49 protein-coding genes (2 of these 49 cut by a window edge) are annotated in these 57,671 nt (G+C 65.8%); 25 read left to right on the forward strand and 24 right to left on the reverse strand.

All coding sequences use genetic code 11. The annotated features are described in order from the left end of the window. Positions 1-882 carry the 3' portion of an RNA polymerase sigma factor gene (locus ACP7AX_RS05610; RefSeq protein ID WP_131681775.1) on the forward strand. Its footprint begins 426 nt before the window's first position, so only the last 882 of its 1,308 coding nucleotides appear in the window; its start codon lies off the left edge, out of view; it ends in the stop codon at positions 880-882. Positions 883-1,066: 184 nt separating this feature from the next. On the opposite strand, the gene ACP7AX_RS05615 is transcribed toward ACP7AX_RS05610, so the two are convergent. Continuing rightward, a complete protein-coding gene (locus tag ACP7AX_RS05615; RefSeq protein WP_108598646.1) occupies positions 1,067-1,288 on the reverse strand; it encodes a DUF7455 domain-containing protein in 222 nt (73 codons plus the stop codon). A 256-nt stretch (positions 1,289-1,544) separates the two neighbouring features. Between ACP7AX_RS05615 and ACP7AX_RS05620 the strand changes: the two genes are divergently transcribed. Then, complete coding sequence (locus ACP7AX_RS05620) at positions 1,545-3,653, forward strand: DNA gyrase/topoisomerase IV subunit B (RefSeq protein WP_426225693.1); 2,109 nt, start codon at positions 1,545-1,547, stop codon at positions 3,651-3,653. 13 nt (positions 3,654-3,666) lie between these two features. Here ACP7AX_RS05620 and ACP7AX_RS05625 read toward each other — a convergent pair whose 3' ends face one another. Together ACP7AX_RS05625 and ACP7AX_RS05630 are read right to left on the reverse strand one after the other, a co-directional pair. Further along, positions 3,667-4,668 carry a M56 family metallopeptidase gene (locus ACP7AX_RS05625; protein WP_426225694.1) on the reverse strand — a complete coding sequence of 334 codons (1,002 nt, stop codon included), beginning with the start codon at positions 4,666-4,668 and terminating at the stop codon, positions 3,667-3,669. A gap of 6 nt (positions 4,669-4,674) precedes the next feature. Then, positions 4,675-5,061, reverse strand: a complete 387-nt coding sequence (locus ACP7AX_RS05630; RefSeq protein WP_426225832.1) for a BlaI/MecI/CopY family transcriptional regulator — start codon at positions 5,059-5,061, stop codon at positions 4,675-4,677. A 289-nt stretch (positions 5,062-5,350) separates the two neighbouring features. Here ACP7AX_RS05630 and ACP7AX_RS05635 point away from each other — a divergent pair, with 289 nt between their 5' ends. Genes ACP7AX_RS05635 through ACP7AX_RS05650 form a run of 4 tightly spaced genes read left to right on the forward strand, consistent with a single transcriptional unit; the run spans position 5,351 to position 12,597 of the window. After that, complete coding sequence (locus ACP7AX_RS05635) at positions 5,351-6,952, forward strand: cytochrome ubiquinol oxidase subunit I (RefSeq protein WP_426225695.1); 1,602 nt, start codon at positions 5,351-5,353, stop codon at positions 6,950-6,952. A gap of 34 nt (positions 6,953-6,986) precedes the next feature. Next, complete coding sequence (cydB, locus tag ACP7AX_RS05640; protein ID WP_426225696.1) at positions 6,987-8,036, forward strand: cytochrome d ubiquinol oxidase subunit II; 1,050 nt, start codon at positions 6,987-6,989, stop codon at positions 8,034-8,036. Positions 8,037-8,044: 8 nt separating this feature from the next. Next, entirely contained in the window at positions 8,045-11,554 is a 3,510-nt protein-coding gene (gene cydD / locus ACP7AX_RS05645) for a thiol reductant ABC exporter subunit CydD (protein ID WP_426225697.1), read from the forward strand. A 50-nt stretch (positions 11,555-11,604) separates the two neighbouring features. Continuing rightward, positions 11,605-12,597, forward strand: coding sequence for a GNAT family N-acetyltransferase (locus ACP7AX_RS05650; protein ID WP_426225698.1), 993 nt, complete (start codon positions 11,605-11,607; stop codon positions 12,595-12,597). Between the two features lie 90 nt (positions 12,598-12,687). Here the strand turns inward: ACP7AX_RS05650 and ACP7AX_RS05655 are convergent, their stop codons facing one another. Beyond that, positions 12,688-13,206, reverse strand: coding sequence for a DinB family protein (locus tag ACP7AX_RS05655; protein WP_131681768.1), 519 nt, complete (start codon positions 13,204-13,206; stop codon positions 12,688-12,690). 9 nt (positions 13,207-13,215) lie between these two features. Further along, positions 13,216-15,726, reverse strand: a complete 2,511-nt coding sequence (locus ACP7AX_RS05660) for a DNA topoisomerase (ATP-hydrolyzing) (RefSeq protein ID WP_131681767.1) — start codon at positions 15,724-15,726, stop codon at positions 13,216-13,218. Between the two features lie 89 nt (positions 15,727-15,815). On the opposite strand from ACP7AX_RS05660, the gene ACP7AX_RS05665 reads away from it, so the two are divergent. Genes ACP7AX_RS05665 through ACP7AX_RS05680 form a run of 4 tightly spaced genes read left to right on the forward strand, consistent with a single transcriptional unit; the run spans position 15,816 to position 21,244 of the window. Continuing rightward, entirely contained in the window at positions 15,816-18,500 is a 2,685-nt protein-coding gene (locus tag ACP7AX_RS05665) for a GNAT family N-acetyltransferase (protein WP_426225699.1), read from the forward strand. 42 nt (positions 18,501-18,542) lie between these two features. Then, positions 18,543-19,289 carry a DUF5998 family protein gene (locus tag ACP7AX_RS05670; protein WP_131681765.1) on the forward strand — a complete coding sequence of 249 codons (747 nt, stop codon included), beginning with the start codon at positions 18,543-18,545 and terminating at the stop codon, positions 19,287-19,289. 1 nt (position 19,290) lies between these two features. Further along, positions 19,291-20,532, forward strand: coding sequence for an alkaline phosphatase family protein (locus ACP7AX_RS05675; RefSeq protein WP_426225700.1), 1,242 nt, complete (start codon positions 19,291-19,293; stop codon positions 20,530-20,532). Then, entirely contained in the window at positions 20,525-21,244 is a 720-nt protein-coding gene (locus ACP7AX_RS05680; RefSeq protein WP_426225701.1) for a thymidine kinase, read from the forward strand. Before ACP7AX_RS05675 ends, ACP7AX_RS05680 begins: the two co-directional genes overlap by 8 nt. A gap of 4 nt (positions 21,245-21,248) precedes the next feature. On the opposite strand, the gene sepH is transcribed toward ACP7AX_RS05680, so the two are convergent. Then, positions 21,249-22,655 (reverse strand): septation protein SepH, encoded by a 1,407-nt coding sequence (gene sepH / locus ACP7AX_RS05685; protein ID WP_426225702.1) that lies wholly within the window; start codon positions 22,653-22,655, stop codon positions 21,249-21,251. A 178-nt stretch (positions 22,656-22,833) separates the two neighbouring features. Further along, complete coding sequence (locus ACP7AX_RS05690) at positions 22,834-23,322, reverse strand: DUF3093 family protein (protein WP_131681761.1); 489 nt, start codon at positions 23,320-23,322, stop codon at positions 22,834-22,836. A 160-nt stretch (positions 23,323-23,482) separates the two neighbouring features. On the opposite strand from ACP7AX_RS05690, the gene dut reads away from it, so the two are divergent. From dut to ACP7AX_RS05710, 4 genes are all read left to right on the forward strand, one after another. Continuing rightward, a complete protein-coding gene (gene dut, locus ACP7AX_RS05695) occupies positions 23,483-23,980 on the forward strand; it encodes a dUTP diphosphatase (RefSeq protein ID WP_426225833.1) in 498 nt (165 codons plus the stop codon). 150 nt (positions 23,981-24,130) lie between these two features. Then, positions 24,131-24,868, forward strand: a complete 738-nt coding sequence (locus ACP7AX_RS05700; protein ID WP_426225703.1) for a DUF3710 domain-containing protein — start codon at positions 24,131-24,133, stop codon at positions 24,866-24,868. Continuing rightward, complete coding sequence (locus ACP7AX_RS05705) at positions 24,861-25,223, forward strand: hypothetical protein (protein ID WP_426225704.1); 363 nt, start codon at positions 24,861-24,863, stop codon at positions 25,221-25,223. The genes ACP7AX_RS05700 and ACP7AX_RS05705 overlap by 8 nt, the downstream gene beginning before the upstream one ends. Then, positions 25,220-26,062 (forward strand): DUF3159 domain-containing protein, encoded by an 843-nt coding sequence (locus ACP7AX_RS05710; protein WP_426225705.1) that lies wholly within the window; start codon positions 25,220-25,222, stop codon positions 26,060-26,062. Before ACP7AX_RS05705 ends, ACP7AX_RS05710 begins: the two co-directional genes overlap by 4 nt. Here ACP7AX_RS05710 and ACP7AX_RS05715 read toward each other — a convergent pair. Next, the gene (locus tag ACP7AX_RS05715) at positions 26,029-26,775 is read right to left on the reverse strand and encodes a potassium channel family protein (RefSeq protein WP_426225706.1); all 747 of its coding nucleotides are present in this window, start codon (positions 26,773-26,775) and stop codon (positions 26,029-26,031) included. The two genes, ACP7AX_RS05710 and ACP7AX_RS05715, sit on opposite strands and share 34 nt — an antisense overlap. Further along, positions 26,775-27,446: a potassium channel family protein gene (locus tag ACP7AX_RS05720; RefSeq protein WP_426225707.1), complete on the reverse strand. Its 672-nt coding sequence runs from the start codon at positions 27,444-27,446 to the stop codon at positions 26,775-26,777. The genes ACP7AX_RS05715 and ACP7AX_RS05720 overlap by 1 nt, the downstream gene beginning before the upstream one ends. A 118-nt stretch (positions 27,447-27,564) precedes the next feature. On the opposite strand from ACP7AX_RS05720, the gene ACP7AX_RS05725 reads away from it, so the two are divergent. From ACP7AX_RS05725 to ACP7AX_RS05755, 7 genes are all read left to right on the forward strand, one after another. Next, entirely contained in the window at positions 27,565-29,541 is a 1,977-nt protein-coding gene (locus tag ACP7AX_RS05725) for an APC family permease (RefSeq protein ID WP_426225708.1), read from the forward strand. After that, positions 29,538-30,917 (forward strand): class I SAM-dependent RNA methyltransferase, encoded by a 1,380-nt coding sequence (locus ACP7AX_RS05730; RefSeq protein ID WP_426225709.1) that lies wholly within the window; start codon positions 29,538-29,540, stop codon positions 30,915-30,917. Before ACP7AX_RS05725 ends, ACP7AX_RS05730 begins: the two co-directional genes overlap by 4 nt. Positions 30,918-31,083: 166 nt before the next feature. After that, the gene (gene acnA / locus ACP7AX_RS05735) at positions 31,084-33,894 is read left to right on the forward strand and encodes an aconitate hydratase AcnA (RefSeq protein ID WP_426225710.1); all 2,811 of its coding nucleotides are present in this window, start codon (positions 31,084-31,086) and stop codon (positions 33,892-33,894) included. Between the two features lie 128 nt (positions 33,895-34,022). Further along, entirely contained in the window at positions 34,023-35,996 is a 1,974-nt protein-coding gene (dxs, locus tag ACP7AX_RS05740) for a 1-deoxy-D-xylulose-5-phosphate synthase (RefSeq protein WP_131681751.1), read from the forward strand. Continuing rightward, positions 35,993-36,610, forward strand: coding sequence for a DUF402 domain-containing protein (locus ACP7AX_RS05745; RefSeq protein ID WP_131681750.1), 618 nt, complete (start codon positions 35,993-35,995; stop codon positions 36,608-36,610). The genes dxs and ACP7AX_RS05745 overlap by 4 nt, the downstream gene beginning before the upstream one ends. After that, positions 36,607-37,167 (forward strand): hypothetical protein, encoded by a 561-nt coding sequence (locus tag ACP7AX_RS05750; RefSeq protein WP_131681749.1) that lies wholly within the window; start codon positions 36,607-36,609, stop codon positions 37,165-37,167. The genes ACP7AX_RS05745 and ACP7AX_RS05750 overlap by 4 nt, the downstream gene beginning before the upstream one ends. 10 nt (positions 37,168-37,177) lie before the next feature. Next, complete coding sequence (locus ACP7AX_RS05755; protein WP_131681748.1) at positions 37,178-38,155, forward strand: aldo/keto reductase; 978 nt, start codon at positions 37,178-37,180, stop codon at positions 38,153-38,155. A 33-nt stretch (positions 38,156-38,188) separates the two neighbouring features. Here ACP7AX_RS05755 and ACP7AX_RS05760 read toward each other — a convergent pair whose 3' ends face one another. Beyond that, positions 38,189-39,613 (reverse strand): mycothione reductase, encoded by a 1,425-nt coding sequence (locus ACP7AX_RS05760; RefSeq protein ID WP_131681908.1) that lies wholly within the window; start codon positions 39,611-39,613, stop codon positions 38,189-38,191. A 159-nt stretch (positions 39,614-39,772) separates the two neighbouring features. On the opposite strand from ACP7AX_RS05760, the gene ACP7AX_RS05765 reads away from it, so the two are divergent. Both ACP7AX_RS05765 and ACP7AX_RS05770 read left to right on the forward strand, forming a co-directional pair. Continuing rightward, the gene (locus tag ACP7AX_RS05765; protein WP_131681747.1) at positions 39,773-40,027 is read left to right on the forward strand and encodes a hypothetical protein; all 255 of its coding nucleotides are present in this window, start codon (positions 39,773-39,775) and stop codon (positions 40,025-40,027) included. A gap of 152 nt (positions 40,028-40,179) precedes the next feature. Continuing rightward, the gene (locus tag ACP7AX_RS05770) at positions 40,180-40,998 is read left to right on the forward strand and encodes a DUF2382 domain-containing protein (protein ID WP_426225711.1); all 819 of its coding nucleotides are present in this window, start codon (positions 40,180-40,182) and stop codon (positions 40,996-40,998) included. Positions 40,999-41,135: 137 nt separating this feature from the next. On the opposite strand, the gene ACP7AX_RS05775 is transcribed toward ACP7AX_RS05770, so the two are convergent. The 9 genes from ACP7AX_RS05775 to ACP7AX_RS05815 all read right to left on the reverse strand — a co-directional run bounded on the left by ACP7AX_RS05775 (position 41,136) and on the right by ACP7AX_RS05815 (position 51,353). After that, positions 41,136-43,298, reverse strand: a complete 2,163-nt coding sequence (locus ACP7AX_RS05775) for a 3-hydroxyacyl-CoA dehydrogenase NAD-binding domain-containing protein (RefSeq protein WP_426225712.1) — start codon at positions 43,296-43,298, stop codon at positions 41,136-41,138. Further along, complete coding sequence (locus tag ACP7AX_RS05780; protein WP_426225713.1) at positions 43,295-44,584, reverse strand: thiolase family protein; 1,290 nt, start codon at positions 44,582-44,584, stop codon at positions 43,295-43,297. The genes ACP7AX_RS05775 and ACP7AX_RS05780 overlap by 4 nt, the downstream gene beginning before the upstream one ends. A gap of 116 nt (positions 44,585-44,700) precedes the next feature. Continuing rightward, on the reverse strand, positions 44,701-46,029 hold the full coding sequence (locus tag ACP7AX_RS05785; RefSeq protein WP_426225714.1) for an HRDC domain-containing protein: 1,329 nt from the start codon (positions 46,027-46,029) through the stop codon (positions 44,701-44,703). Between the two features lie 44 nt (positions 46,030-46,073). Beyond that, the gene (locus tag ACP7AX_RS05790; protein ID WP_426225715.1) at positions 46,074-46,727 is read right to left on the reverse strand and encodes a DUF3000 domain-containing protein; all 654 of its coding nucleotides are present in this window, start codon (positions 46,725-46,727) and stop codon (positions 46,074-46,076) included. A 57-nt stretch (positions 46,728-46,784) separates the two neighbouring features. Continuing rightward, positions 46,785-47,957, reverse strand: coding sequence for a threonine aldolase family protein (locus ACP7AX_RS05795; protein WP_426225834.1), 1,173 nt, complete (start codon positions 47,955-47,957; stop codon positions 46,785-46,787). A 35-nt stretch (positions 47,958-47,992) separates the two neighbouring features. Next, the gene (locus ACP7AX_RS05800) at positions 47,993-48,784 is read right to left on the reverse strand and encodes an SDR family oxidoreductase (RefSeq protein WP_426225835.1); all 792 of its coding nucleotides are present in this window, start codon (positions 48,782-48,784) and stop codon (positions 47,993-47,995) included. An 8-nt stretch (positions 48,785-48,792) separates the two neighbouring features. Next, complete coding sequence (locus ACP7AX_RS05805) at positions 48,793-50,175, reverse strand: DUF6421 family protein (protein ID WP_426225716.1); 1,383 nt, start codon at positions 50,173-50,175, stop codon at positions 48,793-48,795. Positions 50,176-50,325: 150 nt separating this feature from the next. Beyond that, a complete protein-coding gene (gene msrB / locus ACP7AX_RS05810; RefSeq protein ID WP_131681741.1) occupies positions 50,326-50,847 on the reverse strand; it encodes a peptide-methionine (R)-S-oxide reductase MsrB in 522 nt (173 codons plus the stop codon). A gap of 14 nt (positions 50,848-50,861) precedes the next feature. Next, entirely contained in the window at positions 50,862-51,353 is a 492-nt protein-coding gene (locus ACP7AX_RS05815) for a hypothetical protein (RefSeq protein ID WP_131681740.1), read from the reverse strand. 100 nt (positions 51,354-51,453) lie between these two features. On the opposite strand from ACP7AX_RS05815, the gene ACP7AX_RS05820 reads away from it, so the two are divergent. Then, a complete protein-coding gene (locus ACP7AX_RS05820; RefSeq protein WP_131681739.1) occupies positions 51,454-52,743 on the forward strand; it encodes an alpha/beta fold hydrolase in 1,290 nt (429 codons plus the stop codon). Here ACP7AX_RS05820 and ybaK read toward each other — a convergent pair. The 3 genes from ybaK to ACP7AX_RS05835 are packed head-to-tail and all read right to left on the reverse strand — an operon-like array spanning position 52,740 to position 54,644. Further along, complete coding sequence (ybaK, locus tag ACP7AX_RS05825; RefSeq protein ID WP_426225717.1) at positions 52,740-53,237, reverse strand: Cys-tRNA(Pro) deacylase; 498 nt, start codon at positions 53,235-53,237, stop codon at positions 52,740-52,742. The genes ACP7AX_RS05820 and ybaK overlap by 4 nt on opposite strands. Before the next feature lie 23 nt (positions 53,238-53,260). Then, on the reverse strand, positions 53,261-53,722 hold the full coding sequence (locus ACP7AX_RS05830) for a SufE family protein (RefSeq protein WP_426225718.1): 462 nt from the start codon (positions 53,720-53,722) through the stop codon (positions 53,261-53,263). Positions 53,723-53,732: 10 nt separating this feature from the next. After that, on the reverse strand, positions 53,733-54,644 hold the full coding sequence (locus tag ACP7AX_RS05835) for a sulfurtransferase (protein WP_426225719.1): 912 nt from the start codon (positions 54,642-54,644) through the stop codon (positions 53,733-53,735). A gap of 217 nt (positions 54,645-54,861) precedes the next feature. On the opposite strand from ACP7AX_RS05835, the gene zapE reads away from it, so the two are divergent. Further along, positions 54,862-55,899 carry a cell division protein ZapE gene (gene zapE / locus ACP7AX_RS05840; protein ID WP_131681905.1) on the forward strand — a complete coding sequence of 346 codons (1,038 nt, stop codon included), beginning with the start codon at positions 54,862-54,864 and terminating at the stop codon, positions 55,897-55,899. Positions 55,900-56,015: 116 nt separating this feature from the next. Here zapE and ACP7AX_RS05845 read toward each other — a convergent pair whose 3' ends face one another. Both ACP7AX_RS05845 and ACP7AX_RS05850 read right to left on the reverse strand, forming a co-directional pair. Continuing rightward, complete coding sequence (locus ACP7AX_RS05845; protein WP_426225720.1) at positions 56,016-57,146, reverse strand: serine hydrolase domain-containing protein; 1,131 nt, start codon at positions 57,144-57,146, stop codon at positions 56,016-56,018. Positions 57,147-57,263: 117 nt separating this feature from the next. Then, positions 57,264-57,671, reverse strand: the 3' portion of a protein-coding gene (locus ACP7AX_RS05850) for a MarR family transcriptional regulator (RefSeq protein ID WP_131681735.1). Its footprint extends 93 nt past the window's final position; the window shows 408 of its 501 coding nt (coding positions 94-501); its start codon lies beyond the right edge, outside the window; it ends in the stop codon at positions 57,264-57,266.

Consider the following 57,671-nt stretch of genomic DNA (forward strand, 5'->3'; position numbering starts at 1 on the left):
AAGCAGATCGGTAAGGTTGCGCTGCTCAACGCCGAGCAGGAAGTCGACCTCGCCCTCCGGATCGAAGCCGGGCTTTTCGCCGAAGAGAAGATCAACGCCGACGACGGCTCGATGGATCCGAAGTTCAAGCGCGAACTCGAGTTCGTCATCCACGACGGCAAGCGCGCAAAGAACCACCTGCTCGAAGCCAACCTCCGCCTCGTGGTTTCGCTGGCCAAGCGGTACACCGGCCGCGGCATGCTGTTCCTGGACCTCATCCAGGAAGGCAACCTGGGCCTGATCCGTGCAGTGGAGAAGTTCGACTACACCAAGGGCTTCAAGTTCTCCACGTACGCCACCTGGTGGATCCGCCAGGCCATCACCCGCGCCATGGCCGACCAGGCCCGCACCATCCGCATCCCGGTGCACATGGTTGAGGTCATCAACAAGCTGGCCCGCGTCCAGCGCCAGATGCTGCAGGACCTCGGCCGCGAACCCACGCCGGAGGAGCTGGCCCTTGAACTGGACATGACTCCGGAGAAGGTCGTGGAGGTCCAGAAGTACGGCCGCGAGCCTATTTCGCTCCACACTCCGCTCGGTGAAGACGGCGATTCCGAGTTCGGCGACCTCATCGAGGACTCCGAAGCCGTGGTCCCCGCGGACGCCGTCAGCTTCACCTTGCTGCAGGAGCAGTTGCACTCCGTGCTGGACACCCTCTCCGAACGCGAGGCCGGTGTGGTGGCCATGCGGTTCGGCCTGACCGACGGCCAGCCGAAGACTTTAGACGAAATCGGCAAGGTCTACGGTGTCACGCGTGAGCGTATCCGCCAGATCGAATCAAAGACGATGTCCAAGCTCCGCCACCCGTCGCGGTCCCAGGTCCTTCGGGACTACCTGGACTAGGTCTCCGCAACAACTGACGCGGGACTACCTATCGCCCCATTTCTTCGGAGGGGTGGCAGGTGGTCCCGCGTTTGTTGTTGCACGCCACACGCGGCACGTGGGCGAACGGCTTAAAGAAATCAGGACCCCTCCAGCCGGAGGGGTCCTGAGATGCTTTACTTCAGTTCAGTCGACGGCCATCAGGTCAGTCGACTACAACGGGAGCCTTCTCGTGAAGCCGTCCCGTCTCATCGTGCCAGCCGGAGCTCAATGGCTTCAGCGTTGCCTCGACTCCGCGGGCATGGTGGCCGCAGAAGAGCAGCTCACCACCGGAGGACTCGAGTACAACGCGGACATATGCCTGTGCTCCGCAGCGATCGCACCGGTCCAGTGCGTTCAGTGTGCGGTCTGCCACTGCTGTTGTCATGTCGGCCTCCTTAGTAGATCTGTACCTCTATGTAACCAGTATTCGTAGCAAAACCGTTGCAAGGATGGGGCAAGTTCGCTGTACGCGTAGCCGCAAGAGTGCATCAAGGCCCTCGGATTTGATCACGGAAAGGTTACGACCAGCACTGCTCCTCGCCCTGCCAGGAGTGGCAAACCGGCCCGCGCAGCCGCGCAGACTAGGCTTGAAGGGGCGTCCGCCGCGCCCGCTGTTCCGTCGCTGAAGGAGTTCACTACCCGTGGCACCAAGTTCTGATTACACCGCCCGGCACCTTTCGGTCCTCGAGGGCCTTGAAGCCGTGCGGAAGCGGCCGGGCATGTACATCGGCTCCACCGACTCCCGCGGCCTGATGCACTGTCTCTGGGAGATCATCGACAACTCAGTTGACGAAGCGCTGGCGGGCTTCGGGCACGACATCAAGATCATTCTGCATGCGGACAACTCAGTGGAAATCCACGACGACGGCCGGGGCATACCGGTGGACGTGGAACCGAAAACCGGCCTCACGGGCGTCGAAGTGGTCTTCACCAAGCTACATGCCGGCGGCAAATTCGGCGGCGGTTCCTATACGGCCTCCGGCGGCCTGCACGGCGTGGGCGCATCGGTGGTAAACGCCCTCTCGGCGCGCCTCGACGTTGAAGTGGACCGCGCCAGCAAGACCTACAAGATGTCCTTCCGCCGCGGCGAGCCGGGCCGGTTCAAGGACCAGGGGAGCAAGCTCGATCCGGCGGCAACGTTCGCGCCGTTTGTGGACGGCTCAGTGTTGGACATTTCCGGCAAAGCGAAGCGCGGTGTTACCGGGACGCGCATCAGGTACTGGGCCGACCGCCAGATCTTCACGCCCGACGCCAAGTTTTCCTACGACGAACTGGCCGCCCGTGCACGGCAGACCTCCTTCCTGGTGCCGGGGCTTAAGCTCACAGTCCGCGACGACCGCCGGCTGCCGGGGACGCCGGGGGAGGCCGGGCCGCACGAAGAGGTGTTCCATCACGACGGCGGCCTCGCTGAATTTGTGGAGTTCCTCGCCGCTGATCCGGCCGTCACCGATATCTGGCGGCTGCATGGTTCAGGGAAGTTCAAGGAAACCGTACCGGTCCTGGATGAACGCGGACACAGCCAGCTCGCCGAGGTTGAACGGGACTGCGAAGTGGATGTGGCCCTCCGCTGGGGCATCGGCTATGACAGCACCGTGCGCAGTTTCGTGAACATCATCTCCACACCGAAGGGCGGCACGCACCAGTCCGGTTTCGAACAGGCGCTGGTCAAGACCTTCCGTAAAGCCGTGGAGAGCAACGCCCGCAAGCTCAAGGCGGGCAACGACAAAATCGAAAAGGACGACATTTTTGCCGGTATGACGGCGGTTCTGACGGTCCGGCTGGCCGAGCCCCAGTTCGAAGGCCAGACGAAGGAAATCCTGGGCACCTCGGCTGTCCGTGCCATCGTGGCCAGGGTGGTTGAGCACGAGATCAACGCCAAGCTCAACTCCGCAAACCGGAACGACAAAGCCCAGTCGGCGCTGCTGCTCGAGAAGATCGTCAGCGAAATGAAGTCGCGGATTTCGGCCCGGGTCCACAAGGAAACGCAGCGGCGCAAGAACGCCCTGGAAACCTCCTCCATGCCCACCAAGCTCGCAGACTGCCGCACGGACGACGTCGAGCGTTCCGAGCTGTTTATCGTCGAAGGTGACTCAGCACTGGGAACTGCCAAGCTGGCGCGGTCTTCGGACTTCCAGGCGCTGCTGCCCATCCGAGGCAAGATCCTCAATGTCCAGAAAGCATCCGTGGGGGACATGCTGTCCAACGCCGAATGCGCGGCCCTGATCCAGGTGGTCGGTGCCGGCTCAGGCCGCAGCTTTGACCTGGCCGCGGCCAGGTACGGGAAAGTCATCCTGATGACGGACGCTGATGTCGACGGCGCCCACATCCGGACCCTGTTGCTGACCCTGTTCTTCCGGTACATGCGGCCCATGATCGACGCCGGGCGTGTCTTCGCCGCTGTCCCGCCGCTGCACCGCGTGGAAGTCATCAACGCCGGGCAGAAGGCCAACGAGATGATCTACACCTACTCGGAGGCCGAGCTCCATGCCCTCCTGGCCCGGCTTGCCAAGGAAGGCAAGCGCTACAAAGAGCCGATCCAGCGGTACAAGGGCCTGGGCGAGATGGATGCCGGGCAGTTGGCTGAGACCACCATGGATCCCCGGCACCGGACGCTGCGCAAGGTGGGCATCGAGAACGCCAAACACGCCGAAGACACCTTTGATCTGCTGATGGGGTCCGACGTCGCCCCGCGGAAGGACTTCATCATCGCCGGCGCCTCCAGCCTGGACCGGGAGCGGATCGACGCCTGACCGGCGGTACGGCTCAGCCCAGCAGGCCCGGCACGATCAGGAGGGCTGTGGGCACGGCGAGCAGCAGCACACAGCCGGCCAGGACCGCCCCGCGGACGGCCGCGGACAGGGGAGGCTGTGGTGAGAGCAGCCGGGTCACCCGGGACACCGTGGTGCGGGCAGAACCGGAGATGGCACCGGCCGGCGCGTCCAGCCCGGCCAGGGAAAGATGCGCCCGGGCAGCCGGTACACCCGGTGCGGCTCCTACCGTGGCCATGCCGCCGGAAGGGCCGCTGGCCACAATGGCGATTGCCTTGATCAGCGTGGCTTTGCTCTCGGTCCGCAGCGCGACGTCGTCGGCAAGCATCTCAATGAGTGAGTTCACTGATTCCTGGGCCAGACGGGTGGTGGGGAGCCACGGGAGCGCCTGGCGCCAGGCAGCGAAAGCCCAGAGCAGCAGGTGATGGCGTTGGCTGAGATGGGCGTTCTCGTGGATCAGGACGGCCCGCAGTTCGGCGGGTTCCAGCGCTGACATCAGACCGTCGGAGAGAACCGTCACGGAGCGGGCGCCACCCGGGAGGCAGTACGCCACCGGCGAATCATGGCTGATGACCACCGTGCCTGGTCCATCCGGGGATGGCGAGGCAAGGAGAGCCAGTAGCTCGCGGTGCCGCCGCCGCTGCCGCTCGATTTTGTAATAGGTCAGCAGCAGCGTGAACACCAGATGGGCCAGGAGCAGTGCCGCGGCAGACAGGGCGAAGATATGCCAGAACCCAAGTGCTGTTGTGGGTGCATTAAAAAGGACCATGCCGGCCAGTGCCCGGAGCCCGGCAATCAGGTTGTCACCGATCGGCTCAAGTCCGTAGACGAGCATGGCGCCGATCATGGACAGGCCACCCGCAAGCGCGATGGCCTGCCACAGAAGCATGGCGGTGAAGGGCGAGCGGGCCGGCCAGGAGGCGCGGGACAGAAAGACAGGCACTGGCCATGCCAGGACTATCGCGAGGACCGCCAGGAAATACGAGGTCCAGAACATGGTCCCCTAGACGTGGCCAAGCAATTTGCGCAGGGTCTCGGCTTCGCTTTGCGTCACAGATCCGATGAAGCGGGCCAGCACGGCCTCGCGGTCCGGCGCAGAGCCAAGGACCTCATGCATCAGTTCGGCGGTGTGGTCTTCCCTGCTGGACACAGCCTGGTAGCGGTGCGGCCGGGTGCCGCGCTCCCGCTCCACGAGGCCCTTTTTTTCCAGCCGGGAGAGCACGGTAAGAACCGTGGTGACGGCAAGTTCCTTGCCCTCATGCCCCGCTACGTCGCCCTGCGCGCCAGTGCTTTGTGCCAGTTTGTCACGCAGGGTATTTGCGGTGGCTGCTTCATGGCCTGCCCAGAGCAGATCCATCACTGCCCGTTCCAGTTCACCAAGACTTGCCATTGCCATACATCCTTAAAGATTCCCCGCACCGGGCGGCCGAACGGCCGCGGTGACTGCCAACGAACACTAGAAATACAAGAACAAATTTACCCGGTTTTCGCGCGAATTTCTACGTACGGTAGAAGGCCGCGCCGGGAGGGACCCTGGTGGCGCCGCTTTTGACGCTTTGTGAGCCCGCCCTCTTGGTGGAACTGTGTGTTTTACAGGGCCTGCAGCATTGTTCTACACTCGGTAGAAGTTAGAGTTCTACGAACTGTAGAAACATGGACCGCCAACACGAGGAACTGCCTTGGAAGCTTTGGACATCGCACGCTGGCAATTCGGGATCACCACCGTCTACCACTTCATGATGGTTCCCCTCACCATCGGCCTTGGCCTGGTTGTGGCTGTTATGCAGACCATGTGGCACCGAACCGGCAAGCAGGAGTACCTGCGCATGACCAAGTTCTGGGGGAAGCTGTTCCTCATCAACTTCATCATGGGCGTGGCAACAGGGATCGTTCAGGAGTTCCAGTTCGGCATGGCCTGGAGCGAATACAGCCGCTTCGTTGGCGATGTATTCGGCGCCCCGCTGGCACTGGAGGCGCTGCTGGCCTTCTTCGTCGAGTCCACCTTCCTGGGACTGTGGATTTTCGGCTGGAAGCAGCTCAAGCCCGGCATCCACCTGGCCTGCCTCTGGATCGCCGTGGTGGGTTCGGTGTTCTCCGCCTACTTCATCATCGTTGCCAACAGCTGGATGCAGCACCCCGTGGGTGTCGAGATGATCAATGGACGTCCCGTCATGAATGATGCCTGGGCTGTGTTCACGAACAACACGGCATTGGTGGCCTTCCCGCACACGCTGATGGGTGCACTGGCGGTGGCCGGCGGGTTCCTTTTGGGCATCGCCTGGTACCACCTCTGGCGCAGGCGCAAGGACGGCATCGATACCGTGGGCCTGGACGGCAGGGTGGTTCCCGGCGAGGGGGCAATTCCGGGCCGGGACCGCACCGATTACACCGTATGGATCAAGTCACTGCGGATCGGGGCAGTCGTCGCGATGATCTCTTTTGCCGGCACTGCACTTACCGGTGACCTCCAGGGCAAGCTGATGTTTGAGCAGCAGCCCATGAAGATGGCAGCAGCCGAGGGTGCCTGCCATGACGGGACCGGCTTTTCGGTCCTCAGCGTGGGAAACCTCGGCTCCAAGAACTGCGACGAGATTGTCGCGCTGATTGAGGTTCCCGGGATCCTGTCCTTCCTCGCAAACGGCGATTTCACCACCGAGGTCAGGGGCGTCAACGGCCTCCTGGATCAGTACAAGGCTGACTACGGAACCCACCTTCCGGACAACCCGATCTACGGCGAGCGCACCGGCCAGGAGATCGAATACGTGCCTGTCATGGAGGTCACCTACTGGGGCTTCCGCATGATGATCGGCTTCGGTGGACTCGCAGCCCTGGCGGCGCTGGTGGCCCTGTGGATCACGCGCAAGGGCACCGTACCCGCTTCGCCCTGGCTGATGCGCCTGGCAGTGTTCGGCATCCTGGCCCCGTTCGGCGCCAACGCGGCCGGCTGGATCTTCACCGAAATGGGGCGGCAGCCGTTCGTCGTGGCCCCGAACCCGGACCTCAACGGCATCGACCAGGTGTTCATGTTCACCGCCGCTGCTGTCTCGCCCGGCGTCTCGGCCGGCGAGCTGCTCACCTCCCTTATTGTGCTGACGGCGGTGTATGCACTGCTTTTGGTGGTGGAAGTGAAGCTGCTGGTGACCTACATCCGGGGCGGCGTGGTGTCCGGCATGCCGGAATTGGCGCACCTTCCCGCTGATGAAAACGAGGATGAAACCCCGGGCGGCGGCAAGGGCGGCGGCCAGAAGCCCGCCGACGACGTCCTGGCATTCGCCTACTGATTCGCTGAATAAGAAGAGCTGAAGGATACACAGAATGGAACTGCTGCCCACTATCTGGTTCATCGTCATAGCGGTGCTCTGGACCGGCTACCTCTTCCTTGAGGGCTTCGACCTGGGGGTGGGAATGCTGATGAAGCTTTTCGCCCGGAACAATACCGAGCGCAGGGTCCTGCTGAACACCGTCGGCCCGGTCTGGGACGGCAATGAGGTCTGGCTGATCACTGCGGGCGCCGCCACCTTCGCGGCGTTCCCCCTCTGGTACGCCTCGCTGTTTTCGGCCCTCTACTTCCCGCTCCTGGTAGTGCTGGTAGCACTGATCTTCCGCGCCGTGGCCTTTGAGTACCGCGGCAAGATGGACAGTGGCAGTTGGCGCACCCGTTGGGACTGGGCCATCGCGCTGGGTTCCTTCTTTGCGGCCTTTGGCGTAGGTGCCGCCCTGGCACTGACCACCACCGGACTTCCGCTGAACGCCAACGGAGACCGGGTGGGGGACTGGCTTTCCTGGTTCAGCGGCTACGCCGTGCTGGGCGGACTGGCGGTGGTGGGCTTCTCCCTGCTCCATGCCTTGGCTTTCCTGGCACTGAAGACCGACGGCGACGTCCGCCTTCGTGCCCGCCGCTGGTTTGTCCGGCTGCTTCCGGTGCTGCTGCTCCCCATCGCTGCCTGGGCCGTCAGCGTCCAGTTCCGCAACGGCGAGCCGTGGACGTGGGCGGCAGTGATCCTGGCTGTAGTGGCCGCGGTTGCAGCATGGCTGCTGGCACGCAAGGGCTCCGAGGGGCGGGCGTTTATGGCCATGGGCGGCTTCCTCCTGCTGGGGTCCGCTTCGATCTTCGGCGCCGTGTTCCCGGTAGTGCTGCCCTCCACCCTTGACCCTGCATTCAACCTGACTGTTACGAATGCTTCCTCCTCGGACTACACTTTGGGGCTTATGAGCATCGTGGCGGCCGTTGGCCTGCCGCTCGTGATCGTCTACCAGGCATGGACCTATTGGGTGTTCCGGCGGCGGGTGAGTGCGGACCACATTCCGGCCGCGCACAGCTTCCTGCCCGCCATCGCCACTAAAGCCTTCATCAGGAACGGCTGAGACTGACCGTGCGCCCAGACTTTCCTGCCGGACCTGCCACCCGTTCCGCCGTGTACTGGCTCGGCCTGCTCGCAGCGCTCAAGGCGCTGTCCCTGGTCCTCATGGGACAGGCCGTGGCGGCGATGCTGGCCGGCCTCGTCACCGGGGACCAGTCCTGGCCGGACCAGCTTCCCTGGGGGCTGGCAGGCGTGGTCCTGAGATCGGCCACAGTCTGGGCCCAGGGCATCGCCGCGCGCCGTGCGGCCCTGGGCATCAAAGAAGAACTCCGGTCCGAACTGCTGGAGCGGGCCCTCCGGAACGGCGCACGCAGCACCGGCCCGGCCGACGGCGGACTGGCTGTGCTGGCGACGCGCGGCCTCGATGCCCTGGACAGCTACTACACCCAGTTCCTTCCGGCGCTGGTGAACTGCGCCGCGATCCCGCTGCTGCTTGGGATGCGGATCCTGTTCGCTGACTGGATCAGCGCTGTTGTGGTGGTCCTGACGGTTCCGCTGGTCCCGCTGTTCATGGTGCTGATCGGACGGTACACGGAAGACCATGTCCGGGAGGCGCAGGCCACCCTGACCAGATTGTCCGCCCACATGCTGGAACTGGCCAAGGGCCTGCCTGTCCTGGTGGGGCTTGGCCGGGCCACGGCCCAGCGCCGGGCTTTGGAGGAAATCTCGGAGGAGTACCGCACAAGAACCATGGGAACTTTGCGGACCGCATTTCTATCCGCCCTGGCGCTGGAACTTATCGCCACAATCTCAGTAGCGGTGGTGGCCGTCTTCATCGGCGTCCGCCTGGTGCACGGCGATATGCCGCTCGAGGCCGGTCTCCTTGCCCTGATCCTCGCACCGGACTGCTACCTCCCGCTCCGTGAACTTGGTACCGCCCACCACGCCAGTGATGATGGCAGGGTGGCCCTCGCCGAGACCAGGGCGGTCACCGATGCGCCGGAGCCGCGCCCGATGCCCGCAAATGCTGGGCCGGTAACTGGTGAACCGTCAACTGCTGAACCGGCAGGCGGCAGCCCTGCCGCCGGGGGAGTGACCGTCGAGGGCCTTACCGTGACCTATTCCGGAAGGTCCGCTGCCGCCGTCGGGCCCCTGACCTTTACGGCTCCCCGGGGGTTGATCACCGCCCTGGACGGCCCCAGTGGGGCAGGCAAGAGCACGGTCCTTGGCGTGCTGGCGGGAACTATTGGCGACGGCGCGGGCAACGCCGTGTCCGGACAGATCGCGGGCCTGGACCGGGCTGCAGTGGCGTGGGTTCCGCAGCACCCGGTGATGGTGGCGGACTCCGTGCTGGCGGAAGTCCTGCTGTACCTCAACGGCGGAACCGTTGGTGCCACCACGAACGCGGCAGACAGTGCAGGAGCAGGTGCAGGTGCAGGAGTAGGAGCAGGAGCAGGAGGAGAGCGTGAGGCCAGGGAATGCCTCGCAGCTGCTGCTGCCGGGCACCTGGCGGACAAGCACCCTGCGGAACTGAGCCCCGGCGAGCTCCGGCGGGTGGCACTGGCGCGTGGCCTCGCCAGGATCAGGGCAGGCGCTACCGTACTCCTGCTGGACGAGCCCACCGCCCACCTCGACCACGCCTCCGCGGCCCTGGTGCAACAGTCCATCCTGGCGCTCCGGGGACAGGCCACCATCATCCTGGTGGCCCACGACCAGCAGACCCGCAGCATCGCCGGCCACCTGGTTCCCGTGTCGGCCCGCGGGATCACGGCGTCCCTGAACGCGGCCTCGATTGCCGCAAGCCACGCCGAGACGGTGGAGCAGCGGTCCCCGGGCGCCGCAGAAAGGGCTCCGGCCCCGGCGGCCACACGGGAAAAGCAGGCTGCCCTGTCCACCAACCTGCTCCTGTCCGGACTGCTGGCACCTGTGGCCGGCCGATTCACCGGTGCCGCTGTGGTGGGAACGCTTGCTGCCCTTTTCGCGGTGGCACTGTCCGGGCTGTCCGGTTGGCTGATCATCCGGGCGAGCGAACAGCCGCCCATCCTGTACCTGCTGACCGCCATCGTAGGCGTGCGTTTCTTCGGGATCGGGCGGGCTGTCCTCCGTTACTGTGAACGGCTCGTGCTTCACGATGCTGTTTTCGGGGCCCTCACCCGCCTGCGCGGCAAGCTCTGGGAATCTCTGAGCCGGAAGGCACTCTCGCTCCGGCGCCTCCTTCAGGGCGGCAACGTCCTGGGCACCGTGATTGATGACGTCGACACCGTCCGAGACCTGCTGCCGAGGGTGGTGCTGCCGCCCGTCACTGCGCTCGCCGTTGCCGGTTCGTCCCTGCTGGCCACGGTTCTGGTGGCGCCGGCGGCCCTGCCGGCCGTTGCTGCGGCGGCAGCCCTGAGCCTGCTGGTGGCCCCCGCAGCCGCACTGTGGGGTGACCGCCGGTCGGCCACCGCGGAACAGAACCTGCGGGCCGGCGTGCTGCGGCGGACGTCCGCGGCCCTCGATGCCCGCGCGGAGCTGCACGCGAACGGCGTGGCCGGCACCGTCCTTGACGCACTGCGTGCCGAGGACCGGGAGGCCACCCGGGCTTCGCAGCGCTCCGCCTGGGCCGAGGGCCTGGGCCAGGCCATCACAGTGGCCGCGTGCGGTACGGCCGCGCTGGGGGCGGCGGTGCTGATGGCCCCGGAGGTTATGGCCGGCGGCCTGGTACCCGCCACAGCCGCGGTGATCGTTCTTCTGCAGCTGGCCCTCGTGGAACCGTATGCTGCCATGACGACGGCGGTCCGGCAGTACCCTGCCCTCCGTGCAGTCATGCGCCGCATTGCGGAGTCCGGAGTCCTTGATGACACTGCGGCGGTGGCTGCTGGGGGAGACGGGCTGTACAACGTCCCGCCCCGCACCGGCGGCGCCGCCGGTGTGGAGCTGTCCAACCTCGCGGCCGCGTGGCCCGGCGGCGGGACAGTGTTCTACGGTGTATCCGCCAGCGCCGGCCCGGGCCGCTGGCTCGCGGTGACTGGCCCGTCCGGCGCGGGCAAATCCACACTCCTCTCGGTGCTCCTGGGCTTCCTCCCGGCATCTGCCGGCAACGCCGCAGTGACCGGGACCGCAGCGTGGTGCCCGCAGGAGGCGCACCTGTTCGATTCGACGCTGCGGGGCAACCTGATGCTGGGCTTTCCCGGCACAGTCTCCTCTGCGCCCCGTGACGCTGAGCTCGCGGCCGCGCTGGCCGCCGTCGGCCTCACTGCCCTGGTCTCGCGCCTCCCGGCGGGACTGGACACCCGGATTGGCCCGGGCGGATCGTTCCTCAGCGGCGGCGAGCGGCAAAGGCTCGCCGTGGCGCGGACACTCCTGACAGGAGCTGAAGTAATCCTGCTGGACGAGCCCACGGCCCACCTGGATGCTGAATCCGGACGGGACATGCTGGCCGATCTCCGCGCCGGCCTCAAGGACCGGACGGTGGTCATGGTGACCCACAATCCGGCGGACATCCACCCGGAGGACACCCTTCTGGACCTGTCCGTGGTGTCACGGCCGGACGGCGCGGCGGGCAATGCGCGGCTTCAGCAGCCGGAGGAAAGCCTCCGCTGAGCCCATCACGCCTGAGCCAGATTTCCCGGTTGGTGTAATAGCCTGATGCCATGACCCAGCAGTCACCAGTGGACTTTCCGCAGCTTCAATGGCGGCCGGCCGCAGTGTCCGACGTCCCCGCGTGGGCCGCGCTGATCGCACGGACGGCCGCCGCGGAACACCCCGTCTGGTATGAACGCGAGGCAGACCTCCAGCAGCACGTGGAGTCCCGAAAAAATCCACTGGCCACCCACACAGTGCTTGGCCTGGACGGCGGCGGCGTCATCAGGGCCTACGGCAGGATCTCCAAGAACCCGAACGGTGACAAGGCGCATGGATTCGGCTGCGTTGATCCGGCGTGGCAGCGGCGCGGGGTGGGAACGGCCCTTCTCGGCTGGCTGGAGCACAGCACCCGGCGGCGTTTCGCTGAAGACGCGGCCGGCGCCCCTGCTCCGGTGTTGCCCCGCCTCCGGATCGGCACTGAGCAGCAGCACGCTCACCAGGCAAAGCTGCTGGAATCAGCCGGCTATACGGTGGTCCGCTACTTCAACGAGATGCACCGGCCGCTGGACCAGCCGTTGCCCACGAAGGTCCTGGGCGGCGGGCTGGTGCTGGACGTCATGGCGGCGGAAATGCACGAACAGGTCCGCATCGCGCACAATGAGACCTTCCGCGACCACTGGGGCAGCGAGCCCCGGGATCAGGATTCCTGGTCCTTCACCGTCAAACACCCGCACGCCAGGCCGGATCTGAGCACAGTGGTAATCGACACGGAGAGTGGGACGGTGGCCGGCTACCAGCTGGCTTCCCATGATCCTGATCTTGCCGCCCGGCGCGGGTTCCGGGAGGGCTACACCGAACTGCTCGGAGTACGGCGGGAATACCGCGGACGGGGAATTGCGCAGGCGCTTCTGGCCGATGCCATGCACCGGTTTACCGTGGCAGGAATGGACGTGGCTTCACTGGACGTGGACTCGGAAAACCCCACCGGCGCGCTGGCCCTGTACACGGGGATGGGCTACCGGGCGGTCAACACCAGCATGGCGTGGGACAAAACGCTGTAGCCAACCAGCCGCGCCCTAGCCATCCACGCCCCAGCCGTCCGCGCGCTAGCCGTCCGCGCGCTAGCCGTCCGCGCGCTAGCCGTCCACGCGCTAGCCATCCACGTCGTGGAGGTGGTGTACCACGTCATGCAGGAAGTATTGCGCAAGCGTCAGGACCGTGAACTCGGAGCCGTTGCTGCGCAGGCCTTTCCGTCCCCAGTCGGACTCCCTGACCCCTGCAAATGACTCGGCGATCTGTTCGCCTTCGGCGGTCAGTTCGGCACTGACAACTGCGGGATCGGCGTTGGCGTAATCCATCTCGACGGCGGTGCGGTCCTGGTCCCAGTTTTCAAACTGTGCGTCGTCGGTATCGAGCATCAGGTTCAGCCGCTGGTCGAAGAGCGCAAAGACATCGCGGACGTGGCAGGCGTACTCCAGCGGCGACCATGTGGTGCCGTTGGGGCGTTCGGCCACCTCGGGACGCCGCAGGACCGCCCGCCACCGCGGCAGCATGTTCTGGATCGTGGCAGGGACGGTGGCGGGTGTGGCCGAGGAGAGGTCGAAGGAGCACTCAGGGCAAGGCCGGGTCAGGACCCAGGTCCAGTCCTTTTCATCAGGAATGATAGGCATGGCAGCAGTCTAAACGGGATCGGGCCACGCCATGGCAGGGCCCACCACATCCACCGCCTGGGAGAGCGGGATTCCCGAACCGTCCCGCCGGCCGTGCTCCTGCGGCAAGGATCTGGCAACGCCCGCCAGCGAGGAAGCCTTTGCAGGTCCGTGCCCCGCCCAGGCGAGCAGAAGCATGTCCTCGCCCTTGAGGAACCTGTGTGCGCGGACACCTGCTGTGGCGCGGCCCTTGGCAGGATACTCGGCGAAGGCCGTCACCTTCGCCGCGCCCGGAGCAGTTCCCGGCAGGGCGCCGTCTGTGCCGGCGATGGTGACCACCACGGCTTCGTCGTCGGTGGCTGAGACGGCACCAAAGAAAAGTACGGAATCACCCGCGGCGAGCTTGATGCCTGCCATGCCGCCTGCAGTCCTGCCCTGTGGACGGACGTTGGCGGCGCTGAACCGGAGCAGTTGTGCTTCGCGGGTGAGGAATACCAGCTCGGTCTCGTCAGACCCGGCCGGGGCCACCCCCACCACCAGGTCCTTGTCCTTGAGCGCAATGACTTCCCAGTCTTCGCGGTTCAGCGGGTACTCCGGCTGGACCCGCTTGACGATGCCCTGCACCGTCCCGATGGCCAGGACCTCATCCAGCGGCGCGAAGGCCACCAGCGATTCCCCCTTCAGAAGGGTGATGAAATCCTTGGCCTGCACCCCGCCCGCGAGGTTCGGCAGGCCGGACATCGGCGGGAGCACCGGCATGTCCATGACCTGCAGGCGCAGCATCCGCCCCTGGGATGTCACTGCGGCGATTTCCCCGCGGGCAGAGGTCTTCACTACGGAGCGGAAAACATCGTGCCGGGAGCGGGGGCCGGATTCAGCCAACGGCTCCTGGTTGGACGTCCGCGCGATCTGGCCCGAGGCCGTGAGGATGGCCCAGCAGGGGTCATCAGGGATCTCCAGAGCCAGGGGTGCGGCTTTGCCTTTCACGCCCGGGGCGGCGGCCAGAGCGGCAACGACAGTGGGGGAGACCGCCTCTGACTCAAGCAGGACTGTGCGCCGCGGCGTGCCGTACTTTTCGGCGATTTCGCCCAGCTCGGCGGACACGAGCCCACGGAGCCGCTCCTCCGAGCCGAGGATGGCTTCGAGCTCCGCGATCTCGCGGCGCAGCTCATCCTGCTCCTTCTCCAGCTCGATCCGGGAGTACTTGGTCAGCTGCCGCAGTCGCAGTTCCAGGATGTAGTTGGCCTGGATCTCGGAGAGGTCATAGATGGACATCAGCCGGGTCCGGGCCGCCGCAGCTTCATCGGAGGACCGGATGATCTGGATGACCTCGTCGATGTCCACGATGGCGATCAGGAGGCCCTCCACGAGGTGCAGGCGGTCCTTCTTCTTGAGCAGCCTGAACGCGGTCCGGCGGCGCACCACATCGATCCGGTGGTTCACATAGACAGAGAGCAGGGCCACCAGCCCCAGCGTCTGGGGCTGGCCATCCACCAGGGTGACGTTGTTGATGCCGAAGGAATCCTCCATCGGCGAGTAGCGGTACAGCTGCTGGAGCACGGCGTTGGGATTGAACCCGTTCTTCAGCTCGATGACCAGGCGCAGGCCGTGCTGGCGGTCGGTGAGGTCAACGATGTCGCTGATGCCCGTCAGCTTCTTCCCGTTGACGGCGTCCTTGATCTTCTCGATCACCTTTTCCGGGCCCACCATGTACGGCAGTTCGGTGACCACCAAACCGGTGCGGCGGGCCGAAAGCTGCTCGATCTCCACCTTGGCCCGGGTCTTGAAGGAACCGCGCCCTGTGGCGTAGGCATCGCGGATACCGTCCAGGCCCACAATCCGACCGCCGGTGGGCAGGTCAGGTCCCGGGACAAACCGCATCAGGTCATCCAAGCTGGCATCCGGATGGGCAATAAGGTGGCGGGCGGCTGCTATGACTTCCACCAGGTTGTGCGGGGCCATATTGGTGGCCATGCCGACGGCGATGCCCGTGGCGCCGTTGACCAGCAGGTTGGGGAACGCTGCCGGGAGGACATCGGGCTGGGTCAGCTGGTTGTCGTAGTTGGGGACGAAATCGACCACGTCTTCATCGAGGTGGTCGGTGAGCGTCAGCGCCGCCGCCGCGAGGCGCGCCTCCGTGTACCGCGGAGCCGCCGGGCCGTCGTCGAGCGAGCCGAAGTTTCCATGGCCGTCAATCAGGGGAAGCCGCAGCGAGAAGTCCTGCGCCATACGCACCATGGCGTCATAGATCGCAGTATCGCCATGGGGGTGGAGCTTGCCCATGACTTCGCCCACCACTCGGGCGCTCTTGACGTGGCCGCGGTCCGGGCGCAGGCCCATTTCGCTCATCATGTACAGGATCCGGCGCTGGACCGGCTTCAGGCCGTCACGGGCGTCAGGCAAGGCCCGGGAGTAGATCACCGAATACGCGTACTCGAGGAAGGAGCCTTCCATTTCGGACGTGACGTCGATGTCAACGATGTTCTCGACGAAATCCTGGCTGGCATCCCCGGCGGGGGTGGGGCTTTGGCGGCGTGCCATAGGGCGGGCGGATCCTTCTGGGGTACTGGTTTTCGATCTGGTCTTCAGGCAACGGGTCGGCGGCGGGAGTTTGTGGTTAGGCTAAGCCTATGGTGGATCAGCCCGGGGACGGCGTATATCCGGAACATTGGGAAGCCGATGTCGTTCTCCGGGACGGCGGAACAGCCCACCTGCGGCCCATCCTTCCCAGTGATGCGGACGCGGTCCAGGCCTTCCACGCCGGGCAGTCGCAGAACTCAATTTACATGCGCTTCTTCGCCTTCAAGGCCCGCCTGTCCAGCAAGGAGCTCAAACGCTTCACCGAGGTGGACTACAAGGACCGGGTGGCGCTGGTCATCACTTTCCGCGGCGAGATCCTTGGGATCGGCCGCTACGACAGGCTGGATGATCCCGCCGAAGCCGAGGTCGCCTTCAACATCGCGGACGCCCACCAGGGCCGGGGCATCGGTTCCATCCTCCTTGAACATTTGGCCACCGCTGCCCATGAGAACGGGATCCGCCGCTTCAGCGCCGAAGTCCTGCCGGAAAACCGCAAGATGCTGATGGTTTTCGCTGACGCCGGCTACGACGTCAAACGCCACTTCGACGACGGCGTCGTGAGCCTCGAATTCAATATCGACCCCACGGAAAAGTCCCGGGCCGTCATGGAGTCACGCGAGCACCGCGCGGAGGCCAGAAGCGTCCGGGACCTGCTGGCGCCGTCGTCCGTTGCAGTGATCGGGGCCAGCCGCAAATGGGGAACCGTGGGTTACCAGCTGCTGGAGCACATCATCGAAGGCGGCTTTACCGGCCCGGTCTACGCCATCAACCCCGAGGCGTTTGAGCTGGCTGGAATGATCTCCTTCGCCAGGCTCCAGGACGTCCCGGACCAGGTGGGGCTGGCCATCATCGCCGTCCCCTACGAGGAAGTGGCCACGGTGGTGGACCAGTGCGCCGCTGCCGGCGTCAAGGGAGTGGTGATAGCCACTGCAGGCTTCGAGGACGACGGCGCCCGCGGCCTTGCGCGCCAACGCGACCTGGTCCGCAAAGCCCGGGCCAGCGGCATGCGGGTCATCGGGCCTGCCTCGCTGGGAATCGTCAACACGCACCCGGACGTGATGCTCAACGCCTCCATGGCGCCCACCATGCCGCGGCGCGGCGGCCTGGGCCTGTTCAGTCAGTCCGCGGCCATCGGGGTATCCCTCTACGCTGCCTCAAGCCGGCGCCGGCTGGGCCTGTCCACCCTGTTGTCTGCCGGTAACAGGGCGGACGTCTCCGGCAACGACATGATGCAGTTCTGGGAGGACGACGCCGGCACCACCGCCGTGGGCCTGTATCTGGAGTCGATCGGGAACCCGCGCAAATTCTCCCGGATCGCCCGGCGGCTGGCACGCACCAAGCCGGTAGTAGTAGCCAAGTCCGAGACCATGGGCCTGCGCCTGCCGCCCGGCCACGCAGTCCGGACCACCCAGGCGCCCGCCGGAGCACTGGACGCCATGATGCGGCAGTCGGGCGTCATCAGGGTGGAGACCATCGAACAGCTGATGGACATCGCGCAGGTGGTGGCAGGTCAGCCTTTGCCCGCGGGGCCCGGTCTGGCAATTATCAGCAACTCGCTGGCACTGGGCAGGGTGGTGGCGGACAGCGCCGCAGCCCACGGCCTGGAAGTGGACGGCATCGTCACCGACGTTGACCTCGACGCCGGCATGTCACTGGCACTTCCTGCCCTCAGGCGCAGCCTCCAGGAAACCCTTGCCTCCGCCAAGGTGCACGCCGTGGTGGCGGCCCTGCTGCCGGCCCGGGGGCTGACAGTGGATCACATCGCCGAGGTCCTGGCAGAATGTTCCGCCGCTGCCGGAAAGCCGGTGGTGGCCGCGTTCACCGGCATCCTCGATCCCTCCGTCTACGTGGAGGGCATGATGGGAGCCGACGGCCGGGCAGTTCCCTGCTTCTCAAATCCCGGCGCAGCGGTGGCAGCGCTCGCCGCCACCGTGCGCTATGCCGAGTGGGTGGCACGGGACCCGGGCCATTTCGTGGAGCCGGAAGGCTGCCACCCCGAAAATGCGCGGATCCTCCTGGATCAGTTGCTCCACGACGTTCAGGGTGAACAGCTGAAAACCCTGGATCCCGGGGCCGCAGCCGCCCTGCTGGCGCACTACGGCATCCAGGTGCTGCCGTCCGCAACGTTCGAAACAGAGGACGAAGCCGTTGAAGCCGCGGACCGGCTGGGCTACCCGGTGGTCCTGAAAACCACTGACCCGGCGCTCCGCCACCGCCTCGACCTGGGCGGCGTGCGCCTGGACATCGAGGATGCCGAGTCGCTCCGCCGGAACATCTCCCAGATGCGGCGCTCGCTGGCACCGTTCGGTTCCCGGGCCTTGGAGGTCCAGTCCATGGCGCCGGTAGGCCAGGCCTGTACGTTCCGCGCCATCGAGGATCCACTGCTGGGACCGGTGGTCTCTTTCGGGCTGGCAGGGGACGCCGTGAACCTGCTCGACGACTGGGCGCACCGCGTGCCGCCGCTGTCCGCTGTTGACGTCAAGGACTTCATCCGCGCACCCCGGGCTTCACGCAAGCTCTTGGGCTACCAGGGACTTCCGGCCGTGGATATTGATGCCCTCGAAGACCTCGCCGGCCGGCTGGCCTGGATGAAGGACAACCATCCGGAGATAGCTTTGGTGGAGTTCAACCCCGTCCTGTCCGGCCCGCACGGGGTGTCCATCCTCGCGGCGGACATCCGGATCGGCAACGCGGCCCAGCGCACCGACAGCGCCCGCCGCGCCATGCTGGGCTAAGGGCGGTTAGCAAGTCCCCGGCCGATCTGTGAAAATGGGGGAATGAGCTCACAGCCTCCGCAGTCAACGCCTTCCACGCCCGGCAGTGACAACCTGGCAACCCGCCCGCACAGCTCACACAGCCACACGCCGCAGGGGCAGACCCTGGACGGCGCGCTCCAAAAGGCCGGCTTCTACCCGCTTCTGGTGGCCGACGTCGTTGATGACGCCCTGGATGGCCGCGAATGCGTGGCCCACCTGGTGCACCTGGAGACCCACTTCGACCGGGCCGAGGTCCGCCGGCACATCACCGTGCTGGTCCTGACCGCGGACATGCTGGTCATCACCCACGTGGACGATCAGCAGCTCGATGAAGCCGGCGAACAGACCGTCGCCCAGATCTCCACCGAATCCGTGCCCGTGGCGCAGATCAGGTCCGTGGTCCTCAGCTACATGTACTCCCAGCCACAGGACTACAAACCCTCCGATCCTGTCCGGGAGGTCACCCTCGCCATCGCCTGGTCCGGCGGCCAGCGGCTGGACATGGGGCCCGCGAGCTGCGGGGATCCTCAGTGCGAGGCCGATCACGGCTACAGCGGAACCATCGCCCAGGAGGACATCGTCCTGCGCATCAGCGCCGAAGCCGACGGCCTGCAGGCCGTACAGGACGCCAAGCTCTTCGCCCGTGCCCTGCGGGCAGTGAACACCGGCTCCACGGCCCCGGTGGCCCACAACGGCCAAACCCTTCAGCCCCGGCCCAGGACGGGCGTTTTCGGGAACCGGCTGAGCCGCGGCCACCAGCAGCGCTGAGATGCCCGACCAAGGAAAGACGACCCTCTCCGCCGCAGGTGCTCCCGCCCCGGGAACAGCTGTCCCGCCAAATATGCCGCCCCCGCCTGCGTTTGGCCGGCGCTCCGTCGCGGAGGTTCTGACCAGCGCGGCAGCCAGCCTGGGAGCGGAGGGTTTCAGCAACACCCTGGGCCTCCCGCCGGCGTCGCGCGTGTGCGTTGTCCTCGCTGACGGCCTGGGCCGGAACCTCCTGAAACAGAAGTCCGCCCACACACCCTTCCTGCGGTCCAGGATGCAGGCAGGCCAAGGGGAGATTCCGGTGTGGCTGGACTCCACGTTCCCCTCCACCACCGCTTCCGCCCTCTCCAGCTTCGGCACCGGCGTCCCCCCGGGCCAGCACGGACTGGTGGGCTATGACGTCCTGGACCCCGAACAGGACAAAGTGGTCAACATGCTGGGCAACTGGGATGCCGGCGTGGACCCTGCCACCTGGCAGCCCTTTCCCACGGTCTTTGAGCGGGCGGCGCAGAGCCTTGACGTAATTACCGTCAGCCTGCCGCAGTTCGGCGATTCCCCCATGACACGGGCAGCCCTCCGCGGCGGACGCTTCGTCTCCGCTACCACCTCCCATGCCCGCACCGCCGCTGCAGCAGAAGCCATGGCTACCGCCGGGCCCTCCCTGATGTACTTCTACGTCAACGAACTGGACAAGGCCGGCCACCGGTACGGCTGCCAGTCGGAACAGTGGGAACACCAGCTGGAGGAACTGGATGCCACCGTCAAGCGGCTCAACGCCTCCCTTCCCGCGGGAACCACTGTGCTGCTGACCGCGGACCACGGCATGCTCGACGTACCCGAACCGCAGCGCATCGACTACTCCGCGGACCCCTCGCTCATTGACGGCGTACGGCACACGGCGGGGGAGCCGCGGATGGTGCATCTCTACCTCGAGCCCGGAGCCGGCACCGCGGGACGGCAACGCCTGCTTGAAGCCTGGCGTGCCCGGTTCGGTGACAGGATCTGGGCTTTCACCCGTGAGGACGCCATCGCTGCGGGACTCTTCGGGACTGTGCGCCCCGCCGTCGAACCGCGGATCGGCGACATCATGATCGCCGCCCGGGACGCCCTGGCCCTTTACGACACCCGCCGGGTGAGGCCCGCGGCCATGGAGGTTGTGGGCCAGCACGGCTCCCTGACCAAGGCGGAACGCGAAGTACCGCTGCTGTTCTTTACCGCCGAAGGCAGGCGTCCGGTCCGTGGCTGAGCTGCTGTTTTTCTCCGGCACCATGGACTGCGGCAAGTCCACCCTTGCCCTGCAGATGGATTACAACCACCGGGCCAGAGGGCGGGGCGGGGTCCGCTTCAGCCGCAACGACCGTGCCGGCGGGTCAAGGATTTCCAGCCGCCTGGGTTTGGAGACCGACGCGGTGGAGGTCCTCGACGCCACAGACTTCTGGGACGAAGTAGTCAACCGGCGAACCAAAGGCAAACGCGTTGACTACCTGATCTGTGACGAGGCCCAGTTCTACTCGCCAGCGCAGGTGGAGCAGCTGGCCCGGGTGGTGGATGAGATGGAGGTGGACGTTTTTGCCTTCGGCATCACGGCTGACTTCCGCGCCCGGCTCTTTCCCGGTTCCCAGCGGCTGATCGAACTTGCAGACCGCGTGCAGGTACTCCAGGTCGAGGCGCTGTGCTGGTGCGGGCGCCGGGCCACCCAGAATGCCCGCACGGTGGACGGGGTGATGGTCATGGAAGGCGCCCAGGTGGTGGTGGGTGACGTGGAAATGGGCACTGATCATGCCTCAGCGGGAGGCGGCGGCCAGGCGCCGGTAGTGGGCTACGAGACCCTGTGCCGCCGGCACTACATGCGGCGGGTCACGGCGCACGGCGCGAACATCATGGCACGGCAGGATCCGCTGCTGCCCTTCGAGGTGGATGCGTGCCTGTGGCGCGGATCCGGCGAAACCTCAGCCTGAGAACTCAGTCCCTCCGGGTTCCAAAAACAATTTCATCCCAGCTGGGGACCGTGGACCGCTTCGGTTTTGCGGGCTGCCGTTCGGGCAGGTCGGCGTCTTCCCCGCGTGAACCAGGTTCGCCGGAACCCTCTGAATCCGAGGACCGGCGGGGGCTTCCACCGCCGAGGAGTTCATCCAGGCCCACGCTGAGCGTCGGGTTACGTGACTCGGACGGCTCGGGTGTGGAGTCGCTGCGCGGTTGCGACGGCGGCACAGGGCCTGCCGGACGTAGCGGGGACGCCACAATGGTGATTTCCCGGGTGTCTGTACTGACGCCGTCGTGCAGTTTCAGCACGTCATCTTCAGGTTCCCGGTGCGGCGGGATCAGGCTCAGCCGGGACAGCATGGACGGCCTGCCTTCCCGCTTGCGGGTCAGTGGATCCGCCGGGGCGGCAGGCGCTGCCGCGTCCGTATTGTCTGCGTCTGCGGGAGCACCTTCCTGGGCCTCCCGCGCTCCGTTGTCCCGGGCACCGTGGTCCCGTGAGCCGGTTTCCGGCTCCGCTACCTCCGACGGCCGCGGATGCGCCGCGGGCACCCCGTGGGTCAGGAGCAGTGCCAGGGCGTCGTCCGCGTCCTCGTCCACACCCAGGCGCTGGCCGCGGCGTGACCGGAGCATGTCCAGGAGGCCGTCCGATTCCTTGGACGGGGGGACGGACTGCGGGCCGGTTGAGTTGCGCGCGGCCGCTTCCGCGTCGGTTTCAAAATCAAAAGGCCGGTCCGAAACGGCCGTCAGCCGGCGGGCTGGGACAGGCCCGTCCATGGGCTCCAGCTCGCTGAGCTGCTGCGCCCAGCGGTTGGCGTTCTGCAGCGATTTGCGGGCCGGGCTGAAGGTCCACAGCGCGGGCGGCTCCTCGCCGATCCCGGCGGTACGGCCCTTGTTGGCTTCAAAACGGGCAGCCACGGTCCAGCTGCCGTCCGGGCGTCGCCATGAATCCCACTCCACGGTGGACGGTTCAACGCCGTAGGCCGAGAGCCGGTGGTAAACCATTTCCTGGAGCGACGCCGGGTTGTCACCAAAAACGGAGCGGTAGGTGTCATGGCCAGGGGAGGGGGAAGCCACTTCGATCTTCCGGGCCTGTTGGGCCACGTACTCACGCTCGGCCAGCACCGGACCCTCATAGCGCTCCACTTTGGCAAGGGGCAGCCCTGAAAGCTCCGCCACGTCGGCCGCAGTGGCACCGCTGCGGATCCGCGCCTGGATGTCCCGCGGGGACATGGCAATAGGCACGGCCGTGGCCGCTGGTTTCGCGGTAGACCGGCTGGCCGACCGCAGTGCTTCATCGATCGGCAGCTGGAACATCTCGCCGCCGGCGCCGCTCAACAGGAGATGCTCCCCGTCGTCGTGTACGCCTACAAGCCGTAGATCCTGCATACAAATCCTCCACCCTGGCATTACTATCAATCGAAACTCTGCCACCGACGGCAGCTCTTTTGCCTTAGGAGCAAGGGCGCGCCGTGATATTCCGGGACTTTCCCGTGCTGCGGAGGCGGATAGCCAGGGAAAAGGACGGACACTTCTACTGCAGGGAGTGCGAAGGCTGAGCCGCCGGCTACTGCCCTGAAAGGGCGGTCACCAGTTCGTCCGGCCGGCGCGAGGATGCCAGCCAGTAAGGGGTGCGGTCTGAGGGGTCGGTGATTTCGATCCGGACCACGGGATCGATCCAGCCCCGGATGCAGAGGTAAGCGAGCCCGTTCAGCTTCGTTCCCCGTTGGGCAGTGGCTTCCTTGCCACGGAACGCCTCCACGCCGCCGATGAAGCGGCGCTCGATGGTGGCGCGGCCTACTGTCAGTGCCTCAGGGGTGACCAGTATGGTGGGCGTGGACGTCAGCAGCATGGCGGCAATAATGGTGAACAGCACGCCCGCGGCGATGTAGCCGGCAGCCATGCTGATCGGAGCGAAGACCAGGATGCCCGCGCCGGAGATTCCCGCCGCGATGATCCAGATCCAGATGTTCGGCCACAGCCTCTCCCGAAAGATGGCCGGAGTGCCGGCTGGGGACGCGCTGGGGACAGGGGCAGTGGAACTGGGATCGGGCATGCCAACAGCTTTCCATCTTTGCCTGGCTATTTCATCTTGGGTACCTCCGGGCGGCCGGGCGATTCTAGGTCGGAACTGCGGCTGGGCGTTAGAGTGTGTGACTGTGACTGACGAACTTGCCACTGTTGAACCCGCTGTCGAATCCGCTCCGGCGAACACCCTGCCCGGCGCTGCGCCGGATGCTGCCGTTCCCTATGGAGCCCCCACGCTCCAGGTGCAGCTGAAAATGCTCGACGACGGACTTGAGTTTCCGTCCTACGCGCACCCAGGCGACGCGGGGGCGGACCTGCGGGCCCGCGAGGACGTGGTGTTGCATCCGGGCGAGCGCAAGCTGGTGCCCACCGGAGTTTCCATTGCTTTGCCGGACGGCTTTGTGGCACTGATCCACCCCCGCTCGGGCCTGGCAACGAAGCATGGGCTGACCATTGTCAACGCGCCGGGGACGGTGGACGCCGGCTACCGCGGCGAAATTTCCGTGACCCTGCTCAATACTGATATGCGGGAAGCCATCGAGCTGCGACGCGGCGATAGAATTGCACAGATGGTCATCCAGCGGGTGGAGTATGCGCAGTTTGTCCCCGTCAACGATCTCAGCGGGTCCGTGCGGGGAGCCGGCGGATTCGGCTCAACCGGCGGATTTACCTCACCCCCAGCCTGACCCCCGCCTGTTCGGCCGGCCCGGCGTTGGTTGCCCGTGGTGGCGAAGACTTTCGGCGGCCGCCCGGCACCACCGGCCGCCAGGCGCTTATCCGGCCGCCAGGTACTTGAACAGCCGCCATGCACGTTAACAACAAAGGAGACGAACCCCATGGTTTTTGGGCTCGGCAGGAAATCGAAGAAGGACCAGGCAGCCGAACCGGATGAGGCCGCTGCCTCAGCGGAATCATCGGATTACGCTGACAAGGCTTCGGAGGGCGCCGGGAGGGCAACCGGCCCGTTCGACGTCTCCGAAATCTCCAGCCGTGACGGCTACGTTGACCTCGGCGCCCTGCTGATCGCGCCGAGTGAGGGGCTCCAGCTCCGGCTCGAAGTTGAGGAGGCCACTCAGCGTGTGGTGGCGGTGACGATGGACCTGAACGGATCCAGCCTGCAGCTTCAGGCCTTTGCTGCTCCTAAGAGCGAAGGCCTCTGGGACGAAATCCGTGACCAGATCGGTCAGTCAGTGGGAAGCCAGGGCGGACAGGTTGAGGAAATCCAAGGCGAATTCGGGTCCGAACTGATTGCCAAACTGCCCGCCGGCGCGGCCGACGGCAGCCAGGGGTACCGGGTGGCGCGCTTCATCGGGGTCGACGGCCCGCGTTGGTTCCTCCGCGGAGTCCTGGGCGGCGACGCAGCCATGGACCGTGCGGCAGCGGCTCCTCTTGAATCGCTGTTCCGCCAGATTGTGGTGATCAGGGGGGACAGCCCCATGCCGCCGCGGGACCTGCTGCAGCTCCGGCTGCCGAAGGACGCCAGCCCCACCCCGCCGCCTCCCGCGCCGGAAGCACCTGCTGCCCCGAATCTCCAGCAACCCGAGCGTGGTCCGGAAGTCACACAGATTGGCTGATTCCCGCCATGGTCCGGCCGGCCCGTCAGGGGAGGCCGGCGTACCTGTCAGCAGCCTTCCGGAGCGCGGACGGGTGGTGTGTCACGGTTTCATTGAATCGGTCACCTACGTGCCGGTAGACCAGAACCCCGCGTTCTCCGCTATCGTCTCGGATCCCGGGCCCCAGCGGTCCGGGGCAAAGCAGGCACCGGGGACCCGGGGCCGGCTGCGGGTGGTCTGGCTGGGGCGGCGCAAGGTTCCCGGCATAGAAGCCGGGACGGAAGTCCGCATCGAGGGCATGCTGGTCCTGAGCCAGGGACTGCCCACCATCTTTAATCCACGCTACGAAATACTTTCCCGCCAGGAGCACGAATGACCCCGTCCCAGCCAGACCCGTCCTCCGGCGCGGACCAGCAGCACGCCTCCGGCCCGGCCCGCCCGGGACAATCAGGCCAAGCACAATCAGGCCAAGCGCAATCAGGCCAAGCACAATCAGGCACGGGACCAGCCGGCACGGAGCCTGCCTCCATTGCAGGTCTGGCAGAGGGCTACGCAGCCCAGGCAGGCCTTCACCGGACCCACGACGGCCGGATCGATGTCCTCAAGACGGCCGGGGGATACCAGGGCATCGCCGAGAGCATTGTGCCTGGACTGCTGTTCCTGGTCACGTTCACTCTCACCCGTGACCTGACGCTGTCGCTGGTGGCGGCCCTGGCATCGGCGGCTGCGTTCACAGTGGTCCGCCTCATCCAGCGCCGCCCCCTGACCCAGGCCCTGGCTGGAGTGGTCGGGGTGGGCATCTCGGCCTGGCTGGCGAACACGACGGGCAAGGCGGAGGACTTTTACCTGCCCGGCTTCATCACCAACGCCGTGTACATCGTGGCCATGGTCATCTCGATCGCCATCAAGTGGCCTGTGGCGGGACTGTTGTTCGGATTCATCCGCAATGAGGGCCTGGACTGGCGCAAGGATCCGGTCCGCCTCAGGGCGTACCGCCTGGGCACGTGGATCATCGTCGGCGTCCTGGTGCTTCGCCTGGTGGTCCAGGTTCCGCTGTACCTGATGGGGTCGGACGGATTGGCGGCCCTTGCCACCACCCGGCTGATCATGAGTACACCGCTCTACATCCTCGGCGTCTGGATTGCGTGGCTGATCACCCGCCCGGTTCCCGCCGCCGATGATCAGCCTTCGAAGCCGTCGTCCTCCGGAACCTGAGCCGCGGCTACCTGCACACCTTCCTCCGGGAGGGCGTCCCCGGAAGGTTCAGCTGACTCGGGGGACAGCAGCGCACGCAGCTCGTCCTCGGCGGCGATCGTGGTGACGAAGAACAGCTCGTCGCCGCCGTCGATCACGTCATCCCGGCTGGGAGTGATGGGCGCATGGTCCCGGAGGATCGCCACCAGAGTGGAGTCCTCGGGCCACTCGATGCTGCCCACCGTCAGGCCTATGACATGGGAGTCGTGCGGAACCGTGAACTCCACCAGGGAGGACACTCCGGTCTGCAGCGTCAGCAACCGGACCAGGTCACCGATCTCCACGGCTTCCTCCACCAGCGCCGTCATGAGCTGGGGGGTGTTGACGGCAACGTCAACGCCCCAGGAGTCGTTGAACATCCAGTCGTTCTTGGGATTGTTGACGCGGCCCACCGTGCGCCCCACACCGAACTCGGTTTTCGCCAGGAGCGAGACCACCAGGTTCACCTTGTCATCGCCCGTAGCGGAGACCACGACGTCCGCTTCCTCCACTTTGGCGCCCTGCAGGGTGCTGAGTTCGCAGGCGTCACCCACCAGCCAATGCGCGCCGCGCAGGCCGCTTCGGCCGATCACCTCAGGTTTGAGGTCGATCAGCAGGATTTCGTGTTTGTGGGCCAGGAGTTCCCGGGCGATGGAAGACCCCACGCTCCCCGCGCCGACAATAACAACCTTCACTACAACTCCTTGACAGGTGCTTTGGCCAGGATCTGTGCGACCTGGGAACTGCGCTCCACAGGCAGCATGGCGTGGACTGTATCGCCGTCCTGGTATGACGTGCCGGGCTCGGGAAGCATGCCCTCACCGAACCGGGTCAGGTACGCCACGCGGATGTCCGCGGCCTTCTCGATCTCACTGACCCGGTGGCCGATCCAGCCGGCATCCAGATCCACTTCAGCGAGTACCAGCCGGCCGGACGGCTCGCGGAAATCGCCGGCCAGGTGCTGTTCGGGGAGGATGCGCCGCAACACCTGGTCAGCACTCCAGCGCACGGCAGCCACGGTGGGAATTCCGAGCCGCTGGTAGATTTCCGCGCGGCCGGGATCGTAGATCCTCGCCACCACATGCGGGACGTGGAAGGTTTCGCGCGCCACCCGGGTGGCCAAAATGTTGGAGTTGTCCCCGCTGGACACCGCGGCGAAGGCGTAAGCCTCCGCCACACCGGCCTGCTGGAGGGTGTCCCGGTCAAAACCCACACCCGTGACTTTCCGCCCGGTGAAGCCCTGCCGAAGCCGGCGGAACGCACGGTCATCCTGGTCAATGATGGCCACGGAATGACCGGCGTCCTCCAGCGTGTGTGCCAGAGTCGCCCCCACCCGGCCACATCCCATGATCACGAAATGCGCCACCGTTTCTCCTCAAGTTCCGTAGCCTGTTGCTGCTGCTAGAACTCTACCGGCATGGCACCGCCCGGAGCCGCGCGGAGGCCGTCATGACATGGGCGGGGAATCAGACTAGCTTTGTGGAGTGCTGACAATACTGAATGCCGTAAAACGGGTGCTGGTGGGCAGGCCCTTCAAGAACGACAGGCTCGCCCACACGCTGCTTCCCAAGCGGATCGCACTTCCCGTTTACGCCTCAGATGCACTGTCCTCTGTTGCCTACGCGCCGGATGAAATCCTGCTCACGCTGGCCCTCGCCGGTGTCAGTGCCGTGGCCTTTTCCCCGTGGGTGGGCCTGGCCGTCATGGTGGTGCTGCTGACAGTGGTGGCCTCCTACCGGCAGAACGTGCACGCCTACCCGTCCGGCGGCGGCGATTACGAGATCGCCAACGACAACCTGGGCAAGTACGCCGGACTGACGGTAGCGTCGGCGCTCCTGGTGGACTACGTCCTCACAGTGGCCGTCTCAATGTCCTCGGCGGCCGCTTACCTCACCACGGCAGTGCCGTCCCTGCACGGGCAACAGGCCCTGATAGCCACCATCGGCGTCGTCCTCCTGGCACTGGTCAACCTCCGGGGCGTCAAGGAGGCCGGCACGCTTTTCGCCGTCCCCACCTACATTTTTATGGCCTCGATCCTCGGCATGACCGCAACGGGGATTTTCCAGGCCGCCACCGGCCAGCTGGGCCAGGCGCCGTCCGCGGACTTCACGATCGTGCCGGCTCCAGGATTCGACGAAGGCCTGGTGGGCCTGGCGGGAGCATTCCTGCTGCTGCGGGCCTTTTCCTCCGGCGCGGCGGCCCTGACCGGGGTTGAGGCCATCAGCAACGGCGTGCCGAACTTCAAGGCGCCCAAGAGCAAGAACGCGGCCACCACCTTGTTGCTGCTCGGTGTAATCGGTGCAACGATGCTGGCGGGCATCATCTATCTCGCCAACGCCACCCGGGTCCACATTGTGCTGGACCCGGCCACGGAATTCCTCGTCGATGGACTGCCGCTGCCCGAGGGATACATCCAGAGCCCGGCCATCAGCCAGATCGCGCAGACCATCTTCGGTCCCGGCTCCATCCTCTTCTACGTTGTGGTGGCGGCCACGGGCGTCATCCTGGTGTTCGCCGCGAATACCGCGTTCAACGGCTTTCCCGTCCTGGGCTCCATCCTCGCCCAGGACGGCTACCTGCCGCGCCAGCTGCGTACCAGGGGTGACCGGCTGGCCTTCAGCAACGGCGTCCTGGCCCTTGCCGCGGGTGCGCTGGTGCTGATTCTCGCCTTCAACGCCGATGTCACCAAGCTCATCCAGCTTTACATCGTGGGCGTCTTCATCTCCTTCACGCTCAGCCAATTGGGCATGATCAGGCACTGGGGGAGGGAGCTGAAGCTGGCCAAGGACAAAGCCGTCCGGCGGAGGATGGTCAAATCGCGGACCATCAACAGCATCGGCTTCGGCATGACGGCCCTGGTGCTGATCATCGTCCTGGTCACCAAGTTCGAGCAGGGAGCTTGGATCGCGCTGCTGGCAATGGTGGCGCTGTTCCTGATCATGTGGAGCATCCGCATGCACTACGACAACGTGGCCAAGGAACTGGCCGTGGACGAGGACTCCTCCCCGCGGGCGCTGCCGTCCAGGGTCCACGCAGTCCTTCTCGTTTCACACGTCCGCAAGCCGGTCCTCCGCGCCCTGGCCTACGCCCGGGCGTCCCGGCCGTCCCGCCTGGATGCCATCACCGTGGACATCGATGCCGGGGAAACTGCCCAGACGGTGGCGGACTGGGAAAAGCTCGAGATCCCCGTGCCGCTGACGGTGCTGGCCAGTCCCTACCGCGAGACCGTTACGCCCATCATGGAATATGTGAAGAACATGCGCCGCGATTCCCCCCGCGACCTCGTGGTGGTCTACATCCCCGAGTACGTGGTGGGTAAGTGGTGGGAGCAGCTGGTCCACAACCAGACGGCGCTGCGCATTAAAACCCGGCTCCACTTTGAACCTGGCGTGATGGTGGCCAGTGTCCCGTGGCAGCTGAAATCATCCGAAGAAGCCAAGAACCTGCAGGATACTAGATGACCCCCGAAACACAGACACCGTCCGCAACTGCCCCGGCAGCCCCTCCTGAGCTGGTGCTCGACGTCGGCCCGGTGGCCCACGGCGGACACTGCGTGGCCCGCCATGATGGCCGGGTGATCTTTGTCCGCCATGGCATTCCAGGGGAGAAGGTCCGGGTCCGCCTGACGGACGCAGGTGACGCCGCCAAGTTCTGGCGCGCCGATGTTGTGGAGGTGCTGGAGGCATCTCCGGACCGGACCGCGCACTTCTGGCATGTCGCAGACTCCGGCCGCGCCTGGAGCCACGGCCACCCGCCGGTGGGCGGGGCCGAATTCGGCCACATCTCCCTGGTCCGCCAGCGCGCGCTGAAGTCGGCGGTACTCGCCGAGCAGCTCCAGCGGCTCGCCGGCGTCGAGCGTTCCCCCGAAGTGGAAGCCGTGGGCGGCTCCCGGGAACAGGGTTCCGCGTACGACGCCGGAACTGGCCTCGGGTGGCGGACCCGCGCGAGCTTCTCGGTCACCACGGGAGGAAAACCGGGCATGCACGCCCACCGTTCAGACCAGATCATCCCGGTCCGGGAAATGCCACTGGCGGTGGACGGCATCAACCGGCTGCGGTTATGGGACATCGATCTGCAGGGCATCGCACGGGTGGAGGTGGCAGCGCCGTCGAACGGCTCGCGCCCGCTGGTGCTGCTCGCTCCGGTGCCGGGAACAAAACCCAAGCGGCTCAGTGCCATTGCCGCCCAACTCCCCGAGGACGTTTCGGTGGCAACGTTCGAACCGCTCACTGACGAGGTCCAGCAGCTGCGCGGCCGGACCTGGGTCCAGGAGACCGCAGCGGGCCACGACTACCGGGTGAGCGGCGCCGGTTTCTGGCAGATCCACCGCGACGCGCCCGGGACGCTTGTGGGGGCAGTCACAGAATTCCTCCAGGACGGAGGCTTCCTGGCGCCCGGTTCGGTGGTGGCTGACCTCTACTCAGGCGCAGGGCTGTTCACTGCCGCGCTGGCTGACGCGGTGGGGGAGACGGGCTCGGTTCTGTCAGTGGAGGGAGCCCCCGGATCCAGCCGGGACGCCCGCAAAAACCTCCATGGAGCGCCGCAGGTGGAGATCGTGCAAGGCCGGGTGGAACGCGTACTCCGCCAGAAACCGCGGAACTTTGATGCCCTGGTCCTTGATCCGCCGCGTGCCGGCGCCGGCAAGGCTGTGGTCAACCAGCTGGTGGCCGCCGGTCCGCGGGCCATTGCCTACGTCTCCTGTGACCCGGCATCCTTCGCCAGGGACGTGGGGTACTTCCAGCAGGCGGGCTGGTCCCTGTCCGGGCTGCGGGCCTTCGATCTGTATCCGCACACCCACCACCTGGAGACGGTCGCCTTGCTTACTCCTGGCCGCTGACACGGGAACTATTTCGACTACTATTGGCGGAGTAATCCCACGTCGCGCCCCGTATTTCGCGGCCGACCTCCTGCAACTTTCTTGGGCCGGCACTAATAAGGCCTGCCTAACTAGCAAGCGGTCTACCGCGCGACAAAGATGAAACTGTTGCGAGAGGAGTCCTGCGATGAGCACTGTGGACAGCTTCGGTTCAAAAGGCAAACTTAATGTAGCCGGAACCGAATACGAAATTTTCCGGTTGAACTCCGTTGAAGGTGCAGAAAACCTTCCGTTCAGCCTCAAGGTATTGCTTGAAAACCTGTTGAGGACCGAGGACGGCGCGAACATCACTGCCGATCACGTCCGCGCCTTGGCTGGCTGGGATCCCAATGCCCAGCCCGATACAGAAATCCAGTTCACGCCTGCCCGCGTGATCATGCAGGACTTCACCGGCGTCCCCTGCGTGGTGGACCTGGCGACAATGCGTGAAGCGGTCAAGGAACTCGGCGGTGACCCCAAGCGGGTCAACCCCCTCGCTCCTGCGGAAATGGTCATTGACCACTCCGTGCAGATCGACGCCTTCGGCAACTCCGGCGCACTGGAGCGCAACATGGAGATCGAATACCAGCGGAACGGGGAGCGTTACCAGTTCCTCCGCTGGGGCCAGACCGCATTTGACGACTTCAAAGTTGTTCCGCCGGGAACCGGCATTGTGCACCAGGTCAACATTGAATACCTGGCCCGCACGGTCATGACCCGCGAGGTTGATGGTGCCCTGCGCGCCTACCCGGACACCTGCGTTGGCACCGACTCGCACACCACCATGGTCAACGGCCTGGGTGTCCTGGGCTGGGGCGTTGGCGGCATCGAAGCCGAAGCAGCCATGCTGGGACAGCCTGTTTCCATGCTGATCCCGCGAGTGGTGGGCTTCAAGCTGACCGGGTCCATCCCGGCCGGCGCCACCGCCACCGACGTTGTGCTGACCATTACCGAGCAGCTCCGCAAGCACGGTGTGGTGGGCAAGTTCGTCGAATTCTACGGCGAAGGCGTCGCGGCTGTGCCGCTGGCAAACCGCGCCACGATCGGCAACATGAGCCCCGAGTTCGGCTCCACCGCCGCAATGTTCCCGATCGACGACGTCACATTGGACTACCTGCGCCTCACCGGCCGGTCCGACGCCAACGTTGCGCTCGTGGAGTCGTACGCCAAGGAACAGGGCCTCTGGCACGATCCAACACGTGAGATCAAGTTCTCCGAGTACCTCGAACTGGACCTGTCCACGGTTGTTCCCTCCATCTCCGGCCCGAAGCGTCCCCAGGACCGCATTGAGCTGACCGATGCCAAGGAACAGTTCCGCAAGGACATCCACAACTACGTCGCCATCGAAGACGGCAGTGTGGACGAGTCCCTGGACGAATCCTTCCCGGCCTCTGACGCGCCGTCCTTTACACACGCTGACTCGCACACCACCGAGACCAGCCGTGTTGAGTCCGCCGCGAACGGAGCCGGCGGACGCCCGAGCAGCCCGGTCCACATCAAGACCGAAGACGGCCGCGAGTTCGAGCTGGACCACGGAGCGGTTTCCATCGCCTCGATCACGTCCTGCACCAACACGTCCAACCCCTCCGTGATGCTCGCCGCAGCACTGCTGGCACGCAACGCCGTGGACAAGGGCCTGACGTCCAAGCCGTGGGTCAAGACCTCCGTGGCCCCGGGCTCCAAGGTTGTCACCGACTACTACAACAAGTCGGGCCTGACCCCGTACCTGGAGAAGCTGGGCTTCTACATCGTCGGCTACGGCTGCGCTACCTGCATCGGCAACTCCGGCCCGCTGGACGCCGAGATCTCCGAGGCCATCCAGGCCAACGACCTCTCCGTCACTGCGGTGCTCTCCGGCAACCGAAACTTCGAAGGCCGCATCAACCCGGACGTGAAGATGAACTACCTGGCCTCACCGCCGCTGGTCATCGCTTACGCCCTGGCTGGTTCCATGGACTTCGATTTCGATACCGACGCCCTGGGCAAGGACGAAGCAGGCAACGACGTCTTCCTGAAGGACATCTGGCCGAACCCGGCCGAGGTCCAGCAGGTCATCGATTCCTCGATCGACAAGGACATGTTTGCCCGCGGCTATGAGGGAGTCTTCGACGGCGATGCACGCTGGAAGGCGCTCGACACCCCCGCCGGCGACACCTTCGCCTGGGATCCGAACTCCACCTACGTCCGGAAGCCCCCGTACTTCGACGGCATGAAGGCCACCCCGGAGCCGGTCACCGACATCACCGGTGCCCGCGTTCTGCTGAAGCTGGGCGATTCGGTCACCACCGACCACATCTCCCCGGCCGGTTCCTTCAAGTCCGACACCCCGGCAGGCCAGTACCTGCTGGCCAACGGTGTGCAGCGCAAGGACTTCAACTCCTACGGCTCCCGCCGTGGCAACCACGAAGTCATGATCCGCGGCACCTTCGCGAACATCCGCATCAAGAACCAGATCCTGGACGGCGTTGAGGGTGGCTTCACCCGCGACTTCACCCAGGCTGACGGTCCGCAGGCCTACGTCTACGACGCCGCCCAGAACTACCAGGCAGCCGGCACCCCGCTGGTGGTCCTGGCAGGCAAAGAGTACGGCTCCGGCTCATCCCGCGACTGGGCAGCCAAGGGAACCGCACTCCTGGGCGTCAAGGCCGTCATCGCCGAAAGCTACGAGCGCATCCACCGCTCCAACCTGATCGGCATGGGCGTCCTGCCCCTGCAGTACCCGGCCGGCGAGTCCGCTGCCACCCTGGGACTGACCGGTACCGAGACCTTCGCCGTCGAGGGTGTGACCGCCCTGAACGAGGGCACCACCCCCAAGACGCTCAAGGTCACGGCCACCGCAGAAGACGGCTCCGCCAAGTCCTTCGATGCAGTTCTCCGCATCGATACCCCGGGTGAAGCCGACTACTACCGCAACGGCGGCATCCTGCAGTACGTCCTGCGCCAGATCTCGGCCAAATAGCCGGAATCTGAACCCAAGCAGCAACTCCCGAAGCCCCGGCCGGTCACCGACCTGCCGGGGCTTCGGCTTTGCATTTGAGCCAAGGCGTTAGAGTTAACAGGCACGTCTACCACCCGAAGGAGGGGTCATTGGGAATCTTGGACACCATCCGGAATCCGCAGGACCTGAACGAACTGTCCCCGGAACAGCTCGAAGAGCTGGCCGCTGAGGTCAGGACTTTCCTGATCACCAACGTCTCCCAGACCGGTGGGCACCTCGGCCCCAACCTCGGCGTTGTGGAACTGACGCTCGCCGTGCACCGCATCTTTGATTCGCCCCGTGACAGCATTGTGTTCGACACAGGCCACCAGTCCTATGTCCACAAGCTCCTCACCGGCCGCCAGGACTTCAGCACGCTGCGCCAGCAGGGCGGCATGTCCGGGTATCCCTCCCGAGCCGAATCCGCGCACGACATCGTGGAGAGCTCACACGCGTCCTCGTCTCTGTCGTGGGCGGACGGCATCTCCCGGGCGCGGCAACTCACCGGCGAAGGCGACCGCTACGTCGTCGCCGTCGTGGGTGACGGTGCACTGACCGGCGGGATGGCCTGGGAAGCCATCAACAACATTGCAGCTGACAAGCGCCGGCGTGTGGTGATTGTGGTCAATGACAACGGCCGCTCCTATGCGCCCACCGTTGGCGGCTTCGCGGACTACCTGGCTTCGCTGCGCCCCACCATCGACTCCTTCCGGGCGGCACCTGCCTACGAAGGCACCCTGGACTGGTGGAAGAAGAAGCTTCAGAACGGCGGCCCCGTGGGCCAGTTCACCTACCGGAGCCTGCATGCAATGAAAAAGGGCATCAAGGACTGGTGGGCGCCGCAGGGGATGTTTGAGGACCTGGGCATGAAGTACATCGGCCCGGTGGACGGCCATAACCTCCAGGCCATGGAGCACGCCCTCGCCACCGCCCGGAACTACGCCGGTCCAGTGATCGTCCATGCCATGACCGAAAAAGGCCACGGGTACGCCCCGGCCCGGGCCCATGAGGCCGATCAGTTCCACGCCGTGGGCATCATCGATCCCGAAACCGGTGAACCCACGGGAGCCTCCGGGGCGCAGTCCTGGACCTCGGTTTTCGCTGATGAGATCGCGGCCCTCTCCGATGAACGCTCCGACATCGTGGGCATCACCGGCGCGATGCTGATCCCTGTAGGCCTGCACAAGTTCGCCGCAAAGCACCCGGACCGGGTGATCGACGTCGGCATTGCGGAGCAGCATGCCCTCACCTCAGCGGCGGGCATGGCCTTCGGCGGGCTCCACCCCGTAGTGGCCGTGTACGCCACCTTCCTGAACCGGGCCTTCGATCAGCTCCTGATGGACGTTGCCCTGCACAAAGCCGGCGTCACCATCGTCCTGGACCGGGCCGGCGTCACGGGCCCGGACGGCGCGAGCCACCACGGCATGTGGGACATGGCCATGGTGCAGATTGTTCCCGGACTGCACCTTGCGGCCCCCCGTGATGCGTCGCGGCTGCGTGAAGAGCTCCGCGAGGCGGTGGCCATCGATGACGCGCCCACCGTCGTCAGGTTCTCCAAGGGAACCGTGGGCGCCGAAGTGGAAGCCATCGAACGGCTTTCAGACGGCGTCGACGTGCTGGCCCGCAGGCCGGCGGGTTCCACAGAGAACGATGTCCTGATCGTCAGCGTCGGAGCCATGTCTGAACTCGCCCTCGACGTCTCCAACAGGTTGGGCGCGCAGGGAATCAGCACCACGGTGGTGGACCCGCGCTGGGTACTTCCCGTGCGCCGGTCCATCATTGCCCTGGCCTCCCACCACCGGCTGGTGATCTGCATCGAGGACGGCGTCAGGGCCGGCGGCGTGGGGTCACGGATCCGGCAGGAAATGCGTGCGGCCGGGGTTGATACCGCCTTGAACGAGGTAGGCCTTCCGGCGGAATTCCTGGACCATGGCACCCGCAGCCAGGTCATGGAACGGGTCGGCCTGACTGCCCAGCAGATAACGCACGACGTCGTCGCGCAGGTTTTGGGGACAAAGGTCCCGTTTGCACGTCCCCTGCCAGGCCAGGAGCACCCCACCACCGGCAGCCTCCCGATCCTGTGAGGGACGAAGACGCCCTCAAGTATCCCGGCGCCGTGGGGGAAAATGCGCCGGTCCACCCGAGCAGCACCACCCGTGTTCCGGCCGGACTCAAGCCGGGCCAGCTGGTGGTGGCCCGGAACAGGAAATGGAACGGAAAAGCCCACTGGGTGGTCCCCGGACGGTACCTTGGCGAGGACCGGCACGGCTGGTGGATCTTCCAGGGGACCAACGAGTTCTGCTCCCGGCCGGGCGCTGCCTTCTACACCCGGTCCGACGCCGTCCTGCTGGTGCCGCGGTCCGGTGACTGGGTTGCCACCTTCTACGATGACGCGCACCCCAACGGGGTCAGGGTCTACGTGGATCTGGCTGTCGCGCACGAATGGACGGACATCAGGCCCTCCGTCACCGAACTCCATGTGATTGACATGGATCTTGACGTCATCCGGATGGCTGAGCGCGGCGTTTTCATCGATGACCAGGATGAATTCGCGGAGCACCGCGTCAGCATGAACTACCCGGACCAGCTGGTGGAGGATATCCAGGTGGCCGCGGATGAGCTTTATCAGGCCGTCAAGGCGCAGCAGGCACCATTCGACGGTACAGACGTTCAGTGGTTCACGAAGGGACGGTCATGAGCGGAATTATCAGGGTCTACAAACGGGACGAAGAGGCAGTACTGCACTTCCGTGAAGGCTGGTTCGATGAGGACTACAGCCAGTTTGTGATGAACTACGGCGTGGTAGGCCACCAGAGCAAAACCGAAGAAACCGATGTTCCCGACGCTGCCGGGGCTGAAGGACTGATGGATGCCTTTGCCGTGCAGTGCGCGGAGGACGGCTTCGTTGAAATTCCCGATGAGGAGCAGTTCTGGGTTGTGGCGCAGTTCGCCCTCAAGACCAAAGAGGGTACGGACCGCGACCGTTACCTGGAGGAGAAGGCGAAGGACGCGCTGATCAGCCACCTTGCCTGGCGCGGGCTGGGCACAGTGGAGCGTTCGGAGTTCAGCGACTACAAGCTGAACATCTTTTGCCTCTGCCCCGAGGTGAACAAGGCAGTCAACGCGATCAAGGTCTGCGCCCGCGGGGAGGACCTGGACTTCACCAAACTAAGCATCGGCGCCGCGCCCTTCAGCGAACCGGAAAACTTTAAGCTCAAGTACTCCGCGAAGCCGGCCAACAGCTTCAGCCTCTAGGGGGACTCCTTTGCCTGAATACCGCCGCCTGGGCAACTCCGGGCTCGCCGTCTCCGTGGTTGGGCTCGGCTGCAACAACCTGGGCCGGGCCAACACGGCCACCGAGTCACAGGCCGGTTGCGACGCCGTCGTACAGGCGGCCCTGGAAGCAGGCGTGACCCTGTTCGATGTCGCGGACAACTACGGGCGCGAACCGGGACTCAGCGAAACCATGCTGGGCAAGGCCCTGGCTGGCAGGCGCGATGAAGCAGTGGTGGCCACCAAGTTCGGCATGAACATGCGCGGCGCCAACGGTCCCGACTACGGTGCCAGGGGCTCCCGCCGGTACATTGTCCGTGCCGCCGAGGCCTCGCTCCGCCGGCTTGGCACGGACTGGATTGACCTTTACCAGTTCCATACCCCGGACCCGCTGACGCCCATCGAGGAAACGCTCAGCGCGCTCGATGACCTGGTGACCAGCGGCAAGGTCCGCTACATCGGGCACTCCAACCGTGCCGGCTGGCAGATCGCCGAGGCTGAGTTTGTTGCCCGGGCCGCCGGAAAGACCCGGTTCATCTCCAGCCAGAACCACTACAACCTTTTGGACCGGCGGGCCGAGCTCGAGGTCACTCCGGCGGCCGAAGCCTACGGCCTGGGCGTCCTGCCGTACTTCCCCCTCGCCAACGGACTCCTGACCGGCAAATACTCGCCGGGTGAAGCGCCGGCGGGTTCCAGGCTGAGCCACACCCGCACGAACATGGTGCACGACGCCGACTGGAACCAGCTCAGGCGCTTCAGTTCCTTCGCGGCAGGACGCGGCCTCACCGAGATCCAGGTTGCGTTTTCCTGGCTCGCGGCCCAGCCCGCCGTCAGCAGCGTGATCGCGGGAGCCACCAGGCCCGAACAGATCCGCCAGAACGCCGAAGCCGCTGCCTGGGTGCCGTCCGCCGTGGATCTCGCCGAACTCGATGACATTTTTCCTAAGGTCCCCAGAGCCGCGCTCTTCTAGGCGGGTGCACGGCTTGGCTAAAGCAGGTCAGCGCTACAACGGCGCATCCGAGGGGATGTCCACATCCAGTGCCAGCAGGGCGTTTTCCACCACTTCGGTCAGCGCCGGGTGGATCCAGTATGGTCCGCGGGCCAGCGCGTGCACCGGCGTCGACAGAGCCATCGCCTGGATTAGCGGCTGGATGAGCATGGAAGCTTCACGGCCGAGGATATGGGCACCCAGCAGGCGGCCGGTCGGCTTCTCCGCAACCAGCTTCACGATGCCCTCTGAGTCCTCCATGGCCCAGCCGTAGGCCGTGCTGCCGTACGCCTGGACGGCCACCACAATCTCGGTTCCCTCTGCGGCCCCTGACCTGGCTTCCTCCTCGGTCAGCCCCACGGCCGCAATCTGGGGGTCGGTGAAGACGGCGAACGGTACGGCGGTGTAGTCGATGGGGCGCAGCCGGTCCGGGTTTTCCAGGTTGTGGGCCACAACCCGGGCCTCCCGGTTAGCCACATGTTTGAGCTGGTACGGGTTGGCGATGTCACCGAGGGCATAGACGCCGTCGAGCGGTTCGCCGTTGGAGAGAATCCGGAGCCGGGAATCGACGGAAAGTGTCTTGTCGGCGCCCAGGTCGAAGCCTGCTGCCTCAACATCCAACCGGTCCGAATTGGGCACGCGTCCGGTGGCCATCAGCACGATGTCGGTCTCGAGCCGCAACTGCTTGCCCTCGCCGTCGTCGAAAACGGCCGTGACCCTGCCGTTCCCGGTGTCCTCCACAGCGCGGAGGGAGAAGCCAAGTTCCAGCTTCCAGCGGCGGTCGGCAGCCTCGGCGAAACGCCGGGAGATTTCCTCGTCATTGTTGCGAAGGAGGCGCTGTGACCGGTTGACCTGGACCACCTCGGAGCCGAAGCCGTGGAAGATGGCGGCGAACTCGGCGGCGATGTAGCCGCCGCCCACCACCACAACCTGCCGCGGCGGGCCATCGATGCGCATGACGGTGTCGGAGGTATGGACCTGGGGGAGGTGGATGCCCGGGACGTCCGGCAGCACCGGACGGGAGCCTGCAGCCACCACAACCTGGCTGGCCGTGATGTCGGTGCCGGACTCCGTGCGGAGGGAGCGGGGGCCGGTGAACCGGACAAATTCCTGGTACAGGTCGACGTTGTCCAGTTCTTCGTCCCGGTAGCGTCGTCCGCTCTCGGAGATGGCGTCGATGCGGCCGAAGATCCGGTCGCGGATGGCGTTCCACCGGACCTTCTCCAGCGTCAGTTCCACGCCGAGACGGGACGCTTCGGCGGGCACTGCGGCCAGGCCCGCCGGGTAGACGAACATTTTTGTTGGAATGCAGCCGACATTGACGCACGTGCCGCCAAAGACCCCGCCCTCGATGAGCGCCACCCGCTTGTTGTCCCAGAACGGGGTGATCAGCGTGTTTCCCGATCCGGAACCGATGATGGCGAGATCGTAGTGGGGCATGGTGCGGCCTTTCGAAAGGGTCATTCGCGTCCCTTACCCCGGGGCGCGCATCCTCACATCGTACGACCGGTTGCCTGGCCGAGGGGGCCGGTTGATATGGGCCGAACTCCGTGCCGGCAGGCTCTTCCCGTTGTTGGCGACCGGTGGGACGATGCCATTATGAGCGAGAACCACATTGAGAGCACCCGCGATGTCGGCCCCCACCAGCACGCGCACGCCCAACCGACCACCCAGCAGATCCGGACCGTCGGCCAGCGCCGCCGCGAGGCCGAGGAGAAATTGGAGCACCACCTGGAGGAGGCGCGCCACAAGAGCGAGCACCACGACGAGCACCACGGCGGAGCCACGGCGGAGCCAAACCGTGAAGCGGCGGCCGGTAAGGCCAAGCAACCACAGGACGGCAGCGCCCCCTGAACCCGGCCTTCAGGGCCCGTCCCGGCCGCGTGATTTCCGCAGCTTCGAAACGAAATATTAATAAGTATGCTTGCCAAATGGATAGTAAGCATGCTTAGGGTAGTGCTCGGGGGAATGCACAAGCCACGCAAGATCGAAGCCAAGGAGGCACCATGCTCGCCAAGGAACACATCGACCAGCTGCTCAGCAAGAACGGAAACGTCCTCTCCACTGACGGGGACAAGATCGGCTCCATCGGGGAGGTCTACGCCGACGACGACAATGGCCAGCCGACCTGGGTCACGGTGAAGACCGGCCTGTTCGGCACGTCCGAGTCATTCGTGCCGCTTGAGACCGCAAGAGTTGAGGGCAACGACCTCGTGGTTCCCTACAGCAAGGACCAGGTGAAGGACGCCCCGCGCATTGACACGGACAGCCATCTGGATCCCGCCGAGGAGGACCGGCTTTACCAGCACTACCAGCTCGGCGGTGCAAAGACGTACACCGACGCAACCAGGGGCTCCGATGCCGGCCTTGCCACCGGACGCGCCGGTACGTCCGACAGTGACGATACCCGCGGCGCCGTAGGCCGGGATACGTCCGGACCCACCACTGATGACGCGATGACGCGCTCTGAAGAGCGGGTCAACATCGGCACAGAGCGGGAAGCCACCGGGCGGGTCCGGCTGCGCAAGTACGTCACCACCGAACACGTCACGAAGACCGTGCCGGTGCAGCGCGAAGAGGTCAGGCTGGAACGCGAACCGATCACCGATACCAACCGGGGTTCGGCCATGTCCGGCCCGGACCTCAGCGAAGAGGAACACGAAGTGATCCTTCATGAGGAACGTCCGGTGGTGGAGAAGGAGACTGTTCCGGTGGAGCGGGTCCGGCTCGACAAGGACACCGTCACGGATCAGGTGCAGGTCGATGAAGAGGTCCGCCAGGAGCGCATCGAGACTGACGGGATCGACGAGACCCGCCGCCGCTAGGGCGGCGCCGCTAGCCCATCTTTCGGTGGGTGCACAGACAAGGCCGGTGCGGGATAAATCCCCGTACCGGCCTTGTCTGTGCGTCACGACTCTCGGTCACGTGAATCCGGCCGGCCCCGCGGGCGGCACGGCAGGATTCAGGCGGCAGCCACGGAGGCTACGCCAGGTGCGTGGAAGCGCCGGCCGTTCACGCGCTCCGAGGCGCCCACCCTGTCCAGGTACGGTGTAATGCCGCCCAGGAACATGGGCCAGCCGCCGCCCAGGATCATGCACAGGTCGATGTCCTCGGGCCCGGCCACCACACCTTCGTCCAGCATCAGCCCGATCTCCTCGGCCAGGGCATCCTGCACGCGGCGCAGCACTTCCGCGCCCGTGGACGGTGACGTGCCAAAGGACAGCAGCGAGAGAGTTGTATCCGGGATCGCCCGGCTGCCCTCAGCAGTGGGCGCCCAGAGAGACTTCACGCCATTGTCGATCAGCTTCTGCAGGTTGGCAGAAACAGCGAAACGCTCACCGAACGCGGCGTGCAGGGATTCCTGGACGTGCTGGGCCACGGGAAGGCCCACCATGGCGCCCAGGGTGAACGGCGTCATGGGCAGGCCCATGGGACGGAGCGCATTGTCCGCCACCTCTGCCGGGGTTCCTTCGTCAAAGGCCGCGATCACTTCACCCATCAGCCGCAGCAGGATCCTGTTCACCACAAAGGCGGGGGCGTCCTTGACCAGGACAGCCGTCTTCTTCAGGCCCTTCGCGAGCTCGAACGCGGTGGCCAGCACGGCGTCGTCGGTCCGGGGTGCGCGCACAATCTCCAGGAGCGGCATCACGGCCACCGGGTTGAAGAAGTGGAAGCCCACCAGCCGCTCCGGGTTTTCCAGGTCTTCGGCCATCGCGGTGACGGACAGCGAGGAGGTGTTGGTCGCCAGGATGCAGTCCGGCGACACGATGGCTTCGACTTCGGCGAAGACCAGCTTCTTGACGTTCAGTTCCTCGAAAACGGCCTCGATGACGAAGTCCGCATCGGCGAAGGCCTCCTTGGATACGGATCCTGACACCAGCGCTTTGGTGCGGTTGGCCGCATCCTGGCTGATCCGTTTCTTGCCCAGAAGCTTGTCCACCTCGGCATGGACATAACCCACGCCCTTGTCCACGCGGGCCTGGTCAATATCGGTCATGACCACCGGGACCTTGAGCTGGCGGGCGAACAGCAGTGCCAGCTGGCCGGCCATCAGCCCGGCACCCACCACACCCACCTTGGTGACCGGGCGGGCCAGCTTCCGGTCCGGAGCGCCGGCCGGCCGCTTGGACCGCTTCTGCACCAGATCCAGGAAAGCGTAGACCGTGGCATGGAACTCATCGGTCTGCATCAGCCCCGCGAGGGTCTCACACTCAATTGCGGCGGACTCCGGCTGCGTCATGGTGCGGTTGGCTTCGAGGATCTCCAGCACCTTGGCCGGTGCCGGGGAGGCGTTGGAGGTCTTCGCCTCCACGATCGCGCGGCCGGCTGCCACGGCTGCGCTCCAGCGCTCCGCTACTGCAGGCAGGGAAGGGTCGACGGCGTTGGGCCGCTCCGGGACCAGCTCACCGGTGACCACCTTGGCTGCCCAGCCAATGGACTGCTCCACGAAGTCGGCAGGCTCAAGCAGGGCGTCGGCGATGCCGAGCTGGAAAGCCTCCGGACCGCTCAGGGTCCGGTTGTTGCTGAGGGGGTTCCCGATCATCACCTTGACCGCGTTCTCCGGCCCTATCAGCCGCGGCAGGATGTACACGCCACCCCAGCCCGGGACCAGGCCGAGGGCAGCTTCCGGCAGCGCCAGCGCACCGGCGGCGGTGGATACGGTCCGGTACGTGGACTGCAGGGCGATCTCCAGGCCACCGCCCAGCGCCACCCCGTTGATGAAGGCGAAGCTGGGAACACCCAGATTGGCCAGTGTCCCGTATACGTCGTGCCCCAGCTGGGCCATCCACAGCCCCTGGTCGCGGGTCTTGAGCGACTTGACCGAGGACAAATCAGCCCCCGCCACAAGGAAGTAGGGTTTGCCGGTCACGCCGACAGCCGCGATCTCGCCGCGGGCAGCCCGGTCCTTGAGGCCTTCGAGGACGGTCCCCAGTTCGATCAGCGTGTTGGGGCCCAGTGTGGTGGGTTTGGTGTGGTCGAAGCCGTTGTCCAGGGTGATCAGCGCGAGGATGCCTGGGCTGGCCCGGCCGGGGGCCGCAGGAAGCTGGATGTCCTGGACGTAGGAGTGTGTCACCCGTTCGTCGGGAAAGAGCTCGGCAAGCTTGGTGAAATCGGCGGCGCTCATGCTGCGGCTCCTTCGGTGGTTGTTTCGTCTGCGGTGACGCCGGCCGCGGAGGTGGCGGCGCCGCTGTAATCAGGGTGATGCGGGTTCTCCCAAATCACGGTTGCCCCCATCCCAAGGCCGATGCACATGGTGGTGATCCCGTACCGGACGGAGGGATCCTCCTCAAACTGGCGGGCGAGCTGGTTCATGAGGCGGACGCCGGAGGAGGCGAGGGGATGGCCAACGGCGATGGCGCCGCCGTACCGGTTGACGCGGGGATCGTCGTCGGAAATTCCGAAGTGGTCCAGGAAGCCAAGCACCTGCACGGCGAAGGCTTCGTTGATTTCGAACAGCCCGATGTCCCCGATGGTCAGCCCTGCGTTTTTCAGGGCCTTCTCTGTGGCCGGTACCGGGCCAATCCCCATCACTTCGGGTTCGACGCCGGCGTAGGCGTAGCTGACCAGCCGCATCTTGACCGGCAGTCCCAGTTCTGCGGCGGCCTCAGAGGATGCCAGGACGGCGGCGGTGGCGCCGTCATTCAGCCCGGCCGCGTTGCCGGCAGTGACCCGTCCGTGGGCCCGGAAGGGAGTGCGGAGGGCGGCCAGGTCCGCCAGGGTGGTGCCCGGCCGGGGTGGCTCGTCAACGCTGTTCACGGTCCAGCCCTGCCCTGGCTTGAGGGTGGCCACGGGCACCAGGTCCGGCTGGATCTGTCCGTTGCCGTAGGCCGCAGCGAGTTTGTCCTGCGAGGCGACGGCGTAGGCGTCCGCGCGGTCCTTGGTGATGGCCGGAAAGCGGTCATGCAGGTTCTCGGCCGTGTTGCCCATGTTCAGCGCGGCCGGGTCAACCAGCCGCTCTGACATAAACCGCGGGTTCGGATCAGCGCCGGCTCCCATCGGATGGTTTCCCATGTGCTCCACGCCGCCGGCAATGACGACGTCGTAGGCCCCAAAACCGATGCCGCTCGCCGTCGTGGTTACCGCGGTCATGGCACCGGCACACATACGGTCGATCGCGAATCCCGGGACAGTGCGGGGGAGTCCGGCCAGGAGGGCGGCCGTGCGGCCCAGGGTGATTCCCTGGTCTCCGGTCTGGGTGGTAGCGGCCACCGCCACTTCGTCGATCCGGTCAGCCGGCAGCGTGGGGTTGCGGCGCAGCAGTTCGCGGATGCATTTGACCATCAAATCGTCGGCGCGTGTGCCGGCATAGATGCCTTTCTCACCGGCCCGGCCGAAGGGTGTGCGGACGCCGTCAACAAAGACGACGTCGCGGACAGTACGCGGGGATCCGCTGCTTCCGTGGTGGCTCACGTATTACTCCTCATCGAGACATGGGCGCCTGTCAAAAGCCAAAGGACAGCGACAGGCGGCAGTGGTCACTATGTTACTCGCCAGTAACTTAGTGTGCAAGGCTCGGAAAGGAGGGTTTACTCGGAAGCGGCGGCTGCCTTGGCTTCCTTGGCCGGCAGCGGCTGCGGATTCAGGAACGCCTCGAGAAGGAGCGGCGTCACCAGGCCTACCTGCCATTCGCGGGCGCCGAGGGTACGGAGCTCCGCGGCTACCGTTTCCTCGCTGATGTCAGTGGGCGGGCGCCACGCGATGCGCCGAAGGAAGTCCGGCGTCAGCAGGTTTTCCACCGGGAGGTTCAGCTCTTCAGCCGTCTCCTGCAGTAGCGGACGCGCGGTGGAAAGACGTGCTGCGGCCTGGGGATCGCGGTCTGCCCAGACCCGGGGCGGCGGCGGAGCGTTGGTGGGCAGGTGCAGCGGCGGAAGCTCGGTCAGGTCCCGGGCGGCTGCGATGCACCGGAGCCAGCGTGGTGCCTCCCGTTGTGCGGCCCGGCCGTGGAAGCCCTTGGTGCCCAGCAGTTGGGGAACTGTGGATGGCATGGCTTTGGCTGCGGCAACCAAGGCGGAATCCGGAATCAGCCGGCCTGGTGCAACATCGCGTTTTTGGGCCAGCGAATCTCGCTCCAGCCACATCTCGCGGACCGCGGCCAGCTGGCGCCGGTCGCGGATCTGATGCAGGCCGGAGGTCTTGCGCCACGGGTCCACCCGGGGCGGGGCCACGCCAGCGGCAAGGATGGCGGCAAATTCCTGTTCCGCGTATTCGAGTTTGCCGTCCGCCTCGAGCAGGTCGATCAGCTCTTCGCGCAGTTCGGTCAGGACTTCAACGTCCAGCGCCGCGTAGCGCAGCCAGGGCTCGGGCAGGGGCCGGGTGGACCAGTCCGCGGCCGAGTGTTCCTTGGCCAGGCCGAAGCCCAGCAGCTGTTCAATGACGGCAGCCAGCCCAACGCGGGGGAGGCCGGCCAGGCGGGCGGCGAGTTCTGTGTCAAAGAGCCGGTCCGGCCACATGCCAAGTTCCAGGAGGCAGGGCAGGTCCTGGCTGGCTGCGTGCAGGATCCATTCCACCCCCTTGAGGGCGTCGTTGATGATGCCCAGGTTCCCGAACGGCTCGGGGTCGATCAGCCAGGTGCCGGAGCCTTCGCGGCGGATCTGGACCAGGAAGGCGCGCTGGCCGTACCGGAATCCGGAGGCCCGTTCGGCGTCAACCCCTGCCGGGCCGGTGCCGGCGGCGATGGCGGCTGCCGCGCGCTCCAGTCCGGTCTGTGTTTCGATCACCAGCGGAACGCCGTCGCGCGGTGCATCGAGGTCAATGACTACGGGGATCGGGCTGTCGAAGCCTTCCACCGTGATGTGGGGAGCGGTTTCAGCAGCCGGGGCGCCGGCCGTGGTGTTTTCCGGAATGTGAGGGGTCATGATGAGTTCAGTTTACCGACAAGGCGTAGCCCTGGTTCCGGTTCCTAGTTCCGGCGGCGGTGCGGAAGGGCGGAGACGCCGTCGGGCAGTGGCGGGAGGCCGGCAAAAGTGCACACCATGTCCGACCACGCTTCAAGGTGGGCTGTAACGTCCGAGGACGCCGGCGTCCAGGATGCGCGCAGCTCGATGTCGATGGTGCCGGGCCTGTCAGCCAGTGTCCCGAAGCTCTCCGAGAGGACGCGCGTGGCGGTTCCGCCGGCCGCCCGGTAGGGGGCCTTGTGGTTCTCGAGCGCCTCGACCAGCCAGGTCCAGGCAACGGTGCCCAGCATTTCGTCGTTGCCCATTTCCGGCTCCAGCTGGGCCCGGATGTAGGTGACGATGCGGAATTCGCCGTCCCAGACAGCGGACCCCTCCGGATCGTGAAGCAGGATGAAGCGGCCCGTGGCGAGCTCGGTTTCCTCCTCGTCCTCCGTCCCGGAAGCGGCCGCAAGGGCCATGGCCGCCGGCCCGTGAACGGGTTTGGTGCCTGCGTTGGGGCCTGGCGCCATCACCTCGGCCCCGAGCGCCACCGCGAACGGTGCCAGGCGGGCCGGGGCGGGGATTTCCGCCAGCCGCAGTTCATCGCGGCATTGGGCCTTGCGGAGGGTTCCCAAGGCGTGGAGAAATTCCGGGGGAACCTGGGCGAGTGAGTTCACCATCGCAGATTAGCAACTGCAGGGGAGCGCCGCCGCAGGCTCGCCGTCGGCCGGTTCATGCTACCCGGCATCCGTACCTGCGGCGCGGTCCGCGGCCTGGCCAGCGGGCCGGCCGGTGGCCTGGCCCTGTGCCTGGCCCGCGGCATGGCCAAGCTCCTTGCGGATGGCGGCCGCAAACGCATCGACGTCGTCCTCGGTGGTGTCAAAGGAACACATCCAGCGCACCTCGCGGGCGGCCGCATTCCAGTCGTAGAACCGGAAGTATTCCCTCAACCGGTCGGCCGCACCTGCCGGCAGGATGGCGAACACCCCGTTGGATTCGGTCTTCTGGGTTGGCTGGACGCCGTCGATGGCTTCGACGGCGGCGCGGAGCCGGGCAGCCATGGCGTTGGCATGGGAAGCGGACCGCAGCCACAGTCCGTCTTCGAGGAGGGCAATGAACTGGGCCGACAGGAAGCGCATTTTCGAGGCCAGCTGCATGTTCATTTTGCGCAGGTAGATCAGGCCGTGGGCCGCTTCAGGGTTCAGTGCAACCACCACCTCGCCGTACAGCAGTCCGTTTTTGGTGCCGCCGAAGGACAGGATGTCCACGCCGGCGTCGCGCGTAAATTCCCGCAGCGGCACCTGCAGATACGCTGCGGCGTTGGCCAGCCGGGCGCCGTCCATGTGGAGCTTCATGCCCTTCGCGTGGACATGGTCTGCGATGGCGCGCACCTCGGCCGGCGTGTAGCAGGTCCCCAGTTCAGTGGTCTGGGTGATGGACACAGCCAACGGCTGGGCACGGTGCTCATCGCCCCAGCCCCACGCCTCACGGTCAATCAGCTCCGGCGTCAGCTTGCCGTCCGGCGTCGGGATGTGCAGGAGTTTGATCCCGCCGATCCGCTCCGGGGCGCCGTTCTCGTCCATATTGATGTGGGCCGTGGACGCACACACCACAGCGCCCCACCGTGGCAGCAGCGACTGCAGCGCCAGGACATTGGCGCCGGTTCCATTGAACACCGGGAAGCATTCGATGCCGGCCCCGAAGTGCTCCTCCATCAGCTCCTGCAGCCGGGCCGTGTAGTCATCCTCGCCGTAGGACACCTGGTGGCCTTCATTGGCCGCAGCCAGTGCCGCCAGCACCTCCGGGTGGACACCTGAATAGTTGTCCGAGGCGAAACCGCGGACTCCCGGATCGTGCAGCCGTCCGCTGCCATTCGCAACAGTTGCTGGGGCTTGGGCAGTTGTTGTCATTGCTTTGCTCACGTTCTCAGTCTAGGGACAAGGGGTCAGGGGGCGAGGACCAGCCGCCGGCCGTTCAGCTCGCTGGCAGGGCGGCTGAAAAGTCCGACGACGGCGGCCGCCAGTTCCTCGACGTCGGTGGCACCGGGGAACGTGCGTTCCGGGTGCCGCTCCCGGAGTTCGGCATCGACCAGCGCCTTCACCACCAGGACGACGGCGGCGCTGCCGGGTTCGCTGCCTGTGCCGCCAGTGCTGCCCACGCCGCGGTCCCTGCCAGCGGCGCTGCGTCCCAGTCCTTCCGCCGTGGCCATGGTCCAGGCTTCGGCGGCGGCCTTGGCCGCCACGTAGCTGGCGTTTGCTGCGAGCGGCTTGTCCACCGCCGTCGAGGAGACCATGACGAACCGCCCGCAGGGGGAAGCCGCCAGATCAGCATAGAAAACCCGGGTCACATTCCGGAGCGTCGTGATGGCACCGCGCTCCAGGAATTCCCAGTCGTCGTCGCTCTGGTCCTCAATCCCCGTGGCTCCGCGCCAGCCGCCCACGAGGTGGATCACGGCGTCCGGCGGCCCGGCCATACCCGTCACAGTCTCCCGGAGGTCCTGGACGGCGGACAGATCCGCAAGATCGCACACCAGGGGCGTGACGCCGTCGCCCGCGTTCCTTGCAGCGTCTTCGATGCGCCGCCTGTCTGACCCCACGGTGAACACCCGGAACCCGGCCTGCCGCAGGGCCCGGGCCACCGCGATCCCCGATGCGCCGCTGCCGCCGGTGACCAGGACCGTCAGCGCATGTCCGCCGTTCGGGACGGCCGAATCGCCGGCCGGCCGGTGCTGGCCCACGTCACCGCTCACACTTCCGACGTTCCGGTGATGCCTGCGGTGGATTCGATGACGGGACGCATTTTCTTCTCCAATGCCTCGTAGAACATGGACAGCGGGAATTCGTCGTCCAGCACCTGGTCCGTCAGCCCGCGCGGGGGACCGGCAACCGGCAGCGCGTCCGGACCCTTGGCCCACACTGAGGCGGGGCTGGGCGTGAGCGTGGCGGAGATCAGCTGGTAGGCGGCGAGCCAGTGGGCCATCTTGGGCCGGTCGATGGAGCGCCAGTACAGGTCATCGATGGTGGCGCCGAGGGCGATGACGGCGTCCGCCACCTGGTCCCAGTCGATGGCGAGCCGGCTGTCGGTCCAGTGCAGGACGTGGTGCTGGTGCAGCCACGCGAACAGCAGTTGCCCGCCCAGGCCGTCGTAGTTGCGCACCCGGCTGCCGGTGATCGCAAAGCGGAAAATCCGGTCGAAGATGATGGCGTACTGCACCAATTTGGCGTGGCGCCGCGCCTGCGGGTCGGCAGCCTCATCCTTTTCGATCCGGACGGACTCGCGGAACGCCGTGAGGTCACAGCGGAGTTCCTCGAGGGAGTACAGGAAGTACGGCATGCGCTGCTTGATCATGAACGGGTCGAAGGGCAGGTCCCCGCGCATGTGGGTGCGGTCGTGGATCAGGTCCCACATCACAAACGTGGCCTCGGTGAGCTTCTGATCCGCCAGCAGTTCCGCGGCCCCTTCCGGGAGCTCCAGCGACGTGGTGGCCGCCGCGGCGCCCAGGACCCGCCGGAAGCGGGCTGCCTCGCGGTCGGCGAAGATGGCGCCCCACGTGAAGGCGGGCGTCTGCCGGACTGCCACCGTTTCGGGGAACAGGACAGCGGAGTTGGTGTCATAACCCGCTGTGAAGTCCAGGAACCTGACAGGCACAAAGAGTTTGTTGGAGTAGTCCCCGGCCTCGAGTTCGGCAACGAAGTCCGGCCAGACGACTTCGATCAGAACAGCTTCCACCAGCCTGCTGCTGCTTCCGTTCTGGGTGTACATGGGGAAGACGACCACATGCTGCAGCCCGTCGTGGCGCTGCAGCTGGGGCTGGAAGGCAAGGAGCGAGTTTAAAAAGTCCGGCACGCCGAAGCCGGCACGGTCGGAGCCTTCGCCTGCCCAGGTGCGGAAATCGGCTACGACTGCCTCCAGGTACTCGGCGTCGTGGGGGACCAGCGGCGCCAGCCGGGCCAGGGAGTCCGTAATGGCCGAGACGTGGAGCAGTGCGGCAGCGTGGTTGGCGGTATCCGCCACTGAACCGTCCTGGCCCTGCAGTGCCTGAAGTGCCTGGGCGGCAGTCTTGAGCCGGATCCAGGCGGGATTCTCCGCCGGAATCCGGGTGGGGACACTTGTAATGGTGACGGTCATGTCGGGCTGCCTTTCTCGTTGCTAAGCTCTACCGCGAGCGTAACAAGCAACCAGATCTCCTAACTCCAAATCAGCCCTAGCATAAGAAAAACTCATGCTCGGGCCGACAAGACTCAGCGTCAGATGCGGCCGAAGCCGTGTCTGGCCGGACTAGGCCTCTGAGGATTCCCCGTCTGCGGCGCCGCGCGGAACGAGCTTGAGGGACACCGAGTTGATGCAGAAGCGCTGGTCGGTAGGGGTGCCGTATCCCTCACCCTCGAACACATGGCCCAGGTGGGAGTCACAGTTCGCGCAACGTACTTCCACCCGCTCCATGCCGAGGGTGCGGTCATGAATGTAGCGGACGGTGCCTTCAGCCAGTGGCGCCCAGAAGGAGGGCCAGCCGCAATGAGAGTCAAACTTTTCGTTGCTCCTGAAGAGTTCGGTTCCACACGCTCGGCACTGGTAGACGCCCTCGGTGTGCGTGTCCACGTACTCGCCCGTATAGGGGCGCTCCGTGCCGGCCTGCCGCAGCACGTGGTACTCCTCCGGGGTGAGTTCCTGCCGCCATTCGTCCTCCGATTTCGTGACTGCGGGCCCCGGCGTGCCGGAAGTACCGGTGTCAGTGACGGGGCCAGGGATGGACTCGGTGGCCTTGTTACTGAAAATGCTGCTCTTTCCGAAGATGCTCATAGTGTGCTCAACGCTCAAGAGTCGCCGATAAATCCCGAACCGGCGTACAGGTGCAGTACGGGCAGCCCGAGCTGGGCCTGGGCCTTGTTGGCCCAGTCGGTGTGGAACGTGTCCGCCACGGCGTGGGGCCGGGTGATCACCACAGCCTGGGCCGCGCCGAGTTCCTTGACCTTGCTGACGAGGCCATTGACGGCGCCGCCGTCCACCACCTCGCCTGTTACCCCGCCGCCTATCCCGTCCAGGGCAGCCAGCGAGACGGCCAGCGTCTCGGCGGCCTCGGCACGTTCGGCGTTGCGGTCCGGTGCGTGCGCGGTCAGTTCACGGAACGCTTTCGCGATGTCCAGCAGGGAAAGATTCTCCAGGAAGTCCACCAGCAGATGCCGTTCAGTGTTGCCCGGTACCAGCAGCACAAGGGGGGTGTCTGATCCGCCCACCAGCCGTTCGATGTTCACGCGGTCATCCGCGCCCAGGGGTTCTTCGGTCAGGATGACGATTGGATCGCTCATGGCATCAGCCTAGCGGTGCACCCTTGCTGCTGCATCCTTTTGCCCGCCCGTGCGCGGCGTGGAATATGGCCAACGGGCTCCGGGCAGTAAGAATGGTCCCATGGCACCTTCCACGCGTACCCCCACGTTGACGGCGACACCTCCACTGCAGGCCGACGGCGGTATGTCGTTGCGTGCCAAATGGGCCCTCGGCGGTGTGCTTGGCGGTGGCGCCCTTGCAGGCCTGCTGGCTACGGGGTCCTCCGCGCTCGCCCTCTACTTCGCCCGGCGCGTCATCACCCCGGTACGGCAGCGTGCTGCCGATCAGGAAGTCCTGGCGGTGATCCGGGAAGGCAGCGGGAGACAGGTCATCCTGGCTGCCACTCCGGACACCATCGTTGACGGCGTCTACGGGTTGTTTTTCGACGGCGGCAAGGGGCATGCCCGGATCGGCCGGATCGTGTCCTACTCGCCGGCGGACGGCACAGTCCTGCGGGAAGTGGAGGCTGTGTACGCCGGAGACCTGGACAGCGCGCGCCGCGGGTGGTGGAGCGGTGCCATCCATCCCGACCCTGCGTCCGCGGGCTACGCTGCCGAAGATGTTGTGATCGAGGTCGACGGCGGCGAAGCGCCTGCGTGGCTGGTCCCCGCAGGCGGCACTGCCCGGACGTGGGCCATTATGGTTCACGGCCGCGGTGCAACCCGCCAGGAAGCCATCCGAGCGGTTGGACCTGCGTTGGAACTGGGCTTGACCAGCCTCCTGGTGTCTTACCGGAACGACGGACTGGCTCCGTCGGCCAACGACGGCCGGTACGGGCTGGGGTCCACCGAGTGGCACGATGTGGATGCGGCCATCGAGTTCGCGCTGGCCAACGGGGCCGAGGAAATTGTGCTTTTCGGGTGGTCCATGGGCGGCGCAATCTGCCTTCAGACCGCGGATCTGTCACGGTACCGCCACCTGATCCGGGCCATGGTCCTGGACGCGCCGGTGATCAACTGGGTCAACGTGCTGGCCCATCACGCGCAGCTGAACCGGATCCCGTCCCTGGTGGGCCGGTACGGGCAGCTGATGCTCGGCCACCCGCTGGGCCGCAGGCTCACCGGCCTTGCCGCCCCCGTGGACCTCAAGGCCATGGACTGGGTGGCCCGCGCCGTGGAAGTGCGGACACCTACCCTGATCATCCACAGCGTTGATGACGAGTACGTTCCCTATGGCCCGTCCACGGTGCTGGCGGAGCGGAATCCTGAAATGGTCACGTTCGAGACCTTCAACCACGCACGGCACACCAAGGAGTGGAACGTGGATCCGGAGCGCTGGGAGAGCCTGATCAAGGCGTGGCTGCGGCCCCAGCTGGCGCCGCGCCTGAACCCCGGCCAGCGCCAGGTCGGGGACGGGCAGGCCGGCAGCTAGCTGGTGCCGCTGCCGATCGCGGCGGTGACGGCGGAGGTCAGGCGGATGAGGTCGGCCGGGGCCAGTTCGATGTCCAGGCCACGCTTTCCACCGGAAACGAGCACGGTGTCAAAGGTTAGGGCGCTGCCGTCAACCACCGTGGGGGACGGCTGACGTTGGCCAAGCGGCGAAATTCCGCCCAGGACATAGCCGGTGCGGCGCTCGGCCGCAGCGGGGTCAGCCATCGCAGCCTTCTTAGCGCCAAGGGCAGCGGCGAATGCCTTGAGGTCGAGGTTGCCGCTGACCGGAACCACCCCCACTGCCAGCCTGCCTTCAACCTCAACCATGAGGGTTTTGAAGACCTTCTCCGGGGCGATGCCAAGGGCCTCGGCGGCTTCCGTGCCGTAACTGGCTGCCGCCGGATCGTGGGTGTAAGGGTGGAGCACAAAAGGAACGCCAGCCGCAGCCAGTGTGGCTGTGGCCGGCGTTCCGGTTGAAGTGCTTTTGCGTCCCAATGTGTTCAGTTCCGGTCCGGTCTTCAGGACCCGGGCCGGGAGGTGGCAGCGACCTTGCGCTTGATGCGGCCAAGCATCGCTGTCATGCCCCGCATCCGCAGCGGCGTGATGGCCCGGGTGAGGCCCAGGAGTTCCGGCATGTCATCCGGGACGGCAAGAATCTCCGCAGCGGTGAGTCCGTCCAGTCCCTCGTGCAGTACCCCGGCGAAGCCGCGGGTGGTGGGGGCTTCCGGTGGCGCTTTGAAGTAGAGCCGCACGCTGCCGGCCGAGCCGGCGTCGTTCTTTTCCGTTTCAATGGTCAGGAACAACGGCGACTGGCATTCCACCACCTGCTCCAGGAGTTCGGGGTGGTCCTTCAACCGGTCCGGCAGCTCCGGAAGTTCACGCGAGAACTCAAGCAGCAGCTGAAGCCGCTCGGGTTCCGTCAGTGCCTGGAAGTCATCGACGATTTCCGCCAGCGCGGCGGGCAGATCATGTGTAGTCATCGGTCCCAGTTTACGCCGGGACCGTGCCGCGTTCCGCGCCCTTGACGATGGGAACGCGTACGGCGTTGCCCCACTCGGTCCAGGAGCCGTCGTAGTTCCGGACGGTGTCGAAGCCCAGCAGGTACTTCAGTGCGAACCAGGTGTGGCTGGAACGCTCGCCGATGCGGCAGTAGGCCACCACGTCATCGCCGGCCACCAGACCGGCTTCGTCCAGGTACAGCGCCTCAAGTTCGCCGCGGCTGCGGTAGGTTCCGTCTGCAGCAGCTGCGCGGGCCCAGGGGATTGATGCCGCGGTGGGGATGTGGCCGCCGCGGAGCGCACCTTCCTCCGGGTAGGCAGGCATGTGGGTCCGCTGGCCGGTGTATTCCTCGGTGGAGCGGACATCGATCAGGGGCTTGCCCAAGTGCGCCAGCACGTCTTCCTTGAACGCACGGATGGGAGCGTCGTTGCGCTCCACCACGGGGTATTCACCGGGCTTGGGGGAGGACTGTTCGGTGGTGACTTCGCGGCCTTCGGCGATCCACTTATCCCGGCCGCCGTCGAGCAGGCGGACGTCCTCGTGGCCGAACAGCGTGAAGACCCAGAGAGCGTAGGCTGCCCACCAGTTGGACTTGTCCCCGTAGATAACCACCGTGGTGTCGCGGGAGATGCCCTTCGATGCGGCCAGTGCGGCGAACGCCGTTCCGTCCACGTAATCCCGCGTCACTTCATCATTGAGGTCCGTGTGCCAGTCGATCTTGACCGAGCCCGGAATGTGGCCCGTCTCGTACAGCAGGACGTCTTCGTCGGATTCGACCACGACGAGCTTCCCGTCCGCCACTGCGCCGGACTCAAGGGCGGCAGCGAGCCAATCAGTGGAAACCAGGCGCTCCGGGTTGGAATAGGCGGCGAACTTCTCGTTTTGCTCTACTGGGTAGGACACGGTGATGGCCTTTCACGAAAGACGTATGGCGGATCTGCTGACGGACGGTGGAACCTTCCATCCACACTAGCCACGCCCGGCATCGATGTCCGCCTTCCGTTAACAGAGGGAAATATGGCCTTCGTCACGCCGGGGTGCCTCACGGCGGCGGGAGGAGGAGGCCGCCGGCATTGCCGGTATTCTTTCTGGGGACAACCCACCAGCAGAACGGACCACCTTGGTACAGATCGAACAGCTTGCTGCCCGCACGCCGGCAGTGTCGGTGGATGAGCTCCTCAAGGGCTTCTATCCCTCGCCGAGGTTCGGCAAGGTCTCTTTTGCCAGCTACCGGCCCGATCCCAACCAGCCGTCCCAGGCTGCAGCGGTCAAGGCATTGGAAGGCTTCGCCGGGGGAGTGGGGGCAGGCGATGGCGCCGGGCTGTTCAAGAAACTCTTCAGCAAGAAAGTGGAAACCAGGGCGGGCATCTACCTCGACGGCGGATTCGGCGTGGGCAAAACCCACCTGCTGGCCTCGCTCTGGCATGCGGCTCCCGGACCCAAGGCGTTTGGCACGTTCGTGGAGTACACCAACCTTGTGGGCGCGCTGTCCTTCCGCAAGACCGTTGAGGCCCTGAGCCACTACAAACTGGTGTGCATTGACGAGTTCGAGCTCGATGATCCGGGGGACACTGTGCTGATGTCCCGGCTGATGCGGGAACTGGCCGACGCCGGCGTGAAGCTCGCTGCGACGTCCAACACCCTGCCGGGCTCGCTAGGTGATGGCCGGTTTGCCGCCGTCGACTTCCAGCGTGAGATCCAGGTCCTGGCGGACCAGTTTGATGTCCTCCGGATCGACGGCGAGGACTTCCGCCACCGCGGCCTTCCCACCCCGCCGTCCCCGTTGAAGAACAGCCAGCTTGCCGCGCAGATGAAGGCTGAGTTCGATGGCAAGACCGTGGCGCAGGACGAGTTCAGCACGCTGATCGCCCACCTTGCCGGTGTCCATCCCAGCCGGTACCGCCAGCTCATTGACGGGATCGATGGTGTGGTGTGGCGCAACGTGGAAACCATCACCGAACAGTCCGTTGCCCTTCGCTTCGTGGTGCTTGCGGACCGGCTGTACGACAAGGACGTCCCCATCCTGGCCAGCGGCGTCCCCTTCGACAAGCTGTTCACCGACGAGATGATGCACGGCGGCTATACCAAGAAGTACTTCCGCGCCGTTTCCCGGCTGACCGCACTTGCCCGCGAGGGCCAGAACCACGAGCCGTCCTAGGCGGAATCACTGTGGTTCGGCCTTGTTCCGAGCGCAATCCGATAACGGCCCACCCGGGCGTGCAGCCACGCGGGTGCGTACCCGGTTTGTGAAGCTGGGTCCTTCGATGCCGGCGGCTACGTCCATGACGCACCCGCCACGAGCTCCATCAGCGGTTCAAAGTCGTACGCGGCGGTGCTGTTGCTCATGATGACTACACCACGCTTGCGGCCGGGGTAGAGACGCATGACGTTCCAGAAGCCCACCCCGGTGCCCAAGTGTTCCACCCACGGCTCTGCGGACTCCGTGGGCCTACGGAACCAGCCGGTTCCGTGACGGAACGGCTTCCCGGGATACTCGAGAAGCCGCATCCCGCGGGCGGACTCCGGGGTGAGGACGCGCTGCCCATCGAGTTCGCCGTCGCGAAGATGCATTCGCAGGAACTTCGCCGCATCCAGCACGTCCCCGATCAGTCCGCCGTAGGCCGGCCCATCAACGCGGAAGGGGTTCAGCGAAAGATGCGTGCCGTAGCGGTCTCCGGCGACTCCCGGCGGCAGGAGCCGCCGCAGGAATGGGTCCATAACCCTGGGTGCTTTGACATAGCCCGTGGCCGTGGGATCTTCGCCTGCCTGGCCGAAACCGGTGGTGTCCATTCCGAGCGGGTGCAGAACGGAGTGGCGGACGTAGTCCTCGAATGGAATGCCCGCGGCTGCGGCGATGATCTGCCCTGCGGCAAGGTATCCGACGTTGGAGTACCTCGCGATGCCACCCGCCGGATAGCGGTAGGCCCGGGGGTGTCCCATCAGTCTGCGAAGCAGGGCTTCAGGATCCGGCGGTTCCGAGTCCGCCCGGTGTGCCCACCTGACAGGCAACGGATTCCCGAGACCCGACGTGTGGGTCAACAGTTGCCTGACGCTCGGCTGCACCTTTCCCGGCGCTCGCAGGTAGCCGACATACTCGCCCACCGGCGCGTCCAGGTCCAGGCGGCCTTCGTCGGAAAGGCGTACCGCAGCTGTCGCTGTCACCATCTTGGTCATCGAAAACCACAAGTATCCAGTGGTGGAAGTGGCGGGCGTGTTCGCGGCGAGGTCGGCGTGGCCGTAGCCCGCGGCGAAGAGCACCCGATCGCCATCTACTGCGGCCACGGACATTCCGGGAATGCCGGTCTTGTTCATCATTGAGCTGATCGCATCTGTCACGCCCCGAGCCGGCGTGCCCGTTGAAATCCGTTCGATGGGGTAGCGCGGGGTTGAATCGGCGTTCGTCACGACAATCCTTAGCTTGGTTAACTTACTACGAAGTCGTAGTATCTTCTGATTATGCGACTTCGTAGTACTTCTGTCAAGGGTGGGGAGAACGGCGTGTTCAGTCCGGGAGCCGTCTGCTCAATCCAACCCGTCGCTCGGGGAATTGCGGATCCCGTCGAGGGCCGTACGGAGCGTGACCAGTGACTCGCTGATATCCTCCCGGTGCTCGCCCAGCGCGGTCTCGATCCGTGTTCGAAGGGGAGTGAACAGGGTGGCGGCCTTATGGTGCGCGCTCAGCCCGGCCGGGGTGAGTTTGATTCGATAAGAGCGGCGATCGAGGGGATTGGGCTCGCGCTCCACGTGTCCACGCGCTTGAAAACGTTTTACATAACTTGAGACGGTCGTAGGAGGTGCTGCCATCCAGCGCGCAAGTTCGGTCGGCGTGATGGTCTTCACGGCAGTTAGGACGGAGTACACGGCGAACTCATCGCTGGTCAGCCCCGCCGGCGCAAGTGCCGAGTCAAGAAGATCGGCTGTGGCCCTCGA

It is taken from the genome of Pseudarthrobacter sp. DSP2-3-2b1 (assembly GCF_049895945.1).
Classification (GTDB): Bacteria; Actinomycetota; Actinomycetes; order Actinomycetales; family Micrococcaceae; genus Arthrobacter.

Coding starts and splice junctions, on each gene's coding strand:
- ACP7AX_RS05615 (WP_108598646.1), bottom strand. CDS start 1,288: ATGACAACAGCAGTGGCAGACCGCACACTGAACGCACTGGACCGGTGC.
- ACP7AX_RS05625 (WP_426225694.1), bottom strand. CDS start 4,668: ATGTTCTGGACCTCGTATTTCCTGGCGGTCCTCGCGATAGTCCTGGCA.
- ACP7AX_RS05630 (WP_426225832.1), bottom strand. CDS start 5,061: ATGGCAAGTCTTGGTGAACTGGAACGGGCAGTGATGGATCTGCTCTGG.
- cydB (WP_426225696.1), top strand. CDS start 6,987: ATGGAACTGCTGCCCACTATCTGGTTCATCGTCATAGCGGTGCTCTGG.
- ACP7AX_RS05650 (WP_426225698.1), top strand. CDS start 11,605: ATGACCCAGCAGTCACCAGTGGACTTTCCGCAGCTTCAATGGCGGCCG.
- ACP7AX_RS05655 (WP_131681768.1), bottom strand. CDS start 13,206: ATGCCTATCATTCCTGATGAAAAGGACTGGACCTGGGTCCTGACCCGG.
- ACP7AX_RS05660 (WP_131681767.1), bottom strand. CDS start 15,726: ATGGCACGCCGCCAAAGCCCCACCCCCGCCGGGGATGCCAGCCAGGAT.
- ACP7AX_RS05665 (WP_426225699.1), top strand. CDS start 15,816: ATGGTGGATCAGCCCGGGGACGGCGTATATCCGGAACATTGGGAAGCC.
- ACP7AX_RS05670 (WP_131681765.1), top strand. CDS start 18,543: ATGAGCTCACAGCCTCCGCAGTCAACGCCTTCCACGCCCGGCAGTGAC.
- ACP7AX_RS05675 (WP_426225700.1), top strand. CDS start 19,291: ATGCCCGACCAAGGAAAGACGACCCTCTCCGCCGCAGGTGCTCCCGCC.
- sepH (WP_426225702.1), bottom strand. CDS start 22,655: ATGCAGGATCTACGGCTTGTAGGCGTACACGACGACGGGGAGCATCTC.
- ACP7AX_RS05690 (WP_131681761.1), bottom strand. CDS start 23,322: ATGCCCGATCCCAGTTCCACTGCCCCTGTCCCCAGCGCGTCCCCAGCC.
- ACP7AX_RS05700 (WP_426225703.1), top strand. CDS start 24,131: ATGGTTTTTGGGCTCGGCAGGAAATCGAAGAAGGACCAGGCAGCCGAA.
- ACP7AX_RS05710 (WP_426225705.1), top strand. CDS start 25,220: ATGACCCCGTCCCAGCCAGACCCGTCCTCCGGCGCGGACCAGCAGCAC.
- ACP7AX_RS05730 (WP_426225709.1), top strand. CDS start 29,538: ATGACCCCCGAAACACAGACACCGTCCGCAACTGCCCCGGCAGCCCCT.
- acnA (WP_426225710.1), top strand. CDS start 31,084: ATGAGCACTGTGGACAGCTTCGGTTCAAAAGGCAAACTTAATGTAGCC.
- ACP7AX_RS05750 (WP_131681749.1), top strand. CDS start 36,607: ATGAGCGGAATTATCAGGGTCTACAAACGGGACGAAGAGGCAGTACTG.
- ACP7AX_RS05760 (WP_131681908.1), bottom strand. CDS start 39,613: ATGCCCCACTACGATCTCGCCATCATCGGTTCCGGATCGGGAAACACG.
- ACP7AX_RS05765 (WP_131681747.1), top strand. CDS start 39,773: ATGAGCGAGAACCACATTGAGAGCACCCGCGATGTCGGCCCCCACCAG.
- ACP7AX_RS05770 (WP_426225711.1), top strand. CDS start 40,180: ATGCTCGCCAAGGAACACATCGACCAGCTGCTCAGCAAGAACGGAAAC.
- ACP7AX_RS05775 (WP_426225712.1), bottom strand. CDS start 43,298: ATGAGCGCCGCCGATTTCACCAAGCTTGCCGAGCTCTTTCCCGACGAA.
- ACP7AX_RS05785 (WP_426225714.1), bottom strand. CDS start 46,029: ATGACCCCTCACATTCCGGAAAACACCACGGCCGGCGCCCCGGCTGCT.
- ACP7AX_RS05790 (WP_426225715.1), bottom strand. CDS start 46,727: ATGGTGAACTCACTCGCCCAGGTTCCCCCGGAATTTCTCCACGCCTTG.
- ACP7AX_RS05795 (WP_426225834.1), bottom strand. CDS start 47,957: ATGACAACAACTGCCCAAGCCCCAGCAACTGTTGCGAATGGCAGCGGA.
- ACP7AX_RS05805 (WP_426225716.1), bottom strand. CDS start 50,175: ATGACCGTCACCATTACAAGTGTCCCCACCCGGATTCCGGCGGAGAAT.
- msrB (WP_131681741.1), bottom strand. CDS start 50,847: ATGAGCATCTTCGGAAAGAGCAGCATTTTCAGTAACAAGGCCACCGAG.
- ACP7AX_RS05815 (WP_131681740.1), bottom strand. CDS start 51,353: ATGAGCGATCCAATCGTCATCCTGACCGAAGAACCCCTGGGCGCGGAT.
- ACP7AX_RS05820 (WP_131681739.1), top strand. CDS start 51,454: ATGGCACCTTCCACGCGTACCCCCACGTTGACGGCGACACCTCCACTG.
- ACP7AX_RS05830 (WP_426225718.1), bottom strand. CDS start 53,722: ATGACTACACATGATCTGCCCGCCGCGCTGGCGGAAATCGTCGATGAC.